Annotated in this window: 50 protein-coding genes, 1 tRNA gene and 5 pseudogenes (2 of these 56 running past the window's edge); 8 read left to right on the top strand and 48 right to left on the bottom strand. The window is 72.5% G+C overall.

What is annotated here, in order from left to right; translation table 11 throughout:
* From rnhB to rpsB, 15 genes are all read right to left on the bottom strand, one after another.
* Window positions 1-510, bottom strand: the 5' portion of a protein-coding gene (gene rnhB / locus LRS07_RS07295) for a ribonuclease HII (protein ID WP_260501281.1). Its footprint begins 126 nt before the window's first position; only the first 510 of its 636 coding nucleotides appear in the window; it begins with the start codon at window positions 508-510; the stop codon falls past the left edge of the window.
* Window positions 482-1606, bottom strand: a complete 1125-nt coding sequence (lpxB, locus tag LRS07_RS07290) for a lipid-A-disaccharide synthase (protein WP_260502066.1) — start codon at window positions 1604-1606, stop codon at window positions 482-484. The genes rnhB and lpxB overlap by 29 nt, the downstream gene beginning before the upstream one ends.
* 28 nt (window positions 1607-1634) lie before the next feature.
* Window positions 1635-2429, bottom strand: coding sequence for an acyl-ACP--UDP-N-acetylglucosamine O-acyltransferase (lpxA, locus tag LRS07_RS07285; RefSeq protein ID WP_260501280.1), 795 nt, complete (start codon window positions 2427-2429; stop codon window positions 1635-1637).
* Window positions 2430-2536: 107 nt separating this feature from the next.
* Window positions 2537-2977 carry a 3-hydroxyacyl-ACP dehydratase FabZ gene (gene fabZ, locus LRS07_RS07280; RefSeq protein ID WP_260501279.1) on the bottom strand — a complete coding sequence of 147 codons (441 nt, stop codon included), beginning with the start codon at window positions 2975-2977 and terminating at the stop codon, window positions 2537-2539.
* Window positions 2978-3050: 73 nt separating this feature from the next.
* Window positions 3051-4115, bottom strand: coding sequence for a UDP-3-O-(3-hydroxymyristoyl)glucosamine N-acyltransferase (gene lpxD / locus LRS07_RS07275; protein ID WP_409450611.1), 1065 nt, complete (start codon window positions 4113-4115; stop codon window positions 3051-3053).
* A 9-nt stretch (window positions 4116-4124) separates the two neighbouring features.
* Window positions 4125-4676 carry an OmpH/Skp family outer membrane protein gene (locus LRS07_RS07270; RefSeq protein ID WP_409450610.1) on the bottom strand — a complete coding sequence of 184 codons (552 nt, stop codon included), beginning with the start codon at window positions 4674-4676 and terminating at the stop codon, window positions 4125-4127.
* Window positions 4676-6982 carry an outer membrane protein assembly factor BamA gene (gene bamA / locus LRS07_RS07265; RefSeq protein ID WP_260501278.1) on the bottom strand — a complete coding sequence of 769 codons (2307 nt, stop codon included), beginning with the start codon at window positions 6980-6982 and terminating at the stop codon, window positions 4676-4678. Before bamA ends, LRS07_RS07270 begins: the two co-directional genes overlap by 1 nt.
* Before the next feature lie 11 nt (window positions 6983-6993).
* Window positions 6994-8358 carry an RIP metalloprotease RseP gene (gene rseP, locus LRS07_RS07260; RefSeq protein ID WP_260501277.1) on the bottom strand — a complete coding sequence of 455 codons (1365 nt, stop codon included), beginning with the start codon at window positions 8356-8358 and terminating at the stop codon, window positions 6994-6996.
* A complete protein-coding gene (locus LRS07_RS07255) occupies window positions 8355-9548 on the bottom strand; it encodes a 1-deoxy-D-xylulose-5-phosphate reductoisomerase (RefSeq protein ID WP_260501276.1) in 1194 nt (397 codons plus the stop codon). Before LRS07_RS07255 ends, rseP begins: the two co-directional genes overlap by 4 nt.
* A gap of 14 nt (window positions 9549-9562) precedes the next feature.
* Window positions 9563-10399, bottom strand: coding sequence for a phosphatidate cytidylyltransferase (locus LRS07_RS07250; RefSeq protein WP_260501275.1), 837 nt, complete (start codon window positions 10397-10399; stop codon window positions 9563-9565).
* Window positions 10400-10410: 11 nt separating this feature from the next.
* Entirely contained in the window at window positions 10411-11166 is a 756-nt protein-coding gene (gene uppS / locus LRS07_RS07245; RefSeq protein ID WP_260501274.1) for a polyprenyl diphosphate synthase, read from the bottom strand.
* Window positions 11167-11219: 53 nt separating this feature from the next.
* Window positions 11220-11780 (bottom strand): ribosome recycling factor, encoded by a 561-nt coding sequence (gene frr / locus LRS07_RS07240; RefSeq protein WP_260501273.1) that lies wholly within the window; start codon window positions 11778-11780, stop codon window positions 11220-11222.
* A gap of 11 nt (window positions 11781-11791) precedes the next feature.
* Entirely contained in the window at window positions 11792-12502 is a 711-nt protein-coding gene (gene pyrH / locus LRS07_RS07235) for a UMP kinase (RefSeq protein ID WP_260501272.1), read from the bottom strand.
* 150 nt (window positions 12503-12652) lie between these two features.
* Window positions 12653-13549, bottom strand: coding sequence for a translation elongation factor Ts (gene tsf / locus LRS07_RS07230; RefSeq protein ID WP_260501271.1), 897 nt, complete (start codon window positions 13547-13549; stop codon window positions 12653-12655).
* A 110-nt stretch (window positions 13550-13659) separates the two neighbouring features.
* On the bottom strand, window positions 13660-14403 hold the full coding sequence (rpsB, locus tag LRS07_RS07225; protein WP_260501270.1) for a 30S ribosomal protein S2: 744 nt from the start codon (window positions 14401-14403) through the stop codon (window positions 13660-13662).
* A gap of 166 nt (window positions 14404-14569) precedes the next feature.
* Between rpsB and LRS07_RS07220 the strand changes: the two genes are divergently transcribed.
* Window positions 14570-16171: an NAD(P)H-hydrate dehydratase gene (locus tag LRS07_RS07220; protein ID WP_312028375.1), complete on the top strand. Its 1602-nt coding sequence runs from the start codon at window positions 14570-14572 to the stop codon at window positions 16169-16171.
* 20 nt (window positions 16172-16191) lie between these two features.
* Here the strand turns inward: LRS07_RS07220 and rnr are convergent.
* Window positions 16192-18417 (bottom strand): annotated as a pseudogene (rnr, locus tag LRS07_RS07215) (ribonuclease R); the annotation flags it as partial.
* Between the two features lie 95 nt (window positions 18418-18512).
* Between rnr and LRS07_RS07210 the strand changes: the two are divergent.
* Window positions 18513-18597 (top strand) — tRNA-Leu (locus LRS07_RS07210).
* A 39-nt stretch (window positions 18598-18636) separates the two neighbouring features.
* On the opposite strand, the pseudogene LRS07_RS07205 reads toward LRS07_RS07210, so the two are convergent.
* The 20 genes and pseudogenes from LRS07_RS07205 to LRS07_RS07110 all read right to left on the bottom strand — a co-directional run bounded on the left by LRS07_RS07205 (window position 18637) and on the right by LRS07_RS07110 (window position 39283).
* Window positions 18637-19159, bottom strand: a pseudogene (locus LRS07_RS07205) (phosphoribosyltransferase).
* Between the two features lie 28 nt (window positions 19160-19187).
* A complete protein-coding gene (locus LRS07_RS07200; protein ID WP_260501269.1) occupies window positions 19188-20522 on the bottom strand; it encodes an adenylosuccinate synthase in 1335 nt (444 codons plus the stop codon).
* A 33-nt stretch (window positions 20523-20555) separates the two neighbouring features.
* A pseudogene (locus LRS07_RS07195) lies at window positions 20556-21718 on the bottom strand (ATP phosphoribosyltransferase regulatory subunit).
* A gap of 72 nt (window positions 21719-21790) precedes the next feature.
* Window positions 21791-21979, bottom strand: coding sequence for a DUF2065 domain-containing protein (locus tag LRS07_RS07190; protein ID WP_260501268.1), 189 nt, complete (start codon window positions 21977-21979; stop codon window positions 21791-21793).
* A gap of 22 nt (window positions 21980-22001) precedes the next feature.
* Window positions 22002-22892 (bottom strand): protease modulator HflC, encoded by an 891-nt coding sequence (gene hflC / locus LRS07_RS07185; protein ID WP_260501267.1) that lies wholly within the window; start codon window positions 22890-22892, stop codon window positions 22002-22004.
* A 25-nt stretch (window positions 22893-22917) separates the two neighbouring features.
* Window positions 22918-24246: an FtsH protease activity modulator HflK gene (hflK, locus tag LRS07_RS07180; RefSeq protein ID WP_260501266.1), complete on the bottom strand. Its 1329-nt coding sequence runs from the start codon at window positions 24244-24246 to the stop codon at window positions 22918-22920.
* A gap of 10 nt (window positions 24247-24256) precedes the next feature.
* Window positions 24257-25501 (bottom strand): GTPase HflX, encoded by a 1245-nt coding sequence (gene hflX / locus LRS07_RS07175; protein ID WP_260501265.1) that lies wholly within the window; start codon window positions 25499-25501, stop codon window positions 24257-24259.
* Between the two features lie 31 nt (window positions 25502-25532).
* Window positions 25533-25781 (bottom strand): RNA chaperone Hfq, encoded by a 249-nt coding sequence (hfq, locus tag LRS07_RS07170; RefSeq protein WP_260501264.1) that lies wholly within the window; start codon window positions 25779-25781, stop codon window positions 25533-25535.
* Window positions 25782-25900: 119 nt separating this feature from the next.
* Window positions 25901-27238: a ribosome biogenesis GTPase Der gene (gene der, locus LRS07_RS07165; protein WP_260501263.1), complete on the bottom strand. Its 1338-nt coding sequence runs from the start codon at window positions 27236-27238 to the stop codon at window positions 25901-25903.
* A gap of 37 nt (window positions 27239-27275) precedes the next feature.
* Window positions 27276-28445: an outer membrane protein assembly factor BamB gene (gene bamB, locus LRS07_RS07160; protein ID WP_260501262.1), complete on the bottom strand. Its 1170-nt coding sequence runs from the start codon at window positions 28443-28445 to the stop codon at window positions 27276-27278.
* Window positions 28442-29116 (bottom strand): YfgM family protein, encoded by a 675-nt coding sequence (locus tag LRS07_RS07155; protein ID WP_260501261.1) that lies wholly within the window; start codon window positions 29114-29116, stop codon window positions 28442-28444. The genes bamB and LRS07_RS07155 overlap by 4 nt, the downstream gene beginning before the upstream one ends.
* Before the next feature lie 38 nt (window positions 29117-29154).
* Entirely contained in the window at window positions 29155-30462 is a 1308-nt protein-coding gene (gene hisS, locus LRS07_RS07150; RefSeq protein ID WP_260501260.1) for a histidine--tRNA ligase, read from the bottom strand.
* A 68-nt stretch (window positions 30463-30530) separates the two neighbouring features.
* Entirely contained in the window at window positions 30531-31820 is a 1290-nt protein-coding gene (gene ispG / locus LRS07_RS07145; protein ID WP_409450609.1) for a flavodoxin-dependent (E)-4-hydroxy-3-methylbut-2-enyl-diphosphate synthase, read from the bottom strand.
* A gap of 10 nt (window positions 31821-31830) precedes the next feature.
* Window positions 31831-32739, bottom strand: coding sequence for a helix-turn-helix domain-containing protein (locus LRS07_RS07140; protein WP_260501258.1), 909 nt, complete (start codon window positions 32737-32739; stop codon window positions 31831-31833).
* The gene (gene pilW / locus LRS07_RS07135) at window positions 32732-33565 is read right to left on the bottom strand and encodes a type IV pilus biogenesis/stability protein PilW (protein WP_260501257.1); all 834 of its coding nucleotides are present in this window, start codon (window positions 33563-33565) and stop codon (window positions 32732-32734) included. The genes LRS07_RS07140 and pilW overlap by 8 nt, the downstream gene beginning before the upstream one ends.
* Window positions 33566-33577: 12 nt before the next feature.
* The gene (rlmN, locus tag LRS07_RS07130; protein ID WP_260501256.1) at window positions 33578-34738 is read right to left on the bottom strand and encodes a dual-specificity RNA methyltransferase RlmN; all 1161 of its coding nucleotides are present in this window, start codon (window positions 34736-34738) and stop codon (window positions 33578-33580) included.
* A gap of 49 nt (window positions 34739-34787) precedes the next feature.
* Entirely contained in the window at window positions 34788-35213 is a 426-nt protein-coding gene (gene ndk, locus LRS07_RS07125) for a nucleoside-diphosphate kinase (RefSeq protein WP_260501255.1), read from the bottom strand.
* A 96-nt stretch (window positions 35214-35309) separates the two neighbouring features.
* Window positions 35310-37235, bottom strand: coding sequence for a pseudouridine synthase (locus tag LRS07_RS07120; RefSeq protein WP_409450608.1), 1926 nt, complete (start codon window positions 37233-37235; stop codon window positions 35310-35312).
* A 102-nt stretch (window positions 37236-37337) separates the two neighbouring features.
* Window positions 37338-38075 (bottom strand): SMC-Scp complex subunit ScpB, encoded by a 738-nt coding sequence (scpB, locus tag LRS07_RS07115; protein WP_260501253.1) that lies wholly within the window; start codon window positions 38073-38075, stop codon window positions 37338-37340.
* Window positions 38076-38296: 221 nt separating this feature from the next.
* Window positions 38297-39283 carry an RluA family pseudouridine synthase gene (locus LRS07_RS07110; protein ID WP_260501252.1) on the bottom strand — a complete coding sequence of 329 codons (987 nt, stop codon included), beginning with the start codon at window positions 39281-39283 and terminating at the stop codon, window positions 38297-38299.
* A 35-nt stretch (window positions 39284-39318) separates the two neighbouring features.
* Between LRS07_RS07110 and LRS07_RS07105 the strand changes: the two genes are divergently transcribed.
* The gene (locus LRS07_RS07105) at window positions 39319-40149 is read left to right on the top strand and encodes an outer membrane protein assembly factor BamD (RefSeq protein WP_409450607.1); all 831 of its coding nucleotides are present in this window, start codon (window positions 39319-39321) and stop codon (window positions 40147-40149) included.
* On the opposite strand, the gene yoaA is transcribed toward LRS07_RS07105, so the two are convergent.
* Window positions 40106-42136, bottom strand: a complete 2031-nt coding sequence (yoaA, locus tag LRS07_RS07100; protein WP_260501251.1) for a DNA repair helicase YoaA — start codon at window positions 42134-42136, stop codon at window positions 40106-40108. The two genes, LRS07_RS07105 and yoaA, sit on opposite strands and share 44 nt — an antisense overlap.
* A gap of 58 nt (window positions 42137-42194) precedes the next feature.
* A complete protein-coding gene (locus LRS07_RS07095) occupies window positions 42195-42398 on the bottom strand; it encodes a YdcH family protein (protein ID WP_260501250.1) in 204 nt (67 codons plus the stop codon).
* A gap of 164 nt (window positions 42399-42562) precedes the next feature.
* On the opposite strand from LRS07_RS07095, the pseudogene LRS07_RS07090 reads away from it, so the two are divergent.
* A pseudogene (locus LRS07_RS07090) lies at window positions 42563-43211 on the top strand (PP2C family protein-serine/threonine phosphatase).
* A 17-nt stretch (window positions 43212-43228) separates the two neighbouring features.
* Here LRS07_RS07090 and LRS07_RS07085 read toward each other — a convergent pair.
* A complete protein-coding gene (locus tag LRS07_RS07085; protein ID WP_260501249.1) occupies window positions 43229-43837 on the bottom strand; it encodes a hypothetical protein in 609 nt (202 codons plus the stop codon).
* 10 nt (window positions 43838-43847) lie between these two features.
* Window positions 43848-45041 (bottom strand): nicotinate phosphoribosyltransferase, encoded by a 1194-nt coding sequence (pncB, locus tag LRS07_RS07080; RefSeq protein ID WP_260501248.1) that lies wholly within the window; start codon window positions 45039-45041, stop codon window positions 43848-43850.
* 111 nt (window positions 45042-45152) lie between these two features.
* Here pncB and hemP point away from each other — a divergent pair, with 111 nt between their 5' ends.
* The 3 genes from hemP to LRS07_RS07065 all read left to right on the top strand — a co-directional run bounded on the left by hemP (window position 45153) and on the right by LRS07_RS07065 (window position 46127).
* Entirely contained in the window at window positions 45153-45365 is a 213-nt protein-coding gene (gene hemP / locus LRS07_RS07075; protein ID WP_260501247.1) for a hemin uptake protein HemP, read from the top strand.
* 268 nt (window positions 45366-45633) lie between these two features.
* Window positions 45634-45828, top strand: coding sequence for a hypothetical protein (locus LRS07_RS07070; protein ID WP_260501246.1), 195 nt, complete (start codon window positions 45634-45636; stop codon window positions 45826-45828).
* Between the two features lie 32 nt (window positions 45829-45860).
* The gene (locus LRS07_RS07065; RefSeq protein ID WP_260501245.1) at window positions 45861-46127 is read left to right on the top strand and encodes a YciI family protein; all 267 of its coding nucleotides are present in this window, start codon (window positions 45861-45863) and stop codon (window positions 46125-46127) included.
* A gap of 31 nt (window positions 46128-46158) precedes the next feature.
* Here the strand turns inward: LRS07_RS07065 and LRS07_RS07060 are convergent, their stop codons facing one another.
* The gene (locus LRS07_RS07060) at window positions 46159-47142 is read right to left on the bottom strand and encodes a Bug family tripartite tricarboxylate transporter substrate binding protein (RefSeq protein ID WP_260501244.1); all 984 of its coding nucleotides are present in this window, start codon (window positions 47140-47142) and stop codon (window positions 46159-46161) included.
* 122 nt (window positions 47143-47264) lie between these two features.
* Window positions 47265-49367: a flagellar biosynthesis protein FlhA gene (flhA, locus tag LRS07_RS07055; RefSeq protein WP_260501243.1), complete on the bottom strand. Its 2103-nt coding sequence runs from the start codon at window positions 49365-49367 to the stop codon at window positions 47265-47267.
* A gap of 202 nt (window positions 49368-49569) precedes the next feature.
* Here flhA and LRS07_RS07050 point away from each other — a divergent pair, with 202 nt between their 5' ends.
* Window positions 49570-49749, top strand: a complete 180-nt coding sequence (locus tag LRS07_RS07050) for a hypothetical protein (protein WP_260501242.1) — start codon at window positions 49570-49572, stop codon at window positions 49747-49749.
* A 17-nt stretch (window positions 49750-49766) separates the two neighbouring features.
* Here the strand turns inward: LRS07_RS07050 and LRS07_RS07045 are convergent.
* The 6 genes and pseudogenes from LRS07_RS07045 to LRS07_RS07020 all read right to left on the bottom strand — a co-directional run.
* Window positions 49767-51042 (bottom strand): annotated as a pseudogene (locus tag LRS07_RS07045) (MSMEG_0569 family flavin-dependent oxidoreductase).
* A gap of 2 nt (window positions 51043-51044) precedes the next feature.
* Window positions 51045-51332, bottom strand: a complete 288-nt coding sequence (locus LRS07_RS07040; RefSeq protein WP_260501241.1) for an MSMEG_0570 family nitrogen starvation response protein — start codon at window positions 51330-51332, stop codon at window positions 51045-51047.
* Between the two features lie 4 nt (window positions 51333-51336).
* Window positions 51337-52515: an MSMEG_0565 family glycosyltransferase gene (locus tag LRS07_RS07035; RefSeq protein WP_260501240.1), complete on the bottom strand. Its 1179-nt coding sequence runs from the start codon at window positions 52513-52515 to the stop codon at window positions 51337-51339.
* Window positions 52508-53503, bottom strand: coding sequence for a sll0787 family AIR synthase-like protein (locus LRS07_RS07030; RefSeq protein WP_260501239.1), 996 nt, complete (start codon window positions 53501-53503; stop codon window positions 52508-52510). Before LRS07_RS07030 ends, LRS07_RS07035 begins: the two co-directional genes overlap by 8 nt.
* Window positions 53504-53513: 10 nt before the next feature.
* Complete coding sequence (locus LRS07_RS07025) at window positions 53514-54083, bottom strand: MSMEG_0567/Sll0786 family nitrogen starvation N-acetyltransferase (protein WP_409450606.1); 570 nt, start codon at window positions 54081-54083, stop codon at window positions 53514-53516.
* A 22-nt stretch (window positions 54084-54105) separates the two neighbouring features.
* A protein-coding gene (locus LRS07_RS07020) for an MSMEG_0568 family radical SAM protein (protein WP_260502061.1) crosses the window boundary here: on the bottom strand, window positions 54106-55117 show its 3' portion. Its footprint extends 83 nt past the window's final position; only the last 1012 of its 1095 coding nucleotides appear in the window; the start codon falls outside the window, past its right edge; it ends in the stop codon at window positions 54106-54108.

Here is a 55117-nt window from a genome sequence, read left to right as displayed (position 1 = left end):
GAACCCGTAGTGCGGGTGCATCGCGTCGATCTGCAGCAGCAGCCGGTCGCGGTGCACCTTGGCCAGGATGCTGGCGGCCGAGATGGCCTTGACGGTGGCGTCGCCGCCGACCACGGCCTCGCAGGCCATCGGCAGCACCGGCAGCTGGTTGCCGTCGACCAGCACCCGCGCCGGCAGCAGGCGCAGGCCCAGCACCGCGCGGCGCATCGCCAGCAGCGTGGCCTGCAGGATGTTCAGCCGGTCGATCTCCTCCACGCTGGCCTCGCCCACCGCGCAGCACAGCGCCTTGTCGCGGATCTCGTCGTGCAGCGCGTCGCGGCGGGACGGGCTCAACACCTTGGAGTCGGCCAGCCCGCGGATGCGGCGCGCCGGGTCGAGGATGACCGCGGCCGCCACCACCGGACCGGCCAGCGGGCCGCGACCGGCCTCGTCGACACCGGCCACCAGACCGGGCGGCGCCCAGTCCAGCCCGAGCTGGCGGCTAGCGGCCGAGGACCTGCGCGATGGCATCGGTGGCCTGCCGCGCGGTGTCGCGCCGCAGCGTGTGGTGGAGCTCGGTGAAGCGGTGCTCGACCGCCGCCGCGCGCGGCGCGTCGTCCAGCCAGGCCAGCGCCTCGTCGGCCAGGCGGGCGGGGGTCATGCGCTCCTGGATCAGCTCGGGCACGACGAAGTCCCGGCACAGGATGTTCGGCAGGCCGAACCACGGCTGGTAGGCCATGCGCTTCATCAACGCCCAGGTCAGCGGGTTCATGCGGTAGCCGATGACCATCGGCCGCTTGAAGAGGGCCGCCTCGAGCGTGGCGGTGCCGCTGGCCACCAGCGCCACGTCGCAGGCGGCCAGCGCCTCGTGCGACTGGCCGTCGAGGAGCCGCACCGCCGGGGCCCAGCGAGCCTGCAGCGGCTCGACCAGCGCGCGCAGCCCGGGCACCACCGGCAGCACCACCTGCAGCGCCGGCCGCCGCCGCTGCAGCTCGGCCGCCGCCTGCAGGAACACCGGGGCGATGGCCTCGATCTCGGAGCGCCGGCTGCCGGGCAGCAGCGCCACCACGGTGGCGTCGTCGCCGAGCCCCAGCGCGGCCCGGGCCGGACCCAGCGGCCGCTGAACCGGGATGGCGTCGGCCAGGGGGTGGCCGACGTAGCGGGCGTTGACGCCGTGCCGGGCCAGCAGGTCGGGCTCGAACGGGAACAGGCACAGCACCAGGTCGGCCGCCGCCTGCAGACGCGTCACCCGCTTGCCGCGCCAGGCCCAGATCGACGGGCAGACGAAGTGCACCGTCTTCAGGCCGGCCGCGCGCAGCCGGGTCTCCAGGCCGAGGTTGAAGTCCGGTGCGTCGACGCCGATGAAGGCGTCCGGCCGCTCGCGCAGCAGCCGTTCGGCCAGTTGTTCGCGGATGCGCGAGATGCCGCGGTAGTGGCGCAGCACCTCCACGTAGCCGCGCACTGCCAGGTGCTGGTAGGGCCACCAGGCGTCGAAACCGTGCGCGGCCATGCGCGGGCCGCCGATGCCGTGCGTGACCGCCTCGGGCCAGCGCGCCTTCAGGCCGCCGAGCAGCAGGCCGGCCAGCAGGTCGCCCGACGTTTCACCGGCCACCATCGCCAGGCGCATGGATGAACGGGTCGGCACCACCGACCGGTCAGCGGACCAGGCCGCGGGTGGCGCCGGCCACGAAGTCGAGCACCGTCTGCACGTCGCCGTCGGCCACGCCGCCCTGCTCCCCCTTCAGCGCCTGCACCTGGGCCATGGCCTGCTCCAGCGTCAGCCCGCTGCGGAAGATCAGCTTGTGCACCTGGCGGACGACGGCGATGCGCTCGGCGCTGAAGCCGCGGCGCTTCAAACCCACCAGGTTGACCGACCGCACCGCCAGCGGGTTGCCGTCCACGGTCATGAACGGCGCCACGTCCTGCGCCACGTGGCCCTGGAAACCGACCATCGCGTGCGCGCCGATGTGAACGAACTGGTGCACGCCCGTCAGGCCGCCGATGGTGGCCCAGTCGCCGACGTGCACATGGCCGGCGAGCGTGGCGTTGTTGGCCAGCACCGTGTGGTCGCCCAGCCGCACGTCGTGGGCGATGTGCACGTAGGCCATGATCCAGTTGTCGCTGCCGACGCGGGTCACGCCCTCTTCCTTCAACGTGCCGGTGTTGAAGGTGCAGAACTCGCGGATGGTGTTGCGATCGCCGATGACCAGCGCGGTGGGCTCGCCCCGGTGCGCCATGTCCTGCGGCATGGCGCCCAGCGAGGCGAACTGGAAGATGCGGTTGTCGCGGCCGATGGTGGTGCGGCCCTCGATGACGGCATGCGGGCCGACGCGGGTGCCGGCGCCGATGCGCACGTCGGGGCCGATCACCGCATAGGGGCCGATGACGACGCCCTCGTCCAGCTCGGCCGCCGGGTCGACGATGGCGGTGGGGTGGATGTCGCGGGCCATGGCGCGTCAGGTCGTCGGCGGGCGGTCGCTCAGGCCAGCGCCGGGCCGCCCCAGGCGGCCTCGGCACCCCTCGGGGGTTGCGAGCAGCAACGAGCGGGGGCCGCCATTCAACCCACCTTGCGCATGGTGCACATGAGCTGCGCCTCGCAGGCCACCTCCTCGCCCACCAGCGCGCGGCCGCCGAACTTGAAGATGCCGGCCTTGTGCCGCTCCAGCGTGACGTCGAGGACGAGCTGGTCGCCCGGCTCCACCGGCCGTTTGAAGCGGGCGGCGTCGATGCCCGCGAAGTAGTAGACGGTGTCGTCGTCCAGCTCGACGCCCTGCACCGCGAAGGACAGCAGCGCGGCCGCCTGCGCCATCGCCTCCAGCATCAGCACGCCGGGCATCACCGGCCGCTTCGGGAAGTGGCCGAGGAAGAACGGCTCGTTGATGGTGACGTTCTTCAGCGCGCGGATGCGCTGGGCGTCGGTGTCGATCGAGAGCACCCGGTCCACCAGCAGGATGGGGTAGCGGTGCGGCAGCTTCTTGAGGATCTGGTGGATGTCCATCGTCGTCGTGCGGCGGCGGGGGCATGGCGCCTGTGGCGCCGTTCAGCGCCGGTGGCGGGCCACCGGCATCGGGTCAGGCCAGCTTCTTCTCCAGCGCGCGCAGTCGGTCGCGCAGGGTGTGCAGCTGGCGCAGGGTGGCGGCGTTCTTCTCCCAGCGCGCATTGTCGTCCATGGGGAAGAAGCCGCTGTAGTGGCCGCGCTGGTGGATGGAGTGCGAGACCACCGTCGCCGCCGAGATGGTGACGTGGTCGGCGATCTCCAGGTGGCCGAGGATGATGGCGGCGCCGCCGATGGCGCAGTGCGCGCCGATGCGGGTGCTGCCGGCGACCCCGGTGCAGCCGGCCATGGCGGTGTGGCGGCCGATGCGCACGTTGTGGCCGATCTGGATCAGGTTGTCGAGCTTGACCCCGTCCTCGACCACCGTGTCGCCCAGCGCGCCGCGGTCGATGCACGTGTTGGCGCCGATCTCGACGTCGTCGCCGATGCGCACCGCGCCGAGCTGCTCGATCTTTTCCCAGCGGCCGTCGGTGGGTGCGAAGCCGAAGCCGTCGGCGCCGATCACCACCCCGCCATGGACGATGCCGCGCTCGCCGATGCGGCAGCCGTCGGCCAGCACCACCCGCGGGCCGAGCCGCGTGCCGGCGCCGACCACCGCGTCGCGCCCGAGGTGCACCTGCGAGACCAGCACCGCGCCGGCCGCGACCTCGGCGCCCTCGCCGACCACGCACAGCGGGCCGACGCTGGCCGACGGGTCCACGCGCGCGCCGGGCTCGACCACCGCCGAGGGGTGGACCCCCGGCCGCGGCGCGGGCCGGCTGCGGGCGGCCCAGAACTGGGTCAGCCGGGCGAAGTGCAGGTAGGGGTCGGGGGCGACGATGGCCGCGCCGCAGGCGGCCAGTGCCTCGTCGCGCAGCGCCGGCGCGACGATCACCGCGGCGGCCCGGGTGCCGGCCAGCTGGTGGCGGTAGCGCGGGTTGGCCAGGAAGCTGAGCGTGGCCGGGGCGTCGTCGTCCAGCGGCCCGAGGCGCTCGATCAGCCGGCTGCCGTCGCCGGCCAGTTCGCCGCCGGTCTGCGCGACCAGCGCGTCGAGCCGCATCGCGGCCACGCTGGCCGCAGGGAGGCGCGGGTCGCCGGCCATGGCGGCCGGCTACTTGGCGGCGTTGAGGGCGTCGATCACCTTCTTGGTGATGTCGACGCGCGGGCTGGCGAAGACCACCTCCTGCAGGATGAGGTCGTACTTCTCCTGGTCGAAGATCTGCTTGATGACGCGGTTGGCCCGCTCGACCACCTGGGCCAGTTCCTCGTTCTTGCGCTGCTGCAGGTCCTCCTGGAACTCGCGGCGCTTGCGCTGGAAGTCGCGGTCCTGCTCGACCAGGTCGCGCTGGCGGCGGCCGCGCTCGGCCTCGGACAGCGTGGGCGCGTCCTTCTCCAGCTTGTCCGACGCGGCCTTCAGGCGGCCGGCGACGTCGTTCAGCTCGCGCTCACGCTTGCCGAACTCCGCCTCCAGCTTGGCCTGCGCGGCCTTGGCCAGGTTGGCCTCGCGCAGCACGCGCTCGCTGTTGACGTAGCCGATCTTCAGCGGTTCCTGGGGTTGCGCCTGCGCCTGGACGGCGCCGGCCCCACCGGCCATCAGCGCGGCGGCCAGCAGCCACCGGAGGGCCAGCGACGGGCCGAACAGCGACTTCCACGGCTTGCTCATCAAAAGGCGGTCCCGATCTGAAATTGGAAGCGCTGGATTCTATCGTTCGGCTCATTGCGCACCGGCACGCCGTAGCTCACCTTCAGCGGCCCCAGCGGCGAGATCCAGGACAGGCCGACGCCGACCGACGCGCGCAGGCTGTTGCCGGTGATCTTCTGGCCGTCGCCCCAGACGTTGCCGACGTCGGTGAAACCGAAGATGCGCAGGGTCTTGTCGTTGCCGCTGCCGGGCACCGGCACGTACAGCTCGGTATTCAGGTTCAGCCGCTTGGTGCCGCCGAGGTAGGCGCCGGTGTTGTCGATCTCGCCCAGCGAGCTCTGCGAGAAGCCGCGGATGGAGCCGAGCCCGCCGCCGTAGAAGTACTTGAACACCGGGAACGGACGGCCGCCGAAGGCGCTGCCGACGCCGACCTCGCCGTTGAGCATCAGCGTGAAGCGGGGACCCAGCGGGAAGTAGCGCTGCGCCTGCAGGTTGGTGCGCAGGTACTGCGTGTCGCCGAAGGGGCTCATTTCTAGGTTGACGCGGTTCAGGCCGCCGCGGGTCGGGTTGAGGCCGCTGTCGCGGTCGTCGCGCGACCAGCCGATCGTCACCGGCACGATGGTGGTGTCGGCGCCGTACTGCGTGGCGTAGGTGATGTACTTCAGCGGCAGGCCGAAGTTGCCCACCACCCGCGTCTGCTCCACACCGACACCGACGAACACCGTGTCGTACTCGGTGAACGGCACGCCGAAGCGGATGGCCGAGCCCACGGTGGCCAGCGAGAAGGTGTTGGCGATGCTGTTCAGCGGCCGGGTGGTGCGGTAGTAGACGTCCACCGCCCGGGACACGCCGTCCGCGGTGAAGTAGGGGTCCACCGTCGACACCGACAGGGTGCGGTAGGAGCGGCTGGTGTTGACCTCGACGCCCAGGTAGTTGCCCGAGCCGAAGACGTTCTCCTGCTTGATGGCGGCCGTCAGCGCCACCCGCTCGACGCTGGAGTAGCCGGCGCCGAGCATCAGGTTGCCGGTGGGCTTCTCCGCCACGTTGATCAGCAGGTCGACCTGGTCGGGCGCACCGGGCACCTCGTTGGTCTCGACGCTGACCTCCTTGAAGTAGCCCAGGCGGTCGACCCGGTCACGCGACAGCTTGATCTTCTGGCCGTCGTACCAGGACGACTCGAACTGCCGGAACTCGCGGCGCACCACCTCGTCGCGGGTGCGGGTGTTGCCCGCCACGTTGATGCGGCGCACGTAGACGCGGCGTTGCGGCTCGGCGGCCAGCACCAGCATCACCTGCGCCCGCTCGCGGTCGATCTGCGGCCGCGCCTCGACGCGGGCGAAGGCGTAGCCGTAGCTGCCGAAGCGCTCGGCGAAGGCGCGCTGCGTCTCGGCCACGTCCTCGGCCCTGTAGGCTTCGCCGGGCTTGACCCTGACCAGGCTCTTGAACTCGTCCTCCTTGCCGAGGAAGTCGCCTTCCAGCCGCACGCCCGTCACGGTGTAGGGCTGGCCCTCGCGCACCGTGACGGTGATGGTGATGTCCTGCTTGTCGGGCGAGATGGTCACCTGCGCCGACTCGACGTTGAACTCGAGGTAGCCGCGGTTGGTGTAGTAGGCGCGCAGCGTCTCCAGGTCGGCGTTGAGCTTGGTGCGCGAGTAGCGGTCCGACTTGGTGTACCAGCTCAGCCAGTTCGGCGTGCGCAGGTCGAACAGGCCGCGCAGCGTGCCCTCGGAGAACGCCTTGGCGCCGAGGATGCGGATCTCGCGGATGCGCGCGACGTCGCCCTCGACCATGGTGAAGGTGATGGCGACGCGGTTGCGCTCCTGCGGCGTGACGGTGGTCACCACCTCGGCGCCGTACAGGCTCTTCGACAGGTACTGGCGCTTGATCTCCTGCTCGGCGCGGTCGACCACGGCGCGGTCATAGGGCAGGCCCTCGCCGATGCCGGAGTCGCGCAGCGCCTTGAGCAGCGTGTCCTTGTCGAACTCGCGCAGGCCGACGAAGCTGACCGCGCCGATGACGGCGCGCTCGTCGACGATGACGACCAGCACGTTGCCCTCGACCTCCAGCCGCACGTCCTTGAACAGCCCGGTGGCGAACAGGGCGCGCAGCGCGGCGGCGCCCTTGTCGTCGCTGTAGAGGTCGCCGACGCGCAGGCCGAGGGCCGCGAACACCGTGCCGGGGTCGGTGCGCTGCAGGCCCTCGATGCGGATGTCGCTGACGGTGAAGGGTTCGACGGCCAAAGCCGGCAATGCGGGAAACGCGGCCGCGACAACGGCCACGCAAGCGGCCACGGGGCGTAGCGCGCTCGGCGCGAAAAGCGGGTGCATTGAGGGGTGGGTCAGTGCAGGCCCAGCAGGCGGGCCACGTCGTTGGACAGGGCGAGGGACATCAACAGCAGCATGACCAGCGCGCCACCGCGCTGCAGCCACTTCAGCCACACCTCGGACACCGGCCGCCCGGTCACGCCCTCGAAAATGTAATACATGAGGTGGCCGCCATCGAGCATCGGCAGGGGCAGCAGGTTGAGCACGCCGAGGCTGACGCTGACCAGCGCGAGGAAACCCAGGTAGTACGGCAGGCCCTGCTGCACCGACTGGCCGGCGTAGTCGGCGATGGTGAGCGGTCCGCTCAGGTTCTTCAGCGAGGCCTCGCCGATCAGCATGCGGCCAAGCATCTTCAGCGTGAGCGCCGACACGTCCCAGGTGCGCACCACCGCGCGCTGCAGCCCTTCGATCGGGCCCTGCCGCACGGTGACCATTTCCGGCGGCGCGCCGACGAAGGCCTCGATGCGGCCGATGGTGCGCCGGCCCTCGTTCACCACCTTGGGCTGCACCACCCGCTCCTGCCACAGGCCGCGGCGTTCGATGAGCCAGCTCTGCGCCACGGGCTGGCCGTCGCGCACCGCCTCGCGGATGCGCTCGCGCAGGCTCTGCGCGTCCTCCACCGCCACGCCGTCGACCTTGAGCACCCGGTCGCCTGCCTGCAGTCCCGCCTCGGCCGCCGCCCCGCCGTCCTTGACCTCGCCCAGCACCGGCTCGCTGAAGGGGCCGCCGAGGCCGATGCGGCGGTTCACCGCCTCGTCCATGTCGGCGCTCTCCAGCGTGTCCAGCGCCAGCGTGGCGTTGCGCGGGCCGCCGGCACGGCGCTGCAGCTGCAGTTGCAGCGGCTCCGACCGCAGCACCGCCTGGGTGACCTCCCAGCGCAGGTCGGCCATCGAGCGCACCTCCTGCCATTCGCCGTCGGGCGGCGCCACCGCCAGCACCTCGTCGCCGGCGCGCAGGCCGGCGCGCTCGGCCAGGCTGCCGGCCAGCGGCGCGCTCATCACCGCGCGCGGCTCCTCGATGCCCATCCAGTAGGCGCCGGCGTACAGCAGCACCGCGAGCAGCAGGTTGGCGATCGGTCCGGCGGCGACGATGGCCGCCCGCTGCCACAGCGGCTTGTGGTTGAAGGCGAGGTGGCGCTCGGCCGGCGGCACCGGCGCCTCGCGCTCGTCGAGCATGCGCACGTAGCCGCCGAGCGGCAGCGCCGACAGCACGAACTCGGTCGACTGCGGCGTCTTCTGCCAGCGCCACAGCACCCGGCCGAACCCCACCGAGAAGCGCAGCACCTTGACGCCGCAGGCCACCGCCACCCGGTAGTGGCCGTACTCGTGGATGACGATCAGCACCCCGAGGGTGAGGATGAAGGCGAGCACGGTGATCATCGGGTCAACCCTTTCACCAGTTGGCGGGCGTGCACCCGCGCGCGTTCGTCCAGCGCGAGCAGCGCGTCGACGCCGTCGGCATCGGCCGCGCCGGGGCGCACCTGCTCCAGCGTGGCGGCGTTGACGCGGTGGATGTCGAGGAAGCCGATGCGCCCGTCGAGGAAGGCGGCCACCGCCTCCTCGTTGGCGGCGTTGAGCACCGCGGTCGTGCCCTCGGGCGCCGCCAGCGCCTGCCACGCCAGGAAGAGCCCGGGGAAGCGCTCGGCGTCCGGCGCGCGGAAGGTCAGGCCGGCCAGCGTGGTGACGTCCAACGTGTCGGCGCCGGACTCGATGCGCTCCGGCCAGGCCAGGCCGTAGGCGATCGGCACCCGCATGTCCGGCGTGCCGAGCTGCGCCAGCACCGAGCGGTCGCGGCACACCACCATCGAATGCACGATGCTCTGCGGGTGGATCACCACCCGGATCTGTTCGGGCGCGAGGTCGAACAGCCAGCGCGCCTCGACCACCTCCAGCGCCTTGTTCATCATGGTCGCCGAGTCGACCGAGATCTTGCGGCCCATCACCCAGTTGGGATGGGCGCAGGCCTGGTCCGGCGTCACCGCGCCGAGGGTGGCCGGGTCGCGGTCGCGGAAGGGGCCGCCGGAGGCGGTGAGCACGATGTGGTCGATGCGACCGGCCCAGGTGCCGCGGTCCTCGGGCAGGCACTGGAAGATGGCCGAGTGCTCGCTGTCGATGGGCAGCAGCAGCGCACCGCCTTCCCGCACCGCCTGCATGAAGGTGCGGCCGCCGACGACCAGCGCCTCCTTGTTGGCCAGCAGCAGGCGTTTGCCGGCGCGCGCCGCGGCCATGCAGGGCCGCAGGCCGGCGGCGCCGACGATGGCGGCCATCACCGTGTCGACCTCGGGATGCGAGGCCATCCGGCACAGCCCGGCATCGCCTTCCAGCACCTCGGTGGCCAGGCCGTCGGCGGCCAGCGCCTCGCGCAGTCCGCGCGCGGCCGTCGCCGGCACCGCCACCCAGCGCGGGCGGAAGCGCCGGCACAGCGCGAGCAGCGGCTCCAGCCGCTGGTGGCCGCTCAGGCCGACGACCTCGAAGCGGTCGGGGTGGCGGGCCACCACGTCCAGCGTGTTGCCGCCGATCGAGCCGGTGGCGCCCAGCACCACCAGGCGCTGTCGACGGTGCGGGGTCATCGGTCCCGGACCCATCACCAGGCGGCCAGCGCCATCGCGGCCGGGAACACCGGCAGCAGCGCGTCGATGCGGTCCAGCACGCCGCCATGGCCGGGCAGCAGCCGGCTCGAATCCTTGGCACCGGCGGCCCGCTTGACCAGCGACTCGAAGAGGTCGCCGACCACGCTCAGCCCCGCCAGCGCCCAGGCGCCGACCACCAGCCAGGCCGTGCCGCCCTGCTGCTGCAGGCGGCTGTAGACACTGGCCGAATCGACGTTGAAGCGGCGGTCCACCCACAGCCACAGCGCGGCGAGCAGCGCCACGCCCAGCCAGCCGCTGAACACGCCCTCCCAGCTCTTGCCCGGGCTGATGCCGGGGGCCAGCTTGCGCCGGCCGAAGGCGCGGCCGCCGAAGTAGGCCGCGATGTCGGCGGCCCACACCAGCACGAACACCGAGAGCAGGAAATTGAGCCCCACCGACTTGGCCTGCACCATCGCGGCCCAGGCGGCGTAGAGCAGCAGCAGGCCCAGCACCCCGCGCAGCGCCCGCGGCACCCGCGGCCACGACGACACCCCGCCGCGCAGCACCAACGCCCCGCCGACGACCCACAGCAGCGCGACCACGCCCCAGACGGCCGCCGGCAGGCGCAAGTCGTCGGCTGCGCCGACCGAGGCGGCACAGGCCAGCGCCAGGACCACCCCGCCGGCCACGGCCGCCGGCGCGGACCACTGGTTCAGCCGGCCCCACTCCCAACCGGCAGCGCCGATCAGGACCAGGGTCAGCAGCGCGAACGGCCAGGTGGCGGTGCTGGCCAGCGCCGGCAGCAGCAGCGCCAGCAGGACGACCGCGGTGAGGATGCGCTGCTTGAGCATGGGCAGCCGGTCTAGGCGCCGGAGGTCGCCGGCTGCGGCTCGGCGGTCTTCACCAGGCCGAAGCGGCGGTCGCGCCGCGCGTAGGCGGCGAGCGCCTGGTCCAGTTCGGCGGCGTCGAAGTCGGGCCACAGGCAGTCGCTGAAGTACAGCTCGGCGTAGGCCACCTGCCAGAGCAGGAAGTTGCTGATGCGCACCTCGCCGCCGGTGCGGATGAAGAGGTCGGGGTCGGGCGCGTAGCTCAGGGCCATCAGCGACGACAGGCGCGCCTCGTCGATCTCGGCCGGGGCGAGGCCTTCGGCCACCGCCCGGCGGCAGGCCTGCACCACGTCCCAGCGGCCGCCGTAGTTGAACGCCACCGACAGCGTGATGCGGGTGTTGTGCGCGGTCTGCGACTCGGCGGTGTGCCAGGCGTCGCGCACCCGGTCCGACACCGCCTCGCGGTCGCCGACGATGCGGATGCGCACGCCTTCCTTCGACAGCTTGGTCAGGTACTTCGAGACCGCCACCAGCACCAGGCCCATCAGGCCGGAGACCTCCTCGCTGGGCCGCTTCCAGTTCTCCGACGAGAAGGCGAAGACGGTCAGGTACTCCACCCCGCGGTCGGCACAGGCCTGCACCGTGCGCACCAGCGCGTCGACACCCTGCTTGTGGCCGAAGAAGCGCGGCATGAAGCGCCGCTTGGCCCAACGGCCGTTGCCGTCCATCACGATGGCCACATGCCGTGGCACGGCGGCCGACGAAGCGGCCGGGGCGCGGGGGGAATCCAACTGCGGTGTTCCTTCTGCGGGACGGTGCACGGCCGGGCGGCGGGCGGGGCGGGTCAGACCGCCAGGATCTCGGCTTCCTTGCCGCTGATCAGCTTGTCGATGTCGCCGATCGTGCGGTCGGTGAGCTTCTGCACCTCGTCCTGCAGCCGACGCTCCTCGTCCTCGGTGATCGCCTTGTCCTTGAGCAGCTTCTTGGCCTGCTCGTTGGCCTCGCGGCGCAGGTTGCGCACCGCCACCTTGGCGTCCTCGCCGGCATGGCGCACGACCTTGGTCAGGTCCCGGCGGCGCTCCTCGGTCAGCGCGGGCATGGGCACGCGCAGCAGGTCGCCCTGGGCCGCCGGGTTGAGGCCCAGCTCCGATTCGCGGATGGCCTTCTCGATCTTGGCGCCCATGCCCTTCTCCCAGGGCTGGACACCGATGGTGCGGGCGTCGAGCAGGGTCACGTTGGCGACCTGGCTGATCGGCACCATCGAGCCGTAATAGTCCACCTGCACCTGGTCCAGCAGCCCCGGGTGCGCCCGGCCGGTGCGGATCTTCTGCAGTTCGTTCTTGAAGGCGTCGACCGACTTGGCCATCTTGGTCTCGGCGGTCTTCTTGATGTCAGCGGTGGTCATGTTGGTCTCCTTCAGACGTGCACCAGGGTGCCTTCGTCCTCGCCGGCCACCACGCGGGCCAGGGCGCCCGGCTTGAAGATGGAGAACACCTTGATCGGCAGCTTCTGGTCGCGGCACAGCGCGAAGGCGGTGGCGTCCATCACCTGCAGGTTGCGGGCGATGGCCTCGTCGAAGCTGATGCGGGCGTAGCGGGTGGCGTCGGGCACCTTGTGCGGGTCGGCGCTGTAGACGCCGTCGACCTTGGTCGCCTTGAGCACCACCTCGGCACCGATCTCCGCGCCGCGCAGCGCGGCGGCGGTGTCGGTGGTGAAGAAGGGGTTGCCGGTGCCGGCGGCGAAGATCACCACCTTGCCTTCCTCCAGGTACTGCAGCGCCTTGGGCCGCACGTAGGGCTCGACCACCTGCTCGATGGCGATGGCCGACATCACCCGCGCGGTCATGCCTTCCTGGCGCATGGTGTCGGCCAGCGCCAGCGAATTCATCACCGTGGCCAGCATGCCCATGTAGTCGGCGGTGGCGCGGTCCATGCCCACCGAGCCGCCGGCCACGCCCCGGAAGATGTTGCCGCCGCCGATGACCACCGCCACCTCGCAGCCGGTGCGGGTCACGTCCTGCACCTCGCGCACCATGCGGACGATGGTCGCGCGGTTGATGCCGTAGGCGTCGTCGCCCATCAGGGCCTCACCCGACAGCTTGAGCAGGATGCGCTGGTACGCCGGCATGTCTTGGTTTCTCCGCGGACGCCGCGAACCGTGTCGGCCACGGTCCACAGCGGTGCTTCAAGTGTAAGGGCGCCGTCGCCAGCGCCCTGCTCGTGGACGGGGTGGTGCGGGGGCCGCGGTCCCCCGGGGCGCACCCCCTGGCGGCCGGGCCTACTGGCCCTTGGCGGCGGCGACCTGGGCGGCCACTTCGGCGGCGAAGTCGTCCACCTTCTTCTCGATGCCCTCGCCGACCACGTACAGGGTGAAGCCCTTCACGGCGGTCTTCTTGTCCTTGAGCATCGCGCCCACGGTCTGCTTGCCGTCGGCGGCCTTGACGAAGACCTGGTCGAGCAGCGAGACCTCCTTGAGGTACTTCTGCACCGAGCCTTCGACCATCTTGGCGACGATCTCCGCCGGCTTGCCGGACTCGGCCGCCTTCTCGGTGGCGATCTTGCGTTCCTTCTCGACCAGTTCGGCCGGCACCTCGGCCGACGACAGCGCGGCCGGCTTCATCGCCGCCACGTGCATGGCCACGTCCTTGGCGGCCACGTCGTCGCCGTCGAACTCGACGATCACGCCGATGCGGGTGCCGTGCAGGTAGCTGGCCAGCTTGCCGCCGCCGGCGTAGCGCTTGAAGCGGCGGATCGCCATGTTCTCGCCGATCTTGCCGATCAGGCCCTTGCGCACGTCCTCGACCGTCGGGCCGAAGCCGTCCTGGGCGAGCGGGTAGGCGCCGATGGCGGCGACGTCGGCCGGGTCGTTGTCGGCGATCAGCTGGGCCACCGACTTGCAGAAGGCCAGGAACGAATCGTTCTTCGAGACGAAGTCGGTCTCGCAGTTGACCTCGACGATGGCGCCGGTGCTGCCGTTGACCGCGGCGGCGATCACGCCCTCGGCGGTGATGCGCGAGGCGGCCTTGCCGGCCTTGTTGCCGAGCTTGACGCGCAGGATCTCCTCGGCGCGCACGGCATCGCCGTCGGCCTCGGTCAGCGCCTTCTTGCACTCCATCATCGGCGCGTCGGTCTTGGCGCGCAGTTCGGCCACCATGCTGGCGGTAATCGCGGGCATCGTCACTCTCCTGTCGTCGCGCGCCGGCCCTGACGGCCGCGGCGCGCGGGGTTCAATGTGTGAAAAAGGGGCTGGAAGCCAGCCCCTTGGTCTCGTGGGCTCGGGGGCCGTCAGGCCTCTTCGTTCACTTCCACGAACTCGTCGCTGCCGCCGGCGGCCTGCAGCACCTCGTTGGTGGCGTTGGCCCGGCCTTCCAGCACCGCGTCGGCGACGGCGCGGGCGTACAGCGCCACCGCCTTCGCCGAGTCGTCGTTGCCGGGGATGACGTAGTCGATGCCCTCGGGCGAGTGGTTGGAGTCGACGACCCCGATCACCGGGATGCCGAGCTTCTTCGCCTCGGCGATGGCGATCTTGTGGTAGCCGACGTCGATGACGAACAGCGCGTCGGGCAGCGCGGTGAGGTCACCGATGCCGCCGATGTCCTTCTGCAGCTTGGCGATCTCGCGGTCGAACAGCAGCGCTTCCTTCTTGATGATCGGCTCGCCGCCGCCGTCCTTCTGGGCCTGCATGTCCTTCAGCTTCTTCAGCGAGCCCTTGACCGTCTTGAAGTTGGTCAGCATGCCGCCCAGCCAGCGCTGGTCGACGAAGGGCATGCCGGCGCGCTGCGCCTCCTGCGCGACCAGCTCGCGGGCCTGCCGCTTGGTGCCCACCATCAGGATCGTGCCGCGCTTGGCCGACAGCTGGCGCACGAACTTCAACGCTTCCTCGAACTTGGGAAGCGTCTTCTCGAGGTTGATGATGTGGATCTTGTTGCGATGGCCGTAGATGTACGGGGCCATCTTGGGGTTCCAGAAGCGGGTCTGGTGTCCGAAATGGACACCGGCTTCCAGCATTTCGCGCATGGAGACGGGCATGAGAACTCCGAAGGGTTGTGTCTAGAATCCGGCGCAGATCGGCCCTGGCTACGCCTGGGCCGACACCTTTCGGCAGCCGGTTCGCGATTCATCTGCCTCCGCCGCACCCGCGGCAGCGCCGGCGGACTCTTGACCGTTGAACTGTTGAAGCTCAACGGCCAACGCCATGACGCCTGAGGCAAACCCGCGGATTGTAGCAGCCCCGGCCGTCGCGGCCGGGTGGCCGGCACCGGTGCTGCCGGTCCTGCACGACCTTCCGCTGCACGGCGGCGCGGCCAGCCGGGCGCTCGAGCGCCTGGCGGCCGGCGGCCTGCCGGCGCACACGCTGATGCAGCGGGCCGGTGCCGGCCTCGCCCGCCTCGCGCTGGCCATCGCGCCTCATGGCCGCCGCGTCTGGGTGGCGGCGGGGCCGGGCAACAACGGCGGCGACGGCCTCGAGGCCGCCGCGGTGCTGGCCACCGCCGGGCGCCGCGTGCTGGTCAGCCTGCACGGCGATCCGCAGCGGTTGCCCGCCGACGCCGCCGAGAGCCTGCGCAAGGCGGTGGCCGCCGGCGTGGACATCGTGCGGGCCGGGCAGGCGCCGCCACCGGACGAGGCGGACCTGGCCATCGATGCCCTGCTCGGCCTCGGCGGCCGCCGTCCGGACGGTCTCATCGCCCTCGGCGTCGCCGCGCTGCGCCGCCTGCATCGCGCGGGCACCACCGTCCTGGCCGTCGACCTGCCGACCGGGTTGCACGCCGACACCGGCCGCCGGCTGGGCGACGAGGTGGTGGTGGCGGACCACACGCTGTCCCTGCTCAGCCTCAAGCCCGGGCTGTTCACCGGCGCCGGCCGCGACCACGCGGGCCGCGTCTGGCTGGACCGGCTGCAGGTCGATCCCGCCCTGGTGCCGTGCGACGCCTGGCTCGCCGGTCGAACCCGCCTGCAGCGGCTGGACGGGCGTCGCCACGAACAGCACAAGGGCAGCTTCGGCGACCTGCAGGTGATCGGCGGCGCCGCCGGCATGGAAGGCGCGGCGGCGCTGGCCGCGACGGCCGGGTTGAGCGCGGGGGCGGGTCGCGTCCACCTGGTCACCCTCGGCGACGGCACCCCACCGGCCCTGAGGCCGGAACTGATGCGACGCACCGCCGCGCAGGCGCTGGGGCCGCCGCTGCTGGCCGCAACCACGGTGGTCTGCGGCTGCGGCGGCGGCGCCGACGTGGGCGCGCTGCTGCCCGCCGTGCTGGCCGACGCGGCGCGGCTGGTGCTCGACGCGGACGCGCTCAACGCCATCGCCGCCAGCCCGACCCTGCGCGGCGCCCTCGCCGCCCGGCGGCGGCCCACTGTGCTGACCCCCCATCCGCTGGAGGCGGCGCGGCTGCTCGGCGTCACCCCCTTCGAGGTGCAGGCCGACCGCCTGGCCGCCGCCCGTCGCCTGGCGCACGAGACCGGCGCCGTGGTGGTGCTGAAGGGCTCCGGCACGGTGATCGACGCGCCCGAGGCGGTACCGCTGATCAACCCCACCGGCGGCCCGCGCCTGGCGGCGCCGGGCACCGGCGACGTGCTCGCCGGCTGGCTCGGTGGCCTGTGGTCGGCGCACGGCGGTGACACGGTGCCGCAAGCGCTGGCCCTGGCCGCGGCGGCCGTGCAGTGGCACGGCCTGGCCGCCGAGGACGGCGGACCGGCGGCCCGGCTGCCGCTGCGCGCCGCCGACCTGGTGGAGGCCATGCGCGGCCTGGGCGAGACCGGCCTCGGCCCGGCCGCCCCCGGGCGGCCCGGCGCCGGCTGAGCCCACGCCCCCCCGTCAGCGCCGGCGCTTGCGCGACTTGGTGCCGGCCGTGGCCCGGCCGGCACCGCGCGCCCCACCCTCCCGGGGGCCGCGCCGGGCTGGCGCGACGCCGACTTGCGGGCCCCGCGCTTGACCTGCCGGTCGGTGTTCTGCAGCTCGGCCAGTTCGTCGGTGGCCGACCCGCCCGCGGCGACGGGAGCGCCCGTCTTGTCGCGCTGCGCCCGCGCCATCAGCCGCTCGGCGTCGCCTTCGCGGACCATGCGGAAGTCGATCTTGCGACCGTCGAGGTCGACCCGGCTGACCTGCACCCGCACCTTGCTGCCCACGCTGTAGCGGATCCCGGTGCGCTCGCCGCGCAGTTCCTGGCGCACCTCGTCGAAGCGGTAGTACTCCCCGCCGAGCTCGGTGATGTGGACCAGGCCTTCGACGTACAGCCCGTCGAGCGTGACGAAGAGGCCGAAGCTCGTCACCGCGCTGACCTGGCCGTTGAACTCCTCGCCCAGGTGCTCGCGCATGTAGCGGCACTTGAGCCAGGCCTCGACGTCGCGCGAGGCCTCGTCGGCGCGGCGCTCGTTGGCGCTGCAGTGCACGCCGGCCTGCTGCCAGGCCTCCAGCTCGCTGGCCTGCGGCTTGGCGGGCTTGCCGCCGCGCGTGCGCTTGGCGACCTCCTCCAGCTTGCCGCTCAGCAGGTGGTAGCGCTTGCCGCCCAGCAGCGCCTTGATCACCCGGTGCACCAGCAGGTCCGGGTAGCGGCGGATGGGGCTGGTGAAGTGGGTGTAGGCCGGATACGCCAGGCCGAAATGGCCGCTGTTCTCGGCGGTGTAGATGGCCTGCTGCATCGAGCGCAGCAGCATGGTGTGGACCTGCTGGGCATCGGGCCGGTCGCGGGTGGCCAGCGCGATGGCCTGGAACTCCCGCGGTGTCGGATCGTCGCCGATCGACAGCCCGATGCCGAGCGCCTTGAGGTAGTTCTGCAGCACCGTGCGCTTCTCGGGCGTCGGACCCTCGTGCACCCGGTACAGGCTGGGGTGTTCGCCGAGGGCGATGAAGTCCGCGGCGCAGACGTTGGCGGCGAGCATCGACTCCTCGATCAGGCGGTGCGCATCGTTGCGGGTGCGCGGCACGATCTTCTCGATGCGGCCGTTGTCGTCGCAGACGATCTGCGTCTCGGTGGTCTCGAAGTCCACCGCGCCGCGCTGGCCGCGGGCCTTGAGCAGCGCGCGGAAGACCTCGTGCAGGTTGAGCAGGTGCGGCACCAGCTCCTCGCGCTTGGCGGCCTCAGGCCCCCGCGTGTTCTGCAGGATGGCCGCGACCTCGTTGTAGGTCATGCGCGCATGCGAGCAGATCACCGCCGGGTAGAACTGGTAGGCGTGGATCTCGCCGTCGGCGGTGATCAGCATGTCGCACACCATCGACAGCCGCTCGACGTCGGGGTTCAGCGAACACAGCCCGTTGGACAGCTTCTCGGGCAGCATCGGGATGACGCGGCGCGGGAAGTACACCGAGGTGGCGCGCTCGTAGGCATCGTCGTCCAGCGGCTCGCCCGGCTTGACGTAGTGGCTGACGTCGGCGATGGCCACCAGCAGCCGCCAGCCGCTGAAGGCGGTCTTGCCGCGGCCCTGCTTGTGCGGCTCGCAGTACACCGCGTCGTCGAAGTCGCGTGCGTCCTCGCCGTCGATGGTGACCAGCGGCACGTCGGTCAGGTTGATGCGGTGCTTGCGGTCGACCGGCCGGACCTTGTCCGGCAGGCCGGCCGACTGCGCCAGCGTCTCCGGCGAGAAGCGGTGCGGCACCTCGTACTTGCGCACCGCGATCTCGATCTCCATGCCGGGGTCGTCGATCTCGCCCAGCACCTCGGTGACACGTCCCACCGGCTGCGAGTACAGCGACGGGGTCTCCGTCAGCTCCACCGCCACCACCTGTCCGGCGGCCGCGTTGGCGATCGCGTTCTTCGGGATGAGGATGTCCTGGCCGTAGCGCTTGTCCTCGGGTGCCACCAGCCAGACGCCGCCTTCGTGCAGCAGCCGGCCGATGAGCGGCGCCTTGCGCCGTTCCAGGATGTCGAGCACCCGGCCTTCGGGCCGGCCACGCCGGTCGTAGCGCACCACGCGCACGCGGATGCGGTCGCGGTGCAGCACCGCGCGCATCTCCTGCTGCGACAGGTAGATGTCGGGCTCGCCGTCGCCGCGGTGCACGAAGCCGTGACCGTCGCGGTGACCGAGCACGATGCCCTCGACTTCGCTCATGAGGGCGGCGCCCGTCGGGGCGCTGCTTGAACTGCTCTTTTTGTTGATGATATGATCCTAGCTTCAGTCAAAAACGACTGGATTCGCTTCCTAGAGCCCAGGTGGCGGAATTGGTAGACGCACTAGTTTCAGGTACTAGCGGGTAACTCCGTGGAGGTTCGAGTCCTCTCCTGGGCACCAACAACGAAGGCCGCTGCAACCGCAGCGGCCTTCGTCTTTTTACACCGCAAATTTGCGTTGCAGGCCCTCCGGGCGCAGGTTGTCGTACTCCTCGAACGGCTGGTGGATCCACGGGCTGGTGGGCAGCAGTTCGACGTAGTAGTCGGGGGGTGTAGCTGGAGACCGCCTTGGTCCACAGCACCGCGGAGCGCAGTTCGTCGATGGCCGGCATGCTGCGCAGCCGGTCGACCACCGCACGCAGCGTGATGCCCGAATCGGCGAGGTCGTCGACCAGCAGCACGCGACCGGCCAGTTCGCCCTTGGGCAGCGTGATGTACTTGGCCATGTCCAGCCGCCCCTGCAGCGTGCCGGCCTCGGCGCGGTAGGAACTCGTCGACATGATGGCCAACGGCTTGTCGAACACCCTCGACAGCACGTCGCCCGGCCGCATGCCGCCACGCGCCAGGCACAGGATCTGGTCGAACTGCCATCCCGAGGCGTGCACCTTCAGCGCCAGGCGCTCGATGAGCAGGTGGTACTCGTCCCAGGAAACGTAGAGGTGCTTGCCGTCGTCGGTGAGCATGTGGGTCAAGGGTGGCGGGTGTCGGAGGTCACTGGTAGGGGTGGCGCAGCAGGATGGTGTGCTCCCGGTCCGGACCGGTGGACACCATGTCGATCGGCGCGCCGATGAAGGCCTGCACCCGCTCGAGGTAGCGGCGGGCGTTGAGCGGCAGCCGGTCCCACTCGGTGACGCCGGCGGTGCTCTCGGTCCAGCCCGGGAAGCTGTCGTAGATCGGCTGGCAGGCCTCGATGTCGTCGGCGTCCAGCGGCAGGATGTCCAGCCGCTGGCCGCGCAGGTCATAGCCCACGCAGACCTTGATCTCCGGCAGCCCGTCGAGCACGTCCAGCTTGGTGATGCACAGGCCGGAGATGCCGTTGATGATGATCGACCGCTTCAGCGCCGCGGCGTCCAGCCAGCCGCAGCGTCGCGCCCGGCCGGTGACCGTGCCCCGCTCCTGCCCGACGGTGGAGAGGTGGTGGCCGACGGTGCCCGGCTGGTCGATCGGCAGCTCGGTGGGGAACGGGCCGGAGCCGACGCGCGTGGTGTAGGCCTTGGTGATGCCGAGGATGTAATGCAGCAGGTCCGGCCCGACGCCGGAGCCCGCGGCCGCATTGCCGGCCACGCAGTTGCTGGACGTCACGTACGGGTAGGTGCCGTGGTCGATGTCCAGCAGCGTGCCCTGCGCGCCTTCGAACAGGATGTTGGCGCCGTCGCGGCTGGCGGTGTGGATGCGGTAGCCCACGTCGACGAGCATGGGCTTCAGTTGCTCGGCCACCGTCATCGCATGGTCGAAGAGGGGCTGGAACTCCAGCGGCCTCGACTTCAGGTAGCCGCCGAGCGCCACGTTGTGCAACTCCAGCAGTTCGCGCAGCTTGTGGGCGAAACGCTCCGGGTGCTTCAGGTCCTGCACCCGCAGCGCCCGGCGGGCCACTTTGTCCTCGTAGGCGGGGCCGATGCCCTTGCCGGTGGTGCCGATCTTGCCGGCGCCGCTGGTCTCGCGCAGCGCCTCGCGCGCCTTGTCCACCTCGACGTGGAAGGGCAGGATCAGCGGGCACGACTCGCTGAGGAACAGCCGCGAGCGCACGTCCAGGCCGATGCCTTCGAGCCGCTGGATCTCCGACAGCAGGTGCGACGGGTCGACCACCACCCCGTTGCCGATGTAGCAGGCGACGCCCTCGCGCATGATGCCGCTCGGGATGAGCTGCAGCGCGGTCTTGACGCCCTTGATGACCAGCGTGTGGCCGGCGTTGTGGCCGCCCTGGAAGCGAACGACGCCCTGCGCATGGTCGGTCAGCCAGTCGACCACCTTGCCCTTGCCCTCGTCGCCCCACTGGGTGCCGACCACGACCACGTTGCGGCCGCGCTTGGCGGTGCCTTGTTGCATGTCCTGTTTCCTGTTGACGGGCGGGCGGCGCGGTCAGACCGCGCGCACCACCCAGCGGCCGGCGTCCGCGACCAGTTCGCGGTCGCAGTCGAATTCCTGGCCTTCGTCCTCATGCCCGGGCAGCATGCAGACCACCGTCTCGCCGGCCTGCCGCAGCGCCTGCACCGCATGGCGCAGGCCGTCGTCGTCGGCCCACGGTGCGCGCACCGCGGCGCGCAGCGGCCGCGTGGGCGTGGCCTCGGCCAGCGCCTTCAGGTCGAGGCTGAACCCCACCGCCGGCCGCTTGCGCCCGAACACCGCACCGACCTCGTCGTAACGGCCGCCGCGCAGCAGCGCCTCGTTGGCCGCACGGCCGTAGACCGCGAAGCGCACGCCGCTGTAGTAGGCGTAACCGCCCAGGTCGGACAGGTCGAAGCCCACGCGCAGCGAACGCCCGCCGGTGCGCAGCGACGCGGCGAGCGTCGCCAGGTCGTCGAGCGCCGCGTGCACGCCCGGCCGCGCCGGCAGCGTGCGCCGCGCGGCGGCCAGCACCTCCTCGTCGCCGTACAGCGAAGGCAGCGCCTGCAGCGCAACCGCCACGTCGGCCGGCAGCCCGGCCGAGAGCCGCTTCAGTTCGCCGGTGTCCTTGGCCGCCAGCGCCGTGACCAGCGCCTCCAGGCGCGCCGGCGCCAGAGCCACGCCGTCGAGCAGCCCGCCCAGCACACGCGCATCGGCCAGGTCCAGCACGAGGTCGTCGATGCCGGCCACCCGCAGGCAGTCCAGCGCCAGGTCCAGCGCCTCGCGCTCCGCCTCCAGCCCGGCATGGCCGTAGATCTCGGCCCCGAACTGCAGCGGCTCGCGGGTGGCGTGCAGCGCCGCCGGCCGGGTGTGCAGCACCGGACCGCAGTAGCACAGCCGCGTCACACCGCGCCGGTTGAGCAGGTGCGCGTCGATGCGGGCGACCTGCGGCGTGGTGTCGGCGCGCAGGCCGAGCGAGCGGCCGCTGAGCTGGTCGACCAACTTGAAGGTCTGAAGGTTGAGCGCCCCCCGGTGCCGGACAGCAGCGACTCCAGGTGCTCGAGCAGCGGCGGCATGACCAACTCATAGCCGTAGCCGCGGGCCATGTCGAGCAGCGCCCGACGCAGCTCCTCGATCTGCCGGGCCTGGGCCGGCAGCACATCGGCAATGTGCTCGGGCAGCAGCCAAGCAGACGACATAGACCTCAGGGGGGACTGAAAGCGGCATTGTACCGGCGGCCCTCGGCGCGCCGGTCCGGCGCGGGCGGCCGGTCAGCCGACGGCGAGCAGCAGCAGCACCAGCCCGGCGATCATGCAGGACAGGCCGACGAAGCGCAGCTGCCCGTCGCTCAACGCCAGCAGCTGGGCGAAGAGCTGCCGCCAGCGTGTCGGGCTGAGGAAGGGCAGCAGCCCTTCCAGCACGAGCAGCAGCGCCAGGGCGCCGAGCAGCGATTCCGGCATGCGGCGGAAGCGGCCGGCCGCGTCAGCGGCCGCTGCCGGACGCGGGCGCGGCGCCGCCGCGGAAGGCGCGGAAGAAATCGGTGCTCGGGTCCACCACCAGCATGTCGGACTTGTTCCGGAAGGCCGAGCGATAGGCCTCCAGGCTGCGGTAGAACTGCGCGAACTGCGGGTCGCGGCCGAAGGCATCGGCGTACAGCGCCGAGGCGCCGGCATCGCCTTCGCCCTTGACCTTCTGCGCGTCGCGGTAGGCCTCGGCCACGATCACCTCGCGCTGGCGGTCGGCGTCGGCCCGGATCTTCTCGCCCTCGGCCTGGCCCTGCGAGCGCAGCTCGTTGGCCACCTGCTTGCGCTCGGACTCCATGCGGCGGTAGACCGCATCGGTGATGTCGGCGACGAAGTCGACCCTCTTGACGCGCACGTCCATGATCTCGATGCCGAAGGACTTGGCCTCGTCCTGCAGCCGCGCCTGCACGTCCTGCATCACCCTCTCGCGTTCGGTGGCGAGCATGCCGCGCACGGTGCGGCGCGTGACCTCCTCGTTGAAGGCCGCCTGCACCACCGGCGACAGCCGCGCCTCGAGGTTGCGGATGTCGACGCCGTTGTTGCGGATGAACTGCCGCGGCTCGGTGATGCGCCACTTGACCAGCCAGTCGATCACCACGATCTTTTTCTCGGCGGTGAAGATGGGCCGGGTCTCCGGGCTGTCCAGCGTCTGGATGCGGCGGTCGAGGAAGACCACGTTCTGGAAGGGCGGCGGCAGCTTCCACTTCAGGCCCGGCTCGACGATGACCTCCTTGATCTCGCCCAGGGCATACACGACCGCCATGCGGCGCTGGTCGAGCACGAAGAGCGTGGAGGACGCCAGCATCAGCAGCAGCAGGGCGCCGGCGACGTACAGACCGATGCGGTTCATGGTTGTTCTTCTGCGGTTGCGCGGTTCAACGGGTCTCGCGGTCGCGACCGCGCTGGTTGTCCCGCGAGCGCGGGTCGAGGGCGCCGGTGCTCGACGTCTCGGGGCCGGGCGTCGTCGGCACCGGCGTGGCGGCCGGGGCGGCGGCGCCGGCCTGCTGCATCAGCCGGTCCAGCGGCAGGTACAGCAGGTTGGAGCCGTTGCGCACGTCGACCATCACCTTGCTGACGTTGCCGTAGACCTGCTGCATGGTCTCCAGGTACAGCCGGTCGCGGGTGACGGCCGGCGCCTTCTGGTACTCGGCGAGCACCGAGCGGAAGCGCTGCGCGTCACCCTCGGCCTGCGAGACGACGCGCGACTTGTAGGCCTCGGCTTCCTGGCGCAGCCGCGCCGCGGTGCCCTGCGCCTTGGGGATGACGTCGCTGGCGTAGGCCTGGCCCTCGTTCTTGAAGCGGTCACGGTCGGCGCCCGCCCGCACCGCGTCGTTGAACGCCGCTTGCACCTGCTCCGGCACCTGGACGCTCTGCACGTTGACGTTGACGATCAGCAGGCCGGCGTTGACGCGGTCGAGCTGCGCCTGAATGGACTTCACCAGGTCGGTGGCCACCGCTTCGCGCTGCTCGTAGAGCACCGAGTCGACGCGGCTGCGGCCGACGATCTCGCGCACCGCCGATTCGGCGGCCTGCTCCACCGCCTCGTCGGGGTTGCGGGTCTCGAAGAGGTAGGCCCGCGCATCCTTCAACCGGTACTGCACGGTGAAGCGGATGTCGACGATGTTCTCGTCCTGCGTGAGCATCGACGAATCGCGCAGGCCGGTGCTCTGCACCACCGAACTGCGGCCGATGTCCTTGGATCGCAGCTGCGTCACGGCCACCGTCTCGTGCGCCTGGAAGGGGTACGGGAAGCGCCACTGGATGCCGGCGTCCGCCGTGTAGGCATAGCGGCCGAAGGACGTGACCACCGCCTGATGGCCTTCCTGCACGATGAAGACGCCGCTGCCCAGCCAGATCAGGGCCACCACGCCGGCGATGAGGCCGACGCCGATGCCCGCGTTGCGCATGTCCGGCTGGAACGACGGGCCGCCGCTGCCGTTGCCGCCGCCGTTGGTGCCGCCGCCACGGCCGCCGCGCTGGCCGAACAGGCCGGACAGCTTGCGGTTGAAGTCGCGCCACAGCTCGTCCAGGTCGGGCGGACCGTCGTTGCGGTTCTGCAGCAGCACGCCGTCGCGGCCACGGCGGGCACGGCCCGGCCACGCCGCGCCCTGCAGCAGCCGCAGGCCCGCACGCGCCACCTCGCGCAGTCGGTGCGGCCAGGACGGCCAGGCGGTCTCCTGGAACGGAGCTTCTGGAGTGCGCATCGGGATGGTTTCAGGCCAAGGGAAAACGGGGCGGCGCGCCGGCGATCGGGTCGCGGGCGGTGCCGGAGGGCGTGTCGCGCAGGCCGCGGGCGTCGGCCGGCGGCGCGGTGTCGGCGGGCTCGGCCAGCGCGGCGGCGGCGATCACCTCGCGCAGGCGGTCCAGGCCCACGCCTTGGCGGGCGCTGATCCACACCCGCGGCACCACCACGCCGGGCTTGCGCTCGACCTCGTCGACCATGGCGCGCGGCTCGGCGCCGCCGGCCAGGGCGTCGACCTTGTTGTAGACCAGCACCTGCGGCACGTCGCCGGCGCCGATCTCGGCCAGCACGCGCTCGACCTCCTGCTGCTGCTCGGCCGCCAGCGGGCTGGACGCGTCGACCACGTGCAGCAGCAGGTCGGCCTCGGCGGCCTCCTGCAGCGTGGCCTGGAAGGCCTCGACCAGCTTGTGCGGCAGGTCGCGGATGAAGCCGACGGTGTCCGACAGCGACACCGCGCGGCCGGCCTGCTCCAGGTACAGCGAGCGGGTGGTGGTGTCCAGCGTGGCGAAGAGCTGGTCGGCGGCATACGCCCGCGCCTTGACCAGGCTGTTGAACAGCGTCGACTTGCCGGCGTTGGTGTAACCCACCAGCGAGACCTTGAAGGTGCCGCTGCGCTCGCGCGACCGGCGCTGGGTGCCGCGTTGGCGCTTGACCTTGTCCAGCCGCTGCTTCACCGACTTGATGCGCTCGCCGATCATGCGGCGGTCGAGCTCGATCTGCGCCTCGCCCGGGCCGCCACGGGTGCCGATGCCCCCGCGCTGGCGCTCCAGGTGGCTCCAGCGCCGCACCAGCCGGGTCGACAGGTACTGCAGCCGCGCCAGTTCCACCTGCAGCTTGCCCTCGTGGCTCTGCGCCCGCTGGGCGAAGATCTCCAGGATGAGCGCCGTGCGGTCGGCCACCGGCACGCCGAGGTGCCGTTCCAGGTTGCGCTGCTGCGCGGGGCTGAGCGCCTGGTCGAAGATGACGCCCTCGGCGTGGTGCTCCTCGACCAGCGCCTTGATCTCGTCGGCCTTGCCGCTGCCGACGAAAAGCGCGGCGTCGGGCGCCTTGCGGCGCGCGACCAGCCGCGCCACCGGCGCGTCGCCGGCGGATTCGGCGAGCAGCGCCAGCTCGTCGAGCGATTCCTCGAAGGAGGCGCCGGGACCGAGGTCCACGCCGACCAGCACCGCGCGCTGCGGGCCGTCGGGCGGGGAGACGTCAGGGGTGGACTTGCTCAATGCTCGGGGCGTCGGCCGTGCGATTCGGGGCTCAGCCGTGCGGCTGGTCGCCGGGCTCGTTGGCGTGGAAGTTCACCGCCCGCCCGGGCACCACGGTGGAGATGGCGTGCTTGTAGACCATCTGCGTCACGGTGTTGCGCAGCAGGACCACGTACTGGTCGAAGGACTCGATGTGCCCTTGCAGCTTGATGCCGTTGACCAGGTAGATCGACACCGGCACATGTTCCTTGCGCAGCAGGTTCAGGAACGGGTCTTGTAGGAGTTGCCCTTTGTTGCTCACGATATTGGCTCCGTGTTGTGGAGTGGAATGGCGGGCACGTTATCACAGCACCTGCCGGGCGACGCCCGGCCTGGCCTTGCCGCCCGCGGCCATTTCGGCCACGAGCGCAAGCGGAGTTGTCAGGAGTCCTTTTCCGCGAAAGGGTTCCGCGAGGACTTCATCTCCACCCGCAGCGGGGTGCCGACGAGCTGGAAGTGGTCGCGGATGCGGCCTTCCAGGTAGCGCCGGTAGGCGTCGCCGATGTGCTCCAGCGAGTTGCCGTGCACCACCACCACCGGCGGGTTCATGCCGCCCTGGTGGGCGTAGCGCAGCTTCGGGCGGAAGGCGCCGGCGCGCGGCGGCGCCTGGTGCGCCACCGCCTCGTGCACCACCCGGGTGAGCACCGGGGTGGGCAGCTTGCGGGTGGCGGAGGCGTGCGCCTCGCCGATGGCCTTCCACAGCGGCCCCAGACCATGGCGCTTCAGCGCCGAGACGTGCAGCACCTGGGCATACCGCAGGAAGGCCAGCCGCTGCTCGATCGAGCGCTGCAGCAACTGGCGCTGGTAGTCGTCCACCGCGTCCCACTTGTTGACCGCCACCACCACCGCCCGGCCGGCCTCGAGGATGTAGCCGGCGATGTGGGCGTCCTGCTCGCTGACGCCTTCCTTGGCATCGACCAGCAGCACGACGACGTGCGCGTCGGCGATGGCCTGCAGCGTCTTCACCACCGAGAACTTCTCGATCGCCTGGAAGACCTTGCCCTTGCGGCGCAGGCCGGCGGTGTCGATCAGCTCGTAGCGCTGGCCGTGGCGCTCCAGCGGCACGCGGATGGCGTCGCGCGTCGTGCCCGGCAGGTCGAAGGCGATCAGCCGCTCCTCGCCCAGCCAGGTGTTGATCAGCGTCGACTTGCCGGCGTTGGGCCGCCCCGCCACCGCCAGGCGGATCGGCTTCTGCGCCCCGTCGTCCTCGTCCGGCGGCTCGTCGAAGGGAAAGTCGTCGAGCACCGCCTCCAGCAGGCTGCGGATGCCCTGCCCGTGCGCCGCCGACACCGGGTGCGGCGCACCGATGCCCAGCTCGTGGAACTCGGCCAGCGCCGGCGACTCCGCCATCCCCTCGGCCTTGTTCACCGCCAGCAGCACCTTCTTGCCCGCCTGCCGCAGGAAACGCGCGATGTCGTGGTCCTGGCCGCTGACGCCGGCGCGCACGTCGACGACGAAGACCACCGCGTCGGCCTCGGCCACCGCCGCCTGCGTCTGCTTGGCCATCTCGGCGACCACGCCGCTGGGCTTCTCCGGCTCGAAGCCGCCGGTGTCGATGACGATGAACTCGCGCTCGCCCAGCCGCCCGTCGCCGTAGTGGCGGTCGCGGGTCAGGCCGGGGAAGTCGGCGACGATGGCGTCGCGGCTCTTGGTGAGCCGGTTGAACAGCGTCGACTTGCCGACGTTGGGCCGTCCGACGAGGGCGATGACCGGCTTCATGGGGCGGTGCCGGTCGGGCGTCCGGCCGGCGCGGAGATCATTCGGCGGCGAAGCTGAAGAGGCCGCCGCCGCGGGTCACCACCAGCAGGCCCCCGCTGTGGCGGGCCAGATGGACGACCTGGGTGCCGTCGGTGGCCAGGCGCTGCAGCGTCTGGCCGCCATCGCGGGACAGCAGGTGCAACTGGCCCTCGAAGTCGCCCACCGCCACGGCGCGCGGCAGGGCCACGGGCGCGCTCAGGCGGCGGTGCAGCAGGCGCTCGGCGGTCCACGCCACCTCGCCGCTGCCGGTGCGCCAGGCGCTGAGCCGGTCGCTGCCGTCGGCGCCGAACAACAGCTGCTCGTCGCCGCCGATGGCCTGGACGCCGCCGACGTTGCGGCTCCAGCCCAGGGTGCCGCGGTCGGCGCGGGCGCAGCCCACCGCCGACTGGAAGGCACGGGCGCAGAACACGTCGCCCAGCCGCACCGGCGGGCCGACCAGGTCGGCCAGCCGCTCGACCTCGTTGGTGCCGCGCGGCGAGGCCATCGGCACCTCCCAGCGCACGCTGCCGCGCAGCGGGTCCAGGCCGACCAGGCGCGGGCCCTGGCCGACCAGCAGCGTGTCCTGCCAGGCGGCGAGCACGCCGGGCTGGCTCAGCGTCAGCGCATCGGTGGGGCGCTGGAAGGTCCACAGGCGCCGGCCGTCCAAGGCGTCGAACGCATGCACGACGCGGTCGACACCGACGACGAAGACGCGCTCGCCGGCCACCAGCGGCGGCGTGCTGACGCGCGAGGCCAGGCGCTGGCGCCAGCGCACCTGGCCGACCTCCAGCACCACCAGCTCGCCGTCGGCGGTGACCACCGCCACGTGCCGACCGTCGCTGCCGACGCCGGCGGACAGCTTGCCGCCGGCGCTGCCGCGCCACTGCTCACGACCGCTGGCGGCGTCCAGCGCCAGCACCGTGCCGTCGCCGCCGGCGACGAACAGCCGGCCCTGCACCTCGGCGGGCTGCAGCGCGAAGTCGACCGCGGCCAGGCGCAGCGACCACGCGGGGCGGACGATGTTCTGCGGCGAGGCCACCGCCTCCAGCGCCGCGGGCTTGGGCTTGTCGGCGCCGAACCAGGTCAGCGGGTTGAAGCTGCTGCAGCCGCCGAGCAGCAGCAGGCCGGCCATCAGCGCGGCCGCGGGCGCCCGACGGCGCGTCGCCGAGGCGCAGACCCGGCCGCTCACTTGGCGCTCCCGGTCGTGGCGGCGGTGGCCTCAGGGTCGAGGCCGAGCGAGGCGAGCTTGGCGTCGACCAGGCGTCGGTACTCCAGGCCGGGGTCGAGCGCCTTCCAGGCCGTCTGGTAGGCGGCGCCGGCCTCGGTGGTCTTGCCCTGCGCCATCAGCAGGTCGCCGCGGCGGTCGGCGACCAGGCCGTCGAAGCCCTGCCCCATCGCGGCGTCGAGCTGCTGGGCCGCCGCGTCGTACTGCTTCTGGTCGATCAGCAGGCCGGCCAGGTGCAGACGGGCGATGGCGCGGTACTCGTCGGCCGAGGCGCTGTCGGCCACCCACCGCAGGGTGTCGCGTGCCGCATCGGCCTGGCCCTTGTCGAGCTGGGCACGGGCGGCCTGCAGGCCGGCCTGCGCCGCGAAGACGGTGCGCGGATAGGTCGCCTTCAGGTCGTTGAAGACCTTGGCCACCCGGTCGGTGTCGCCGGCCTGGGCGGCCCGTTCCAGCTCGTCGGCCATCGCACTGGCCTGCGCCGCCTGACGGGCCTGCCAGTTCTGCCAGCCGGTCCAGGCGGCGAAGGCACCGAGCACCAGGATCACGGTCCAGGTGACGAGGTTGCCGTACTGCTTCCAGAAGGCCTTGAGCCGGTCGATCTGTTCTTGTTCTTCGAAGTCGAGGTGCGTCGCCATGGAGGAAGCGGTCCCGCGGAGGTCGGCAAAGGCAGGGATTATGCGGTGCGCAGGCTGTGGGCCCAGTCGGCCACCGCGGCCAGCGCCAGGCTGCGCTGGGGCGCCTGCGCATCGCGCAGGTCCTTGCAGGCCACCTCGCCGCGCGCCAGCTCGTCGTCGCCGAAGATCAGCGCATGGCGGGCGCCGCTGGCGTCGGCGCGCTTGAACTGCGACTTCATGCTGCCGCCGCCCGCGTGCATGAGCACGGACACGCCCGCCTCGCGCAGCGCGGCCAGCACCGGCATGACCTGCGGCATGGCCTGGGACGAAAGCACGATGGCGTAGACCTCCGGCGCGTTCGCTGGCGCCGGCACGTCCACCTCCTGCAGCAGCAGCAGCAGCCGCTCGATGCCCAGCCCCCAGCCCACCGCCGGCGCCGGCTTGCCGCCGAGCTGCGCGATCAGGCCGTCGTAGCGGCCACCGCCGCACACCGTGCCCTGCGCGCCGAGGCGGTCGGTGACCCACTCGAAGACGGTGAGGTTGTAGTAGTCCATGCCGCGCACGAGGCGCGGGTTGAGGCGGTAGGGCAGCCCCGCGGCGTCGAGCACGTCGCGCACCGCCTGCAGGTGGGCCAGCGATGCGGCACCCAGGTAGTCCGACAGCTTCGGCGCGGCCTCGATCACCGGCTGCATCGCCGGGTGCTTGCTGTCGAGCAGGCGCAGCGGATTGCTGTGCAGGCGGCGCGTGGCCTCCCCGTCCAGCACGTCGGCGTGCGCCTCGAAGTGCGCGATCAGCGCCGCCCGGTGCGCGGCACGCTCCTCGGGCTGGCCCAGGCTGTTCAGCTCCAGCCGCACGTCGCGGCCCTCGACCAGGCCCAGCGCCTTCCACAGCGCGCGCGACAGCAGGATGACCTCGGCGTCGACGTCCGGCCCGGCCCAGCCCAGCGTCTCGACCCCGACCTGGTGGAACTGGCGGTAGCGGCCCTTCTGCGGCCGCTCGTGGCGGAACATCGGGCCGATGTAGAACAGCCGCTTGCCGCCGTCGTGCAGCAGCGAATGCTCGGTCACCGCGCGCACCACGCCGGCGGTGCCCTCCGGGCGCAGCGTCAACGCGTCGCCGTTGAGCTTGTCGGCGAAGGAGTACATCTCCTTCTCGACGATGTCGGTCACCTCGCCCAGCCCGCGCACGAACAGCGCCGTGGGCTCGACGATGGGGGTGCGCACGCCCTGGTAGCCCCAGCGCCGCATGACGTCGCGCACGGTCGCTTCCAGCGCCTCCCAGCGCGCCGACTCCGGCGGCAGGATGTCGTTCATGCCCTTGACGGCCTGCAGCGGCTCGGGTCGGCGGTTCGGGGTCTGCTCTGCCATGGGGTGCTCGAAAGGTCAAACGCGGGCCTCGGCCCGCGTTGATGGTCGCCGGACCGGTTGGGTGCGATTCAATGGGTCTCGGCGGCGGCGGTGCCAAAGCGCCGCTCGATGTAGTCCTCGACCAGCTTCTGGAAGTCCTGCGCGATGCCCTCGCCGCGCAGCGTCAGCCGCTTCTCGCCGTCGATGAACACCGGTGCGGCCGGCGCCTCGCCGGTGCCGGGCAGGCTGATGCCGATGTCGGCGTGTTTGCTCTCGCCCGGGCCGTTGACGATGCAGCCCATCACCGCGACCTTCAGGTTCTCGACGCCGGGGTAGCGGCTGCGCCAGATCGGCATCTGCAGCCGCAGGTAGTCGTCGATCTGCTTGGCCAGCTCCTGGAAGGTGGTGCTGGTGGTGCGGCCGCAGCCGGGGCAGGCGGTGACGCTGGGGTTGAAGTGGCGCAGGCCCAGCGACTGCAGGATCTCGAGCGCCACCACGACCTCCTGCGTGCGCGCCTCGCCCGGCTGCGGCGTCAGGCTGACGCGAATGGTGTCGCCGATGCCCTCCTGCAGCAGCACCGACAGCGCGGTGGCCGAGGCCACCGTGCCCTTGGTGCCCATGCCGGCCTCGGTCAGGCCCAGGTGCAGCGCGTAGTCGCAGTGCTTCGCCAGCGCGCGGTAGACGCTGACCAGGTCCTGCACGCCGCTCATCTTGCAGCTGAGGATGATCTGGTCCGGGTCCATGCCCAGGCGACGCGCCTCCTCGGCCGACTGCAGGGCCGACATCACCACCGCCTGGTACATCACCTGGCGCAGGTCCCAGGGGGTCGACCGCCGGGCGTTCTCGTCCATGAGCGACGCCAGCAGGTCCTGGTCCAGGCTGCCCCAGTTGACGCCGATGCGCACCGGCTTGTCGTGGCGCATCGCCACCTCGACCATCTGCGCGAACTGCTTGTCGCGCTTCTCGCCGCGGCCGACGTTGCCGGGGTTGATGCGGTACTTCGAGAGCGCCTCGGCGCAGGCCGGCACCTCGGTCAACAGGCGGTGGCCGTTGTAGTGGAAGTCGCCGATCAGCGGCGTGTCCACGCCCATGCGGTCGAGCTGCTCGCGGATGTGCGGCACGGCTTGCGCGGCCTCGATCGTATTGACGGTGATGCGCACCATCTCCGAGCCGGCCTGGGCCAGCTCCTTGACCTGGATCGCCGTCTCGATGACCTGCACGGTGTCGGTGTTGGTCATCGACTGCACGCGCACCGGCGCGTCGCCGCCCACCGTGAGCAGGTTCGCCCCCCAGCGCACGCGCGCCTGCCGGCGATGGCGGGGCTTGGGCGCCGCCGCGTCGAGCGGTAGGCGCAGGAAATCGAAGGATGGGTCGCTCATCGTCATGCCCCTACTTCAGCTCGAGCCTCGCCACCGAATCGGCACCGGCCGGCAGGCGCACCGGCTCGCCGCGGAAGCGCAGCTCGGTGACCGACGCATTGCCGATCGTCACCTTGAACGGCGGCGTGCCCTCCAGCACCGGCGCCTCGCCGTCGGCGAGCAGGCGCGACAGCAGCACCCGACCGCTGCCCACCTCCTGCACCTGCACCCAGGACTCGCCGCGCGCGCGCAGCTGCAGCAGCGGGACCGCCGCCGCCGTGGTGGCGGGCGCGCTGGCAGGCGCCGTGGCGGCGACGGGTACCGCGGCCGCGGCGACGGCGGGCGGGGGCGAGACCGGCAGGGCCGCCGGCTGGGGCGCCGGTTGGGGCGACGACGGGGCGTCGGTCGACGGGGCGGGCGCGGCCACTGGTTCGGCGGCCGACGGTTCGGCGGTGGCGGCCGCCGCCGCAGCCGGCGCCTTGCGGGACGCCGTCAGCCGGTCCAGCGTCCAGCCCGCGGGCCAGAGGTACAGCACGACCGCGCCCAGCACGAGCAGGCCGGCCAGCCACCACATCGGCTGCTGCCACTGGGCCGGCGCCTCGCGGTCGCGGCGCGAGGCGCTGACGCTGCGCAGCGGCGCCTCCGCCCGGCCCAGGCTGTCCAGCCCTCGGCCGGAGGCCTGCGGCAGCTGCGCCAGCACCGGCGCCGCGTCGATCTTCAGCGCCCGGCACACCGTCTGCGCCAGCGCGCGGGCGAAGGTGGCGTCGGGCAGCGCGTCATGGCGGTCCTCCTCCAGCGCCTCCAGCTTGGCGGGGGTGACCTTGATGGCCGCCGCCAGCGCGGCGATGTGCAGCCCGCGCGCCTGGCGCGCCGCCTTCAGCATGGCGCCGGCGGTGGTGGCGCCATCGGCCGCCGGCCGCGCCTGACCGACCTCACTCATCGAAGCGTCCTTGCTGGTAGGCCAGCGCCTCGCGCGACTGCGGGTAGCGGTCGAGCAGCCGGCGGCCGAAGTCCTGCACCGCCGGGCCGTTGCCGGCACGGCGCTCGATGCGCGCCGCCAGCCACAGCGTCTGCGCGTTCGACTGTTCGGCCTGGGCGTTCACCCGGCCGATGTAGAAACGGGCCCGCTCCAGTTCGTTGCGCCGCAGCAGCACCTCGGACAGGTTCACCGCGGTCGCCGGGTTGGAGGGGTCGAGCTCATAGGAGCGGTACAGCGACCGCTCCGCATCGTCCCAGCGCCCGTTGCGGGCCTGGCACACGCCCTGTGCCAGCAGCGTGCGCGACGGCTGCCGGTATTGCGGCTGCGCCAGCGCCTGGGCGAACTGCTGCTCGGCCTCGGCATACCGCTGCGACTGGCAGAGGAACCAGCCGTGGTTGTGCAGCACGTCCGGATCGTTGGGCTTGAGCTGCAGGGCGCGGCGGAAGCTGGCCTCCGCCTCCGGCACCTGCCCCAGGCTGGCCATGGCCAGCGCCCGCAGGTTCCAGGCCTCCCACAGGTCCGGCTTGGCGGCCAGCGCGGCGCGGATCTCCTCCAGCGCCGTCTCCGTCTGCCCGCGGCCCAGGTAGGCGGCGGCCAGTTCGTAGCGGGCGCGCGCCCGGCGGTCGGGGTCGCCCTGGGCATCGGGCGTCGCGCTCGGCGCCGGCTCCTCGCGCGGCGTCTGCTGCACGGTGGTGGTGGTGCAGCCGGCGCCGAGCAGGAGCAGCGCGACCAGCAGCGCCGTGCAGCCGGTGGTCGATGTCGGCGGGCGTGACGAGAGGGACGGCATCGCGGCGGCGGTTCAGCGCGGCGCCCGCAGCGACGCGGCGTCCACCGCCCGGATGGGGATGGCCGCGCGACCGCGCCGCTCGGCCACCCGCGTGCGGTCCTGCACCTCGCCGGCGAGCTGCCCGCAGGCGGCGGCGATGTCGTCGCCGCGCGTCTTGCGCACGGTGGTGACGATGCCCGCGTCCTGCAGGCGGCGGGCGAAGGCCGTGACGCGGGCCGCCGGCGAACGGTGCAGCCCGGAGGCGGGGAAAGGGTTGAACGGGATCAGGTTGAGCTTGCAGGGCACCGGGCCGCCGGCGCGGGTGGCCTCGTGGCGGCCCTGCACCAGGGCGATCAGCCGGTCGGCGTGGGCATCGCCGTCGTTGACGCCGTCGAGCATGCAGTACTCGAAGGTGATGAAGTCGCGCGGCGCGCGGTCGAGGTAGCCGCGGCAGGCGTCCATCAGCTCGGCCAGCGGGTACTTGCGGTTCAGCGGCACCAGGTCGTCGCGCAGCGCGTCGTCGGGCGCGTGCAGCGACACCGCCAGCGCCACCGGGCAGTCCTCGCGCAGCCGCTCCATCATCGGCACCACGCCGGAGGTCGACACCGTCACCCGCCGGCGCGACAGGCCGTAGCCGTGGTCGTCGAGCATGACGCGCAGCGCGGGCAGCAGCGCCGCGTAGTTCTGCAGCGGCTCGCCCATGCCCATCATGACCACGTTGGTGATGGCCCGTTCGCCGTCCTTCAGCTTCAGCCGCTGGCGCAGCGTGTGCTCGGCGAACCAGAGCTGGGCCAGGATCTCGCCGGTGGTCAGGTTGCGGCTGAAGCCCTGGTGGCCGGTGGAGCAGAAGCGGCAGCCGACGGCGCAGCCGGCCTGGGACGAGATGCACAGCGTGCCGCGATCGTCCTCCGGGATGAACACCGTCTCCACCGCGTCGCCGGCGCCGACGTCGAACAGCCACTTGGTGGTGCCGTCGGCGGAGACCTGCTCGCTGGCCACCGGCAGCGGCTGCACCACCGCCTGCAGCGCCAGCTTCTCGCGCAGCGACTTGGCGAGGTCGCTCATCGCACCGAAGTCACGCGCCCCGCGCTGGTGGATCCAGCGGAACAGCTGCGTCGCCCGGAAGCGCTTCTCGCCCCGTTGCTCGCACCAGGCGGCGAGGCCGTCGTGGTCGAAGTCGAGCAGGTTGGTCATGGTGGCGCTTGAAGGTTCGGGCCTGGGCCATGGGGCCCAGGTGCGACCCTCAGCGGCTGTAAACGTTCATGCCGGGGAAGAAGAAGGCGATCTCGACCGCCGCCGTCTCCGCCGCGTCGGAGCCGTGCACCGCGTTGGCGTCGATGGAGTCGGCGAAGTCGGCGCGGATGGTGCCCTTCTCGGCCTTCTTCGGGTCGGTGGCGCCCATCAGCTCGCGGTTCTTGGCGATGGCGCCCTCGCCTTCCAGCGCCTGGATCATCACCGGGCCGGAGACCATGAAGTCCACCAAGTCCTTGAAGAAGGGCCGCGCCTTGTGCACGGCGTAGAACTGCTCCGCTTCACCGCGCGAGAGGTGCACCATCTTCGCGGCGACGATCTTCAGGCCGGCGGCCTCGAAGCGGGCGTAGATCTGGCCGATCACGTTCTTGGCGACGGCGTCCGGCTTGATGATGGACAGGGTGCGTTCGATGGCCATGGATGTCCTCTGAGTCGGTTGCGCTTGGGCAAAGCCTTGCATTGTAGCGGGGCGACCTGCGTCGACGCCCGGTTGGGACCGGGCGCCTGACGGGCCTCAGCGGCCGCGGCCGCCGGGGCCCCGGCCGCCACCACCACCGCCGCCGCCGCCGCGCCCGCCGCGCGGGCCCCGGCGAAGGAAGGCGTCGGCGCCGATGTAGCCCACCGCCGTCTGCAGCGGATCCGGCTGCTTGGGCGTGCCCGGCTTGCCGCCCTTGCCGCCGGGCTTGCCCGGGCGACCACCCCGCGGACCACCGGGGCCGCCCGGGCCGCGCGGCGGGTTCTGCACGAAGCGCTTGTCGTAGGTCTGCTGCAGCGGGTTCGGGATCGGGCCGTCCTCGTCGTCGTAGCGGTCGGCGTTGCGCAGCTGGCGTTCCTGCTGCAGCGCCCGCTTGTCGTAGGTCTGCTGCAGCGGGTTCGGGATCGGGCCGATGCGCTCGCCGTCACCATCGCGCTCGCGGCCGTCGCGCTCGCGGCGCTCGCGCGGCGGCCGTGGCGGGTTGGGACCGCCCGGGCCCGACGGGCCGTTCGGCCCGACGAAGACGTTGGGCGCGCCGGGGCCCCGCGGCTTGTCGCGGCCGCGGCGCTGCTCGTTGCGTTGCTTGTCGCCCTGGGGACCGAACCCCTTGCCCTGTCGCGGGCCCTGGCCGGGCTTGCCGCCGTTCGGCCGGCCACCCGGTCGCTGGTCGTTGCCGGCCAGCCGGCGCACCGCGCGCAGGTCCTGCTCGCCCAGTTCCACCCAGACGCCGCGCTTCAGGCCACGCGGCAGCACCACGCTGCCGTAGCGGATGCGGATCAGGCGGCTGACGGTCAGCCCGACCGCGTCGAAGAGCTTGCGCACCTCGCGGTTGCGGCCTTCGGCGATGACCACCCGGACCCAGCGGTTGGCGCCCTCGCCGCCGCCGTCCTCGATGGACCTGAACTGGGCCTTCTGGCCGTCGACCTCCACGCCGTCGAGCAGCTGCTGGCGGGCTTCGGGCCCGAGCTCGCCCAGCACCCGCACCGCGTACTCGCGTTCGATGCCGAAGCGCGGGTGCATCAGCTGGTTGGCCAGTTCGCCGGAGTTGGTGAAGAGCAGCAGGCCTTCGGTGTTGATGTCCAGGCGGCCGACCGATTGCCACTTGCCCTGCGGCAGGCGCGGCAGGCGGCGGAACACCGTCGGCCGCTGCTGCGGGTCGTCGTGGCTGACCACCTCGCCCACCGGCTTGTGGTAGGCCAGCACCCGCGGCAGCGGCGGCGCGATGCGCACCTTGATCAGCTTGCCGTTGACGCGGACCTGGTCGCCGAAGGAGATGCGCTGGCCGATGTGCGCCGGCTCGTGGTTGACCGTGATGCGGCCCTCCAGGATGAGCTGCTCCATGTCGCGGCGCGAACCGATGCCGCCCTGGGCCAGCACCTTGTGCAGCTTGGGCGCATCGGGCTCGGGGGCCAGCACCCGCTTGGCCGGGCCGTCGTCCTCGGCCTCGGCGTCCAGGCCCTCGTCGTCGCCATCGTCCCCGTCCTGGCCGCGGTCGTCGTCCGCGTCGTCCGCGTCATCCGCCTCCACGCGAACGTCGGCCGGGGCACCGGCGTCGCCCTCGGCCACCGGCGCCTCGTCGGCCGGCGTCTCCGCCCCGGTGGCCTCGTCGTCGAAGGCGCCGGTCAGCACCTCAGCGAAGCGCTCGCTGGACTGCGCGATGACGGCCGGCGGCAGCGGCACCGGCGCGGGGCCCGGCCGCGGCCCGCGGTCGGGCCCCGCATTGCGTTCAACGCGCTCGCCGTTGCCGCGCTCGCCGCGGTCCGCCCCGCGCTTGCGGCGCCGGTTGCGACCACGGCCCTGACCGTCCCCTGCGCCGTCGGCGCCGGGCGTCGGCGAGGCAGCGTCGGCGCCCGCGCCGTCGGAGGCAGCGGCGTCGCCGGTCGCCTCGACCGGACCCGCCGCCCCCCTCGCCCGCCGGGCCGCCGGGCTCCGCGGCCGGGCTGCCGTCGGCGGCGCCGACGCCATCCTCGCGCCGGCGGGGCGGGCGGCGCCGCCGCGGCTTGCGCGGCGCGTCCCCCTCGGTGTCGATGGGGCCGGCGGGCGCGGGGATGTCGGGATCGTGGTCGTTCATGTCTGGGCTTGCAGGTCGGTGTCGTGGCCGGCTGGGGACGGGCCGTCGGTGGGCGCCGCGGGCGCCTGCTCTTCTACGGATTCAACGGGGGAAAGGGGTGTGGCGTCGCCGGCTGTCTCGGCGGTCGCCTCGGCGTCGAGCGGCAGCGCCGTCTGCGGCGCCGCCTCGGCCGCGGCCTCGCAGTCCGCATCGGGCAGCAGCGGTGCGAGCACGGCCTCGGCCCGGCCGCCCTCCAGCGCCGGCAACTGGTCCAGGCTGGCGAGGCCCAGGTCGTCGAGGAACTGGCGGGTGGTGGCGTACAGGCCCGGCCGCCCCGGCGCGTCGCGGTAGCCGATGACCTCGATCCAGCCGCGGTCCTCCAGCTGCTTGACGATCTGGCTGCTCACGGTCACGCCGCGGATGTCCTCGATGTCGCCGCGGGTGACCGGCTGCCGGTAGGCGACGATGGCCAGCGTCTCCATCACCGCCCTCGAATAGCGCGGCGGCTTCTCGGGGTGCAGCCGATCGAGGAAAGGCCGCATCTGGGGCCGGCTCTGGAAGCGCCAGCCCGAGGCCAGGCACACCAGTTCGACGCCACGGTCCTGCCAGTCGGCGGCCAGCTCGTCGAGCAGCGCGCGCAGCGTGTCCGCCCCCACCTCGCCGTCGAACAGCAATCGCAGTTCGCGCAGCGGCAGCGGCGACGGGGCGCAGATGAGCGCGGTCTCGAGGACGCGCTTGGCATCCTGTGTGTTCATGCTGTGGCGTGGGGCCTCAACGGCCTGGGGGACGGTCACGGCACCGGGATCGGCCTGCCGGGCAACGCCCAGAACATCGGCACAGGACCAGCAAGGGCGGGCGGTGGCGCGGGTCGCCGGCGGGGCGGGCCTTCAAGCGCTGAAGGCGTTCCGGCCAGGAGAAGGGCCGGGCGACTGACGCCGGATTGTAGCGGCCGCCGAGGCGCCGCCCGTGACGGGCCTCAACCGCGTGGCGCCTCGGCCACGGTGGCCCAGGCCGCGGCCAGGTCGGGCGGCAGCGCTCGCTCGAAGCTGAGGCGCTCGTCCCGCGCCGGGTGGCGCAGCACCAGGCGCTGCGCGTGCAGCGCCTGGCGGGTGAGGCCCAACGTCGGCCGGCCGCCGTAGAGCGCATCGGCCAGCAAGGGGTGGCCACGGGACGCGAGGTGCACGCGGATCTGGTGCGTGCGCCCGCTGTGCAGCGTGCAGCGCAGCGCGCTGACGCCCCCCGGCAGCGCCTCGGACGGTGACCGTGCGGCGAGCCGCTCGACGTCCGTGCGTGCCGGCTTGCCGCCGGCGACGATGGCCATGCGCAGCCGCGACACCGGGTCGCGGGCGATCGGCGCCTCGACGCTGAAGGACGCCGGCGCCACCACGCCGTGCGCCAGCGCCAGGTAGCTGCGGTGCACCTCCCGCGCCGCGATGGCGCGCACCAGCGCGGTCACCGCCGGCAGCGTCTTGCCGACCACCATCAGGCCCGAGGTGTCCTTGTCCAGCCGGTGCACGATGCCCGCACGCGGCAGCGCCGCGGCGCCCGGGTGGTGGTGCAGCAGGCCGTTGAGCAGGGTGCCCGACCAGTGGCCCGCCGCAGGGTGCACCACCAGCCCGGCCGGCTTGTCGAGCACCAGCAGGTGCTCGTCCTCGAAGACGATGTCCAGCGCCAGCGGCTGCGCCCGGAAGGCCCGGCTCTCGGCGGTGGGGACCAGCGTCGCCTCGACCGCCTGCCCGGCCTTGAGCCGCCGCGACGCGCTGGCGGCGGGGGCGCCGTCGACCCGCACATGCCCGCCATCGATCAGGCCCTGCAGGTGGCTGCGCGAGAACTCCGGCGCCATCCCGACCAGCACCTTGTCCAGCCGTTCGCCGTGGCCGTCGACGCCGACCTGCAGCCGACGGACCTCCGGCTCGGCGGCAGGGTCGGCGGCCTCCTCGTCGGGCAGGAGGGCGGGGTCCATATAATTTGATCCGATCTTCAGAGGAGCCCGCGGTCTTGAGTCACCTCATCGAGCGCCGCAGCCGGCGCGCATTGTCCGCGACCCCGCTGCTGCTCGCCGTCGCGCTGGTCGCCGGCTGCAGCAGCACCACGACCAAGCCCGACGACAACTCGCCGGCGGGCATCCAGAAGGCCTACCGCGACGCCCGCGAGGAGATGCTCGCCGGCAACTACCAGACGGCGATCAAGGACCTGGAGCGGCTGGAAGGGCGCGCCGCCGGCACCCTGCTGGCCCAGCAGGCGACCCTCGACCTGGCCTATGCGCAGTTCAAGGGCGGCGAGAAGGCGCAGGCGGTGGCCACGCTGGACCGCTTCATCCGGCTCAACCCGTCGAGCCCGGCGCTGGACTACGCGCTGTACCTGCGCGGCGTCATCAACTTCAACGACGACCTGGGCTTCCTCGGCCGCATCGCCAGCCAGGACCTGTCGGAGCGCGACCAGCAGGCCTCGCGCGACGCCTACCAGTCGTTCAAGCAGCTGGTCGAGCAGTTCCCGCAGTCGCGCTACGCCGAGGACGCGCAGACGCGGATGAACTACATCACCAACGCGCTGGCCAACTACGAGCTGCACGTCGCCCGCTACTACTACAAGCGTGGCGCCTACCTGGCGGCGGCCAACCGCGCGCAGCAGACGGTGCTGGAGTTCCAGCAGTCGCCGGCGGTGGAAGAGGCGCTGGCCATCATGGTGCGCAGCTACGACCAGCTCGGCATCGACACGCTGCGCGACGACGCCCGCCGGGTGCTGGACCGCAACTTCCCCAACAGCCGCTACGCCGAGGGCGACATCACCAGGCCGCGTTCGCCGGGTCCGTGGTGGAAGCTGTGGTGAGGCCGGCCAGCCAGTCCAGCGCGGCCGCCTCGTCGGCCACCTGACCCATCGGCGGCAGCGCCGCCTTCAACCGCCGGCCATAGCCCATCTGGGCCATGCGCGGGTCGCAGACCACCAGCAGGCCGTGGTCGGTCTCGCGGCGGATCAGCCGGCCCGCGCCCTGCTTCAGCGACACCGCCGCCTCGGCGACGAAGAAGTCGTTGAAGGCGTTGCGGCCCTCGGCCTCCAGCTGCTTGACGCGCGCCTCGACCAGCGGGTCGTTGGGCGGCGGGAAGGGCAGCTTGTCGATGAGCACGCACTGCAGCGCGTCGCCCGGCACGTCGATGCCCTCCCAGAAACTTTGCGAGCCGACCAGCACCGCCCCCGGGCCACCCGGCTGGTGCGCGGCGACGAAGCGCTGCAGCAGCGTGCGCTTGGGCGAGGCGCCCTGGACCAGCAGCTCGATGCCCGAGCCGGCGTCGTCGAGCGCCTGCTGCACCGCACCGGCCACCTGCTGCAGCGCGCGCAGCGTGGTCGTCAGCACGAAGCAGCGGCCGCCGCCGGCCAGCGCGCAGCGCGCGGCGAGCGCGGCGACGGCCAGCGGATGGCCCGGCTCGTTCGGCTTCGGGAAGCGTGACGGCACGTACAGCCGCGCCTGCGCCGGGTAGTCGAACGGGCTGCCCACGCGCAGCTTGACCCCATCGTCCAGCCCCGCGCGGTCGCTGAACCAGCTCAGGCGCTCGTCGTCGCCCAGCGTCGCCGAGGTGAAGATCCACGCCTTGTGCCCCGACTGCCGCTGCTGCGTCAGCGCGTCGCGGATGTCCAGCGGTGCCTCGACCAGCCGCGCCTGCATCGGCGTCAGGTCGATCCAGCGCACCCGGTTCGGCGCCGCCTCACCGGTGAAGCGCCGCGCCAGCTGCGCCAGTTGCGCGGCCCGCTGCTGCAGGCGGGTGAAGTCCGGCGCCAGCTCGCTCATCATCTCGGCGGCCGACGCGGCGGCGGCGAAGGCGGCGTCAACCTCGGCCAGTGCCTGCTGCAGGCCGGGCGAGCCGGCGCGCTCCTGCCAGCGCAGCTTGATCGTGCCGCGGGTGTCGGCCAGGCGGCCTGCGGCGTGCAGCCGCAGCTCGCGACCGGCGCGCTCGCAGGCCGCGGCGAGGTCGCTCCACGGCGCCAGGCCGCGGGCGTGCTGCAGGCCGGCGGCCAGCAGGTCGCGGGCGAGGTCCACCGCCTGGCCGGTGGACAGCGTGCTGCCGAGGAACTGCACGCCGGCCTCGGCCAGCTGGTGCGCCTCGTCGAAGACCGCCGCGTCGACGGTGGGCAGCAGCTCGGCCACGCCGCTGTCCTTGAGCGCGATGTCGGCGAAGAAGAGGTGGTGGTTGACCACCACCACGTCGGCCGCCAGCGCGTCGCGGCGCGCCTTCATGACATGGCAGTCGCGAAAGCGCGGGCATTCGCTGCCCAGGCAGTTCTCGCGGGTGGAGGTGACCAGCGGCAGCAGCGGCGAGCGGTCGTCCAGGCCCTCCAGCTCGGCCAGGTCGCCGGAGCGGGTGGCCTGCGACCACTGCTCGATGCGCGCCAGCGCGCGCACGGCGCCGCGGTCGGGCAGCGTGGCGCCCTCGCGGGCCTGGGTCAGCCGGTGCAGGCAGAGGTAGCTGGCGCGGCCCTTGAGCAGGGCCAGCGTCACGGGCAACTGCAGCGCATCGCGCAGCCGAGGCAGGTCGCGCAGGAAGAGCTGGTCCTGCAGGCTCTTGGTCGCGGTGCTGACCAGCGCCCGCTGGCCCGACAGCAGCAGCGGCACGAGGTAGGCGAAGGTCTTGCCGACGCCCGTGCCGGCCTCGGCCACCAGCACCCCACGGTCCTGCAGCGCCTGCGCCACCGCCTCGGCCAGGCGCAGTTGCGCCTCGCGCGGCCGGTAGGCGTCCTCGTGGCGCGCGAGGGGGCCGTCCTCCGCGAAGGCGGCCTGCACCGCCGCCAGCAGCGCACCGGGGTCGAGGGGGTCGGCGATCATCGGAGAACCCTGCGCGCGCAGCGCTGCGGGGTTCGCATTCGGGAGCGGCCCGGCGTGCTCACGCCGGCTGGCGGGGTTCGAGGTCGGCCTCGAGCCGGGCGATGGCATCGCGCAGCTGCAGCCGTTCCTTCTTCAGCCGGCGCATGCGCAGCTCGTCGCCGCTGGGCTGCGCGCAGAGGTCGTCGATGCGGCTGTCCAGCTCGGCGTGGCGCATGCGCAGCTCGATGAGCTGCCTGGCCGGCGAATGCAGGTTATCGTCCACGAACCGGGCCACGGGAAAGCGAATCGGCCAGTTTATATTGGCCCGATGCCTCCCCTCCCCTCGGCCATCGGCTCAGCGCGGCCACCGGCCTGCACCGTGGCGACCGTCCCTACCAGCAGGACCAGGTCGAGATCCTCGTCCATCCCCGGGTGCCGGGCTGCGTGATGGGCCTGGTCGCCGACGGCATGGGCGGCAAGAGCGGCGGCCGCAAGGCCGCCGACCAGGTGGTGATGACGGCGCGCCAGGTGTTCGAGCGCTATGCGCCGGCCGAAGACGAGGCCGCCGACCTGCTGGCCCAGCTGGTGCGCGAGTCGCACCTCATGATCAAGCTCACCGCCATCACCGCGGAGGAAGAGCCGCACAGCACGATCGCGGCCTTCCTGATCGGCCCGCAGCGCGAATGCGATTGGGTGCACGCCGGCGATTCGCGCATCTACCACTTCCGCGGCGCCGAGCTGCTCGGCCGCACCACCGACCATTCCTACGTCCAGCGGCTGATCGACGAAGGCCGCATCAACGAAGAAGAGGCGCTGAACCACCCGCAGGGCCACCTGCTCACCGGCTGCCTGGGCACCCACCAGGACCCGCCGCTGACGCTGTCGCGCACGCCGCCGCTGGCCATCGGCGACACGGTGCTGGCCTGCAGCGACGGGCTGTGGCACTACCTCACCCCCGCACGAGATCGGCTCGGTGGTGCACAGCCTGTCGCCGCGCGAGGCCAGCGAGATGCTGGTGGCCAAAGCGCGCCAGCGCGGCCGCGGCGCGGGCGACAACCTGTCGCTGGCCCTGGTGCGGATCGAAGCGTTGGCTTGAAGGGAACCGGCCGCGCGTCAGCGCGGCGCCGGCGGGATCGGCGGCACCGACAGGGGCGCCGTGGACCGGCCCTCGGCCTCGCGCTCGGCCAGCCGACGGCGCACCTCGGCCTGCAGCGCCTCCGCCTCACGCTGCCGCTCGCGGAAGGCCTGCGCCTGCGCCGCCTGTTCGTCGGGGGGGATGGCCTGCCGCGTGCGGGGCGGCCGCACGGTGAGGTCGCGCAGCGGACCGCTGGCCGCGGGGGCGGCGGCGGGTGCGCCGCCGCCTTCCACCGGCAGTGCCGCGGCCGGCGCCAGGGCCTGCGCGCGTCCGCGCTGCTCGATGCGTTCCAGCCGCCGCGCGGCGCGGCGCTTGCGTTCGGCGTCGTCGAGCAGCGCCCGCTGCTGCTGCAGCGGCTGCAGGGCCTGCCGGCGTTCGGCGCCCGCCGCTTCCAGGCAGGCGGTGACGGCGAAGCGCTGTCGGCATTCCAGCTCGCGGGCGCGGTGGCGCTGCTCGATGGCGGCGCGCTGCTCGTCGATCTGACGCCGGGCCTGCGCCTCCTCGTCGGCGGCCGCAGCGGCATGCGGCGCGATCAGCGCCGTCGTCAGGACCAGGCAGGACAGCGTCGGGCGGCGCAGGCGGCTCATGCCGGCATTGTCACGGTGCCGGCGCCGCCACGCCGAAGACCTGCCGCAGGTAGGCCAGGAAGGTCTCGTCGTCGCAGATGGTCTTGCCCGGGCTGTCGGACAGCTTGGCCACCGGCTGGCCGTTCAGACGCACCAGCTTCATGACCGTGTTGAGCGGCGGCGGGCCGAGGTCGTGCGTCAGGTGGGTGCCGATGCCGAAGCCGAGCTGGGTGCGGTCGGCGAAGTGGCGGTACAGCGCGATGGCGCGCTCGACGTCCAGGCCGTCGGAGAACACCAGCCGCTTGGTGTGCGCGTCCAGCCGCAGCGCGGCGTAGTGCGCCAGCGCCTTCTCGCCCCAGGCCACCGGGTCGCCCGAGTCATGGCGCAGCCCGTCGAAGAGCTTGGCGAAGTAGAGGTCGAAGTCGCGCAGGAAGGCGTCCATGCCGACGACGTCGGTGAGTGCGGTGCCGAGGTCGCCGCGGTACTCCTGCACCCAGGCCTCGAGCGCCGCCTTCTGGTGGTCGCGCAGCCGCACGCCGAGGCCCTGGAAGGTCTGCAGGTACTCGTGCGCCATGGTGCCGATGGGCACCAGGCCGAGGTCGCGCGCCAGCAGCACGTTGGAGGTGCCGCGAAACGCCGCCGGCAGCGCCTGCGCCAGCGTGGACACCACCTCGCGCTGCCAGTCGCCGGCGAAGCGCCGCCTCAGGCCGAAATCGAAGAACTCGAAGGGATGGCGCCGCGGCGGCTCGTCGAGGAAGGCGCGCAGCCGCTGGATCTTCGCCTGCAGCCGGCGCCGTCCCTCGGCCCGCAGGTCGGCGCTGTCCAGCGGCCGGGCGTGCAGCTCGTTGACGATGGCCAGCACGAACACCTCGAAGGCCATCACGTGCACCTGCGGCCCTTCGGCCACGATGTGCAGGTCGTCGCCCTCGGCCCAGGCACGGATGAACTCGCGCTGGAAGCGGAAGATGCGCAGGAAGTCGACGAAGTCCGGCTTGATGTACCGCAGGCCGCGCAGGTAGGCCAGCTCGTCGGCGCGGAAGCTGAGCGCGCACAGCGCGTCCAGCTCGGCGTCGACCGCGGCGCACAACGCGGACAACGGCCGCGCCGGCGGGGTGCGGCAGACGAAGCGGTACTGCGCGTGCGCCTGCGGATGCCGGTGCAGCATCGCCTGCCACATCGTGAACTTGTAGAGGTCGGTCTCCAGCAGGCTGGTGATCACCGGCATGGCCGTCTCCCGTGCACCCGGCCGCCGGCGAGGCGCTGCCGCGCCACGGCCCTTGCGCTGCACGCCATCATCGATTTTAATGCGACTGATTCGTATTTACTTGAGGACGCCATGCAGCCCTGCCTCTCCACCCCGCCCCTCGTGCGATCGCGGCCGGAAGGCGCCGCGCAGCCGGCCGACGCCCGGTCCGCGGACGACGCGGGACCGCCCTGCTGGCGCAGCGACGACCTGCTCCACGGCGGGCGCGAGGTGCACATCGCCCACGCCGGCAGTGTCTACCGCCTGCGGCTGACGGCGCTCGGCAAGCTCATCCTCACCAAGTAGCGGACCGTCGGGGGCATCGGGCCGGCGGCCTGCGCCGGCTCGCGGGCGCGCTTCGGCGGCCATGGGATGGGGGGTCGGTCCACGCACCGGCGCGGCCAGTGCCGTGCCCGCCGTCCAACGGCAAGCGCCGCACGAAGTCAAGTCAGCCGCGGCTGACACCGCTTACAGCGAGGAAGCCCTGATGCGGCGCGGCCTTCTTTCCTACGATGGCACCCATCCGATCAGCGCCCTCTTCGTCCGTCACCCACCCCCTGCAGAAAGCCACGCCATGACCCCCCAGACCACCCCCGTGCCGACCACCGAATGGGTCCACCGCTTCGCACAGCGGCTGGGCCAGCGCAGCCCGATGCTGCGTGACGACGCGGAGGAACTGGGCACGACGCTGTGGCAGGAGATGCGCGTCTTCACCTGCCCCGAGCGGGCCGCCGAGCAGTTCGCCAATTCGCTGTTCGGCCAGCAGTGAGCGGCGGGCCGGCGATGCCATCATCGCCGGCCATGAAAGCACTGCTCTTCTACGAGCTCGCGGCCGACGGCCTGGCCCGCGTGCCCGACCACTTTCCCGGCCATGCCGCGCGGCTTCAGGAGTACAAGGCGCGCGGCACGGCGCTGATGGCCGGCCCCTACGGCGACCCGCCGACGGGTGCGCTGGCGGTCTTCACCACCCGCGAGCAGGCCGAGGCCTTCGTGCAGGGCGACCCCTTCGTGCTCGGCGGCGTGGTCGGCCAATGGCGCATCGAGGAGTGGCAGGAAGGGCTGGCCTGACGGCGGCACGGTCCGGCGGCCCGGCGCCGGATCAGTCGGCCTCGATGCGGGCTGCCTTCACCACCGCCGCCCAGCGCAGGTCCTCGGCGCGCACCATCGCCGCGAAGTCGCGCGGCGACTGGTAGTCGGCCGTGGCGCCCAGGTCGGCCGCCTTGTCGCGGAAGGCGGGCGTCGCCATTACCTTCGCGATCTCGGCGCTCAATCGGTCGATCAATGCCGGCGGCGTGCGCGCCGGCGCGAAGACGCCGAACCACGACGTCGCATCCAGCTTCGGCAGGCCGGCCTCGGCCGCGGTTGGCACCTGCGGCAACGACGACAGCCGCGAACGGCCGGTCACCGCCAGCGCGCGCAGCTTGCCGCTGGCGATGTGCGGCATGTACGGCGGCGGCGTGCCGAAGGTGATGTCCACCTGGCCGCCGAGCAGGTCCTGCAGCGCCGGCCCCGTGCCCTTGTAGGGCACGTGCGTCAGGCCGATGCCGGCCTGCTGCTCCAGCATCGCGCCGGTGACGTGCTGCAGCGAACCGGCGCCCGACGAGGCGTAGGTCAGCTTGCCCGGGTTCTGCTTGGCGTACGCCACCAGCTCGGCCATGGTCTTGACCGGCAGCCCCTCGCGGGCGACGACCACCTGCGGCGCGCTCAGCACGTTGGCCACCGGTGCGAGTTCGTCGGCCCTCCACTGCGGCTGCTTGGTGACATGCGGCGTGATGACGTGGTAGCCGGAGTACTGCATCAGCAGCACATGGCCGTCCGGCTCGGCCCGCTTCAGCGCCACCGCCGCGATCGCACCGCTGGCGCCGCCGCGGTTGTCGACCACCAGCGTCTGCCCCAGCGCCTTGCCCAGCGGATCGGCCAGCATGCGCGCGGCGATGTCGGTGGTGCCGCCGGGTGCGGTCGGCACCAGCAGCGTGATCGGCTTGGACGGCCAGGCCCCGGTTTGCGCGAAGGCGCGCGGCGCGGCCGCGAAACCGGCCAGCGCGACCAGCGCGCGGCGGCGGTCGATGGGGGAATGGCGCATGACCTGTCTCCTGGTCTTGATGTGCGAACCATTCTGGGAAGCCGTCCGCGCCGGCGGAAGCGGTGGAGACGCCAAGGCTCCTTTCGCCGTCCGCGAAAGCGGCGGCCGGCCTTCAGCCGGCCTCAGACCGCGCCGATGACCGATCCGATGCGGATCGAATGCGTCTCAGGGATCTCGCTGTGCGCCAGCACCTTCAGCCGCGGCGCCGCGCGCTTGAGCAGCCGCGCCATCGGCGCGCGCAGCGCGTCGGGCACCAGCAGGCAGGCCGGCAGGCCCAGGTCCTCCTGGCGCTTGGCGGTGTCGGCGGCGCTGCGGGTCAGCGTCTCTGCCACGCCGGGGTCCAGCGCGGCGCCGTGCGGCGAGTTGAGCGCCTGGTTGACCAGCCGCTCCAGCTCGGGCTCGAGCGCGATGACGTCGAGCTCCTTCGCCGAGCCGTAGATCTGCTGCACGATGGCCGGCGCCAGGTGCACGCGGATGCGCCGCGCCAGCTCCTGCGGCTCGGTGACCACGGCGGCGTGCTCGGCCAGGCACTCGACGATGGAGCGCATGTCGCGGATGTGCACGCCCTCTTCCAGCAGCAGCTGCAGCACCTTCTGCACGGTGGCGATGCCGACCATCTTCGGGATCACGTCTTCGATCAGCTTCGGCGCCAGCTTGGTCACGTGCTCGACCAGCGACTGCGTCTCCACCCGGCCCAGCAGCTTGGCGGCGTGCACCTGCATCAGGTGCGACAGGTGGGTGGCGACCACGGTAGGGCAGTCGACCACGGTGTAGCCGGTCATCTGCGCCTGCTCGCGCTGACGTTCCTCGATCCAGATGGCGGGCAGGCCGAAGGCGGGGTCGGTGGTGCCGGTGCCGATCAGCTTCTGCGTCGCGCCGCCGGGGTTGATGGCCAGCCACATGCCGGGGAAGGCCTCGCCCTCGCCCACCACCGCGCCGCGCAGCATGACCCGGTAGACGCTGGGCGTGAGTTCGAGGTTGTCGCGGATGTGCACCGGCGGCGGCAGGAAGCCGACGTCCTGTGCGAACTTCTTGCGCACGCCCTTGATGCGCGCCAGCAGGTCGCCCGAGCGTGCCTTGTCCACCAGCGCGATGAGGCGGTAGCCCACCTCGAGGCCCAGCGTGTCCACCGGCACCAGGTCGTCCCAGCTGGCCTCGACGTTGGCGTTCGCGCCGTCGGCCGCCTGCTGCTGCGCGCGCGGCAGCTTGGCGCGTTCGGCCTCGGCCTTCTGCGCCTTGTCGAGCTTCCAGGCCCCGTAGCCGATGGCGCCGGCCAGGCCGAGGAAGACCAGGTGCGGCATGCCCGGCACCAGGCCGATCAGGCCGATGATGGCGGCGGTGACCGCCAGCGACCGGGTCGAGCCGAAGACCTGCTTGCGGATCTGGCTGCCCACGTCGTGCTCCTTGCCGACACGGGTGACCACCATCGCCGCGGCGACGGAGATGAGCAGCGCCGGGATCTGCGCCACCAGCGCATCGCCCACCGCCAGCAGGATGTAGCTCGAGGCGGCGTCGCCGGCCGACAGGCCGTGCTGCGCCACGCCGACGACGAAGCCGCCGACGATGTTGATGAAGAGGATCAACATGCCGGCGATGGCGTCGCCGCGCACGAACTTCGACGCACCGTCCATCGAGCCGAAGAACTCGGCCTCCTCGCTGACCTCGGCGCGGCGGCGCTTGGCCTCCTTCTCGTCGATCAGGCCGGCGTTGAGGTCGGCGTCGATCGCCATCTGCTTGCCGGGCATCGCGTCCAGCGTGAAGCGCGCGCCGACCTCGGCGATGCGCTCCGCGCCCTTGGTGACGACGATGAAGTTGATCACCATCACCACCGCGAACACGATCAGGCCGACGGCGAAGTTGCCGCCGATCAGGAAGTGGCCGAACGACTCGATCACCTGCCCGGCGGCGCCGGTGCCGGTGTGGCCTTCCATCAGCACCACGCGGGTGGAGGCGACGTTCAGGCTCAGGCGCAGCAGCGTGGTGATCAGCAGCACCGACGGGAAGGCCGCGAAGTCCAGCGGCCGCACCATGTGCGCGGCCACCAGCATCACCATCAGCGCCAGCGCGATGTTGAAGGTGAACAGCAGGTCCAGCGCGAAGGGCGGCAGCGGCAGCACCATCATCGCCAGCACCATGACGATGAAGACCGGGGCGAGCAGGGCCTTCACCGTGTCGGCGTTGCGGCCGAACAGCGTTTGCAGGCGGAGCAGCAGGGCGGGGTTCATGCGGACGGACGGACCATGGGCCCGGCCATTCTCGGCAGGCGGCCCAGGATCTAGAGCCCGATAAGCCGGGGGTTTCGGCCCGGTGTTCGCCCCCCACCCCCACGCCCGGCCGTGACGGATGGCACGGAGCACGGGGGTGGTGGCGGACCGGTCACCCGGCCGCGGGGATGGCGGCGAGGCGGCCCCTCAGTACAACCACGGCATGGTCCTCGACACGCCCGACGCCATGTTCAACCCCACCGTCGACACCCTGCTCGCGCAGGCCCTCGACACCCTCGCCGCCGGCGGCATGCCGGCCCTTCGGCTGGCCACCCTGCTGGTGCTCGGGCTGCTGGGCATCGCCTGCCTGCTGCTGCCGCTGTTCGTCCACCCGCCGGGCTGACAGGCGAACGATCCCGGTCAGACCGGGACCGCGTGGTCCCGCCCGCCGGCCTTGGCCGCCAGTGCGCCCAAGTGCGCCTCGATCCGCTCCGCCAGGTACAGCGCGTCGCGTGACACGCCGGAGAAGCGGCCCGAGCCCCAGGTGTGCAGCCAGGGCAGGCCGAGGAAGTACAGGCCGGGCTGCGGCGTCACGCCGCGGCGGTGCTGGGGCCGGCCGCGGCCGTCGAAGACCGGGGCGTGCACCCAGCGGAAGTCGGGCTCGAAGCCGATGCACCAGACGATGCTGGTGATGCCTTCGGCCACCAGGTCGAGCTCGGTGGTCTCGCCGTCGGGCTGCCACACCGGCCGGTAGACGCCGCCCGGCGGCGCGTCCAGGCCGCGCTGTTCGATGAAGCGGTCGATGCTGGCGTTGATGCCGTTGTAGACGCTGTCCGCCTGGTCCAGCGCGGCCCGCAGCGTCGGCTCGAAGCGCAGCGCCGTGCCCTCCACGCCGCGCAGCGGGCCGACCAGGCGCATGCCCTCGACCGCGAAGCGGCGCAGGTCGATGTCGCGCCCGCCGTCGCGGCCGGTGACGTAGTGGTTGGTGTTGTCGCGCACGCCCTCGCGCAGCGGGTGCTGGTCCACCGGCATGTCGTAGTAGCCCATGTCGGCCAGCCAGTCGACCACGTCGCGGCCGCGGTAGAAGCGCGCGCAGCGCGGCGCCTGGCCCACGGCCAGCACCACCCGGCGGCCGGCCAGGTGCAGGTCCTCGGCGATCTGCGCGCCGGACTGGCCGGCCCCCCACCACCAGCACCGTGCCGGCGGGCAGCGCCGCCGGCTGGCGGTACTCCTCGCTGTGCAGTTGCAGCAGGTCGGCCGGCAGGCGCTCGGCCATGCGCGGCACGATGGGCTGGTGGTAGCCGCCGGAGGCCACCACCACCTGCCCGGCCGTCAGCCGGCCCTGGCTGGTGACGACCTCGAAGCCGCCGCCGGCCAGCGGCGTGGCCTGCTGCACCGCCACGCCCTCGTGCAGCGGCGCGTTCACCGCGGCCTTGAAGCCGGCCAGCCAGTCGAGGATCTCCGGCTTGCGCATGAAGCCGTGCGGGTCGTCGCCCCGGTACTCGTGCCCGGGCAGCGCGCACTGCCAGTTGGGCGTGACCAGGCAGAAGCTGTCCCAGCGACGGGTGCGCCAGACGTGCAGCGCCTGGTGCTTCTCGAACACGCAGTGGCCGATGCCGCGCCGCTGCAGGTGGTAGGACAGCGACAGGCCGGCCTGGCCCCCGCCCACGATGACGACATCCTGATCAAACGCCATGGCTACTCCACGAACGACAACACTTCCACCCGGGCGTCGGGCCGGCCGCTGAAACGATCGGCCTGGTCCTCGATGGCCTGCAGCTGGCCCGCTGCGGCCGAACAGGCGAAGCCGTACTTGGCCCGCACCCGCTCGCTGGCGATGTGCGTGGCCTCGCGCACGCGGCGCAGGAAGTCCGGCAGCGGGTAGGCGGTGCCGGGCACGAAGAAGTCCTTGATCACCAGCGAGGGCGAATAACACAGGCTCTCGCTGTCGTCCGGCCAGCGCAGCCGGTAGTGCATTTCGGGCATGGCGTCACTCCAGGGCGGGAACGGGCAGCGGCAGCCGGTACAGCGCCTCGTGGCGCTCGGCGCTGCGCGACCAGTCGAAGCGGCGGCAGACCTCGGGCACCACCGGGCGGCGGCCGGCGGCCACGCCGCGGCGCAGCGCCAGCGCGATCGATTCGATGTCGAGCGGGTCGGCCCAGTGCACGTCCCGCTCCCCCACGTCCTGCACGAAGTGCTCGGTGAAGGGTGCCAGCCGCGACACCACCGCCGGCGTGCCGCAGGCCAGCGCCTCCAGCGCGGCCAGTCCGAAGCCTTCCAGCAGCGACGGCATGGCCAGCACGTCGGCCGACCGGTACAGCGCGGGCAGCACCGCGTCGGGCAGCGGGCCGGTGAGGACGACGGGCTGTCCGGCGCCGATGCCCAGGCCGGCGGCGGCGGCGGCAGCGCTGAAGGCGGCCACCTCCGCGTCGTGCGGCAGCAGGCTCTGCCCGCCGGCGATCACCAGCTGCGCCTGCGGCAGCCATTGCCGCAGGCGCACGAAGGCCTGCAGCAGGCGGTGGCTGTTCTTGCGCGCCTCGATGCCGCCCACCGCCAGCACCCGCGGCCGGCCGGCCAGGCCGAGGCCGTGCAGGCGCTCGGCGTCCATCGGTTCGGCATGGGGCGAGAAGCGCGACAGGTCGACGCCGTTGGGCACCTGCTCGACGGGCCGGCCATGGTCGCGGGCCAGCCGCTCGCACCACACCGCGCTGACGGCCAGCAGGCGCGCGGCGCCGCGGATGGACCGCGTCTCCCAGGCCTGCACCTGCGCGTCGGGGAAGCGGTCCACGTGGTGCACGGTGCGCAGGTAGCCGGGAACGTCGCCGGCCTCGGCCAGGTCGGCCAGGGCGTTGGCGCCGATGCCGTCGTGGGCGTGGAAGACGTCGAACGCCTCGCCGGCCCGCAGCGCGCGCAGGTGCGTGCGCACGGCATCGATGCGGCTGCGCACGGTCCAGCGCAGGTTGGCGTCCGCCGGCGGCGAGGGGCAGCGTGCCAGCTCGACGCGGCAGGGCGTGTCGCGGAAGAGCCGCTGCCCCGCGGTGGCCGGGGCGACCACCGTCACCGCATGGCCGCGCTGCATCAGCGCCCGGCCGAGCTCCAGCACGTGCACCACGCCGCCACGCGGGTTCACCGAGTGGGTGAGCAGCGCGATGCGCAGCGGCTCAGCCATGGCCGACGCCCGCCGTGATGAAGGGCTGCTCGACCAGGTGCCAGAGCAGGGCCTCGGTGCCCCGGTGCCGCAGGCTCACCTCCGGCCCGGCCCGCACGTCGCCGATGGCGCCGCAGGCGATGCCGCGCGCGGCGAAGCGCTGCTGCACCGCCGCCACCCGCGACGGCGCCACGCTGAGCAGGAAGCCGAAGCTGGGAAAGGCGGTGAGCCAGCGCAGCCAGCCGGCCTCGTCGTCGGGGGTCAGCCCGTCCGGCCGCGGCAGCTCGGACAGGTCGAGCCGGGCGCCGACGCCGGAGCATTCCAGCAGCATCAGCGCGGTGCCGACCACGCCGGCCATGCTGATGTCCTTGGCGGCGTCGCACAGGCCGGCCTCGGCGATGGCGGGCAGCAGCGCCAGGTCGCCGCGCAGGCGTTCGGCCGGCGCGGTGGTGGCGGCGTCCCAGTACGGCCAGGGGTCGTGCCAGCGCCCGCGCAGGTCGACGGCGGCCAGCAGCACGTCGCCCGGCCGGGCGTCGAAGCTGGTGAGCAGGCGCTGTGCTCGGCCGAGCACGGCGACGGCGAGCTGCGGGCGCGGGCTGCGGTGGTTGCTGTGCCCGCCGACGATGGGCACGCCGTAGCGCCGCGAGGCCTCGGCCAGGCCGTCGAGCACCGGTGCGCCCTGGGCCGCGCCGTCGCTCCACAGCGCATCGACCACCGCGACCGGGCGGCCGCCCATGGCGGCGATGTCGCTCAGGTTGACCATCACGCCGCACCAGCCGGCGAACCAGGGCTCGCGCTGCACGAAGTCCTCGACGAAGCCCTCGATGGCGAAGAGCAGGTGGCCGTCGCCGTCGGCGATGGCGGCGCAGTCGTCGCCCACCCGCACGCCCTGCGGCGTGGCGCCGCCCGGCAGCACCGGCGACAGCCGGCGCATGACGTCGGCGATGTCCCGCTTGTGGGCGAAACCGCGGCTGGCGCGCAAGGCTTCGCAGAGCGCATTGGCGTTCATGCCCGCGTTCTCAGGCAGACGTGCGGGTGACGAAGCCGGCGTAGGGCCGGTCGCAGGGCGGGTAGTGCGCCAGGTCGGCCTGCATGCGGTGGTGCGGTCGGCCGTGCAGGTTCATCGCTTCCAACGCGGTCCAGTACAGCCGCTCGAACATGGGCACGTTCTGGCTTTGCACATGGGCCAGGAAGCGGCCGCAGCCCTGCGCATGGGCGCTGCTGACGGCGAGCTTGATGAGCGTGGCGCCGATGCGGCCCAGGTGCCGGAACGACGGGTGCACCGCCAATCGGGAGCCCCACCACACGCCGGGCTCGGCCCGGTGGATGCGCACCGTGCCGACCACCGCATCGGCCGCGCCGCCGACCATCGACAGCGCGACCAGGCACTGCGCATGGTCGTCGATCGCGTCGCGGTCGTCGCCGACGAAGACGCCCTGCTCGAAGCAGAACACCGCCCGCCGCAGCGCCATGGCCTCACGCCGCTCCCAGTCGCTGTCGGCCCAGCGGATGCGGAATTCGCAGGGGGGTGAAGGCCGCGGGCCCGGCAAAGGAGGCGAGCACCGGCGCCTCGAGGCAGGTGAGCGCATGCGTGGTCATGCCAACACCGCCTCAGGCCCCCGCCAAGGCCACCGGCTGCTCGTACTGCGACAGCGAAGAACACGCCCCGCACTTCCCGCATCCCGCCTTGATGTCAGAAGACCGCAGCCCCGCGACCGACAGCATCGAACCCAACGGCTGCAGCACTGACTGCATCCACGCCGCGTCGGGCGCCGGGTTGTCCTCCATCGGCGTGCCGCTGATCGGCACGAAGGGCACGACGAAGGGGTAGACGCCCAGGCCGATGAGGGTCTCGCACATCGACAGGATCTCCTCGCGCGTGTCGCCCAGCCCGGCCAGGATGTAGGTGCTGACCTGGCCGCGGCCGAAGACCTTCACCGCCGCCTCGAAGGCCGAGAGGTAGCGCGACACCGGCACCTCGGCCTTGCCGGGCATCACCTCGCGGCGCACCCGCTCGCTCACCGCCTCCAGGTGCAGGCCGAGGGTGTCGATGCCGGCGGCGTGCAGGCGGGCGAACCAGCGGTCGTCGGCCGGCGGCTCGCACTGGCCCTGCAGCGGCAGGTGCGGCACCGCCGCCTTGATGGCGAAGGCGCTTTCGGCCAGCACCGCCGCACCGCGGTCGTCGCCGGCGGGCGTGCCGGTGGTCATCACCATGTGCTTCACGCCGTCGAGCAGCACCGCCATGCGGGCCACCTCGGCCAGTTGTTCCGGCGTCTTGCGGGCGATGGTGCGGCCGGCCGCCAGCGACTGGCCCAGCGCGCAGAAGCGGCAGGCCTTGCGCCGGCTCTCGTAGCGGATGCAGGTCTGCAGCACGGTGGTGGCCAGCACGTCGGCGCCGTGCAGCGTGGCGATCTGCGAGTAGGGCACGCCGTCGAAGGTCTGCAGGGCGTAGAAGCGCGGCGCCTTCGGGAACTCGATCTGCGCGATCGAGATGGCGCCACGCTGCAGCGTGCTGCGGCCCGACGCGTCCGGCGCACCGGCGACGAAGGGCGAGCCCCAGGCGGTGGACGTGTGCACCGGCACCATGATCGTGTGCCCGTCCACCGTCACCGCCTTGTGGTCC

It is taken from the genome of Aquabacterium sp. J223 (genome assembly GCF_024666615.1).
Lineage (GTDB): Bacteria > Pseudomonadota > Gammaproteobacteria > Burkholderiales > Burkholderiaceae_C > J223.
The sequence above is the reverse complement of the archived record's forward strand: the minus strand, read 5'-3'. Positions and strand labels throughout refer to the sequence as shown.

Coding starts and splice junctions, on each gene's coding strand:
- lpxB (WP_260502066.1), bottom strand. CDS start 1,606: ATGCGCCTGGCGATGGTGGCCGGTGAAACGTCGGGCGACCTGCTGGCC.
- lpxA (WP_260501280.1), bottom strand. CDS start 2,429: ATGGCCCGCGACATCCACCCCACCGCCATCGTCGACCCGGCGGCCGAG.
- fabZ (WP_260501279.1), bottom strand. CDS start 2,977: ATGGACATCCACCAGATCCTCAAGAAGCTGCCGCACCGCTACCCCATC.
- lpxD (WP_409450611.1), bottom strand. CDS start 4,115: ATGGCCGGCGACCCGCGCCTCCCTGCGGCCAGCGTGGCCGCGATGCGG.
- LRS07_RS07270 (WP_409450610.1), bottom strand. CDS start 4,676: ATGAGCAAGCCGTGGAAGTCGCTGTTCGGCCCGTCGCTGGCCCTCCGG.
- bamA (WP_260501278.1), bottom strand. CDS start 6,982: ATGCACCCGCTTTTCGCGCCGAGCGCGCTACGCCCCGTGGCCGCTTGC.
- rseP (WP_260501277.1), bottom strand. CDS start 8,358: ATGATCACCGTGCTCGCCTTCATCCTCACCCTCGGGGTGCTGATCGTC.
- LRS07_RS07255 (WP_260501276.1), bottom strand. CDS start 9,548: ATGACCCCGCACCGTCGACAGCGCCTGGTGGTGCTGGGCGCCACCGGC.
- LRS07_RS07250 (WP_260501275.1), bottom strand. CDS start 10,399: ATGCTCAAGCAGCGCATCCTCACCGCGGTCGTCCTGCTGGCGCTGCTG.
- frr (WP_260501273.1), bottom strand. CDS start 11,780: ATGACCACCGCTGACATCAAGAAGACCGCCGAGACCAAGATGGCCAAG.
- pyrH (WP_260501272.1), bottom strand. CDS start 12,502: ATGCCGGCGTACCAGCGCATCCTGCTCAAGCTGTCGGGTGAGGCCCTG.
- tsf (WP_260501271.1), bottom strand. CDS start 13,549: ATGCCCGCGATTACCGCCAGCATGGTGGCCGAACTGCGCGCCAAGACC.
- rpsB (WP_260501270.1), bottom strand. CDS start 14,403: ATGCCCGTCTCCATGCGCGAAATGCTGGAAGCCGGTGTCCATTTCGGA.
- LRS07_RS07220 (WP_312028375.1), top strand. CDS start 14,570: ATGACGCCTGAGGCAAACCCGCGGATTGTAGCAGCCCCGGCCGTCGCG.
- LRS07_RS07200 (WP_260501269.1), bottom strand. CDS start 20,522: ATGCAACAAGGCACCGCCAAGCGCGGCCGCAACGTGGTCGTGGTCGGC.
- LRS07_RS07190 (WP_260501268.1), bottom strand. CDS start 21,979: ATGCCGGAATCGCTGCTCGGCGCCCTGGCGCTGCTGCTCGTGCTGGAA.
- hflC (WP_260501267.1), bottom strand. CDS start 22,892: ATGAACCGCATCGGTCTGTACGTCGCCGGCGCCCTGCTGCTGCTGATG.
- hflK (WP_260501266.1), bottom strand. CDS start 24,246: ATGCGCACTCCAGAAGCTCCGTTCCAGGAGACCGCCTGGCCGTCCTGG.
- der (WP_260501263.1), bottom strand. CDS start 27,238: ATGAAGCCGGTCATCGCCCTCGTCGGACGGCCCAACGTCGGCAAGTCG.
- LRS07_RS07155 (WP_260501261.1), bottom strand. CDS start 29,116: ATGGCGACGCACCTCGACTTCGAAGAACAAGAACAGATCGACCGGCTC.
- hisS (WP_260501260.1), bottom strand. CDS start 30,462: ATGGCAGAGCAGACCCCGAACCGCCGACCCGAGCCGCTGCAGGCCGTC.
- ispG (WP_409450609.1), bottom strand. CDS start 31,820: ATGAGCGACCCATCCTTCGATTTCCTGCGCCTACCGCTCGACGCGGCG.
- LRS07_RS07140 (WP_260501258.1), bottom strand. CDS start 32,739: ATGAGTGAGGTCGGTCAGGCGCGGCCGGCGGCCGATGGCGCCACCACC.
- pilW (WP_260501257.1), bottom strand. CDS start 33,565: ATGCCGTCCCTCTCGTCACGCCCGCCGACATCGACCACCGGCTGCACG.
- rlmN (WP_260501256.1), bottom strand. CDS start 34,738: ATGACCAACCTGCTCGACTTCGACCACGACGGCCTCGCCGCCTGGTGC.
- ndk (WP_260501255.1), bottom strand. CDS start 35,213: ATGGCCATCGAACGCACCCTGTCCATCATCAAGCCGGACGCCGTCGCC.
- LRS07_RS07120 (WP_409450608.1), bottom strand. CDS start 37,235: ATGGCGTCGGCGCCGCCGACGGCAGCCCGGCCGCGGAGCCCGGCGGCC.
- scpB (WP_260501253.1), bottom strand. CDS start 38,075: ATGAACACACAGGATGCCAAGCGCGTCCTCGAGACCGCGCTCATCTGC.
- LRS07_RS07110 (WP_260501252.1), bottom strand. CDS start 39,283: ATGGACCCCGCCCTCCTGCCCGACGAGGAGGCCGCCGACCCTGCCGCC.
- yoaA (WP_260501251.1), bottom strand. CDS start 42,136: ATGATCGCCGACCCCCTCGACCCCGGTGCGCTGCTGGCGGCGGTGCAG.
- LRS07_RS07085 (WP_260501249.1), bottom strand. CDS start 43,837: ATGAGCCGCCTGCGCCGCCCGACGCTGTCCTGCCTGGTCCTGACGACG.
- pncB (WP_260501248.1), bottom strand. CDS start 45,041: ATGCCGGTGATCACCAGCCTGCTGGAGACCGACCTCTACAAGTTCACG.
- hemP (WP_260501247.1), top strand. CDS start 45,153: ATGCAGCCCTGCCTCTCCACCCCGCCCCTCGTGCGATCGCGGCCGGAA.
- LRS07_RS07070 (WP_260501246.1), top strand. CDS start 45,634: ATGACCCCCCAGACCACCCCCGTGCCGACCACCGAATGGGTCCACCGC.
- LRS07_RS07065 (WP_260501245.1), top strand. CDS start 45,861: ATGAAAGCACTGCTCTTCTACGAGCTCGCGGCCGACGGCCTGGCCCGC.
- LRS07_RS07060 (WP_260501244.1), bottom strand. CDS start 47,142: ATGCGCCATTCCCCCATCGACCGCCGCCGCGCGCTGGTCGCGCTGGCC.
- flhA (WP_260501243.1), bottom strand. CDS start 49,367: ATGAACCCCGCCCTGCTGCTCCGCCTGCAAACGCTGTTCGGCCGCAAC.
- LRS07_RS07050 (WP_260501242.1), top strand. CDS start 49,570: ATGGTCCTCGACACGCCCGACGCCATGTTCAACCCCACCGTCGACACC.
- LRS07_RS07040 (WP_260501241.1), bottom strand. CDS start 51,332: ATGCCCGAAATGCACTACCGGCTGCGCTGGCCGGACGACAGCGAGAGC.
- LRS07_RS07035 (WP_260501240.1), bottom strand. CDS start 52,515: ATGGCTGAGCCGCTGCGCATCGCGCTGCTCACCCACTCGGTGAACCCG.
- LRS07_RS07030 (WP_260501239.1), bottom strand. CDS start 53,503: ATGAACGCCAATGCGCTCTGCGAAGCCTTGCGCGCCAGCCGCGGTTTC.
- LRS07_RS07025 (WP_409450606.1), bottom strand. CDS start 54,083: ATGCGCTCACCTGCCTCGAGGCGCCGGTGCTCGCCTCCTTTGCCGGGC.